The sequence below is a fragment of the Rhodospirillaceae bacterium genome, from assembly GCA_002746255.1.
In the GTDB taxonomy this organism is placed as follows: Bacteria; Pseudomonadota; Alphaproteobacteria.
In genome coordinates, this window is the sequence record NVWO01000003.1 from 1 (window position 1) to 57,671 (window position 57,671).

Consider the following 57,671-nt stretch of genomic DNA (forward strand, 5'->3'; position numbering starts at 1 on the left):
AAACGCATCGTTTATGGCGGCCACGTCATCAGCATCGCCCGGAGCCTGAGCTTCAACGGTTTTGGCAACGCCTTTCGCATTGCCGCCATCAATGGGGGCTCGCATGTAGGCCCCTGTTTTGCCGGCGACACGGTCTATGCGTGGTCACAAGTGCTGGAAAAAACATCGATTGACGGTTGGGACAGTCTGGGCGCCCTGCGACTTCGGACCATCGCCACAAAAGACCGGGCCTGCGCCGATTTCCCCTACAAGGGGGACGATGGAAAATACGACCCATCCGTCATTCTGGACCTGGATTACACGGTCCTGCTGCCACGCTGACGCCTTAGAAAACCACGCCTTTCCCGAAGTTGACTTCCGCCAAGGCGGCAGGCTACACCTTGGGACCGCTTTGGCCTGCCTACATGGTGGGCGAGACTATCCTGCCCATTTTCCACGAGGCACCGAATATCCATGGGGAAACGCCCGCTTTCACCCCATCTGCAGATTTACCGGCCGCAAATCACGTCGGTCATGTCGATCCTGCATCGCCTCACCGGCATCCTGCTGGCCTTGGGCGCGCTGCAGCTTGCCGTATGGATCTTGGCGGCGGCCCAGGGGCCGGAGGCCTTTGCCACCATCCAGGCCTTCAATGGCTCGTGGCTAGGGCACGCGTTGCTTTTCGGCTGGACGGGGGCGCTTTTCTATCATCTGGCGAACGGGATTCGGCATTTGCTGTGGGACGCCGGTTTTGGTTTTGCACCCGCCCAGGTTGCAACAAGCGGCTGGGCCACCCTGGCCGTGGCGGCAGCGCTGACGCTGCTGACCTGGCTGATCGGCACCGGCACCATATGACCATGCGCACCCCCTTACGCCAGGCCCGCGGCCTTGGCTCGGCAAAGGAAGGCGTTGGCCATTGGTGGGCCCAGCGCGTCACGGCCATTGCGCTTGTGCCATTGACGCTTTGGTTCGTCACCAGCCTTTTATCCCTGATCGGCGCGGACCACGCGGCCGTCCTTGCCTGGGTCGGATCACCCGTGGCGGCGGTGCTGCTTATTCTTTTGCTGGCGACAAGTTTCTATCACGCGCAGCTTGGTCTTCAGGTCGTGTTTGAAGACTACATCCACCACAAGGGCCGGAAGCTCGCGGCGATTCTTTTCGTCAAATTCGCCTGCCTCCTTCTGGGGGTGGCCACCGTGTTCAGTGTTCTCAAAATTGCATTTCAAGGCTAGGAAAAATGGCAGCCTACGATATCATCGACCACACTTATGATGCCGTTGTCGTCGGCGCTGGCGGCGCCGGTTTGCGGGCAACCCTTGGCATGACCGCCGCCGGCCTCAAGACGGCCTGCATCTCGAAGGTTTACCCAACCCGAAGCCACACGGTCGCCGCCCAGGGCGGTATCAGCGCCGCCCTTGGCAACGTGACCGAGGATGCCTGGCGCTATCACATGTACGACACCATCAAGGGGTCGGACTGGCTGGGCGATCAGGACGCCATTGAATATATGTGCCGCAATGCTATTCCGGCGGTGCTGGAGCTTGAACATTTCGGCGTGCCCTTCTCGCGCACACCGGAAGGAAAAATCTATCAGCGCCCCTTCGGCGGTCATACGATCAATTACGGCGAAAAGATGGCGCGCCGAGCCTGCGCTGCGGCCGACCGCACCGGCCACGCCATCCTGCACACGCTTTACCAGCAGAGCCTGAAGCACAAGGCCGAGTTCTATAACGAATACATTGCCCTTGGGCTCATCCTTGACGACGATGGTGCCTGCCGTGGCCTTCTTGCCTGGTGCCTCGACGACGGCAAGATCCACCGCTTTCGCTCGCACGTTACCGTCATGGCGACGGGCGGCTATGGGCGTGCGTATTTTTCCTGCACGTCGGCCCACACCTGCACCGGCGACGGCAATGCGATGGCCGCACAAAGCGGCCTGCCCCTTCAGGACATGGAATTTGTCCAGTTTCATCCAACCGGCATCTATGGTGCCGGCTGCCTGATTACGGAAGGCGCGCGCGGCGAGGGTGGCTACATTACGAATTCAGAGGGCGAGCGGTTTATGGAACGCTACGCCCCAACGGCAAAGGACCTTGCCTCACGCGATGTCGTCAGCCGTTCGATGACGGTCGAAATCCGCGAAGGCCGTGGCGTGGGTCCGAACAAGGATCACATCTATCTGCATCTTGAACATCTGGAGCCATCCTTGCTTCACGAACGCCTGCCCGGCATCTCGGAAACCGCAAAAATCTTCGCCAATGTGGACGTAACGAAAGAACCGATCCCGGTGTTGCCAACCGTTCATTACAACATGGGCGGCATTCCGACGAATTATCACGCCGAGGTTCTGCGACCGACGACAGAAAATCCCGACGCGGTCTGTCCAGGGCTGATGGCCATCGGCGAAACGGCGTCCGTCTCGGTTCATGGGGCCAATCGCCTGGGCTGCAATTCTCTTCTCGACATCGTCGTTTTCGGCCGTGCCGCCGCGCAGCGAGCCGCCGAAATCATCAAAAAGGACGCCCATCATGCGCCCCTGCCGAAGGACGCAGGCGATGAAGCCCTTGCCCGGCTGGACCGGTTCCGCCATGCAAAAGGCTCACGCCGGACATCTGAAATCCGTCTCGACATGCAAAAGACCATGCAATCGAATTGCGCCGTTTTCAGAAATGCCGAGGTTCTGGAGGAAGGCGTGAAAAAAATCGACGCCGTCGCCGCCACCCTTGACGACGTTTCGGTCGAAGACCGTTCCCTCATCTGGAATTCAGACCTGGTTGAAACCCTGGAGCTGGAAAACCTGCTTTTACAGGCGCGCGCAACCATGCATGGTGCCAGGGCCCGAACCGAAAGCCGGGGCGCCCATGCGCGGGAAGATCATCAGAAACGCGACGATGTAAACTGGTTGAAACACACGCTGATCTACATGGACCCGAACGGCAAGGTTCGCCTCGACTATCGTCCCGTTCACATGAATACGCTGACGGACGAAGTGGAAACGGTCCCACCCAAGGAACGGGTTTACTAAAAAACATCTGCAAGGGAACGACGATGGCGGAATTTACGCTGCCGAAAAATTCAAAGGTGGGAAAAGGAAAAACCCACAAGGCGCCAGCCGATGCCGGTCGCGTCAAAACCTTCCGCGTCTATCGCTGGGATCCGGACGAAGACGCAAACCCCCGTCTCGACAGCTATGAAATCGACCTGGACAATTGCGGGCCGATGGTTCTGGACGCGCTCATCAAAATCAAGGATGAGGTCGATCCTTCGCTGGCCTTCCGCCGCTCATGCCGTGAAGGCATTTGCGGCAGTTGCGCGATGAACATCGACGGCGTCAATACCCTGGCCTGCCTGCACCCGATCGAGGACATCAAGGGCGACGCCAAGGTCCATCCGCTGCCCCATATGGAAGTCATAAAAGATCTGGTGCCGAATCTCACCCATGCCTTTGCCCAATATGCCTCCGTGCAGCCATGGCTGCGCTCGGACACGACCGCGGAACCAACCCAGGAACGCCTCCAGAGCCAGGAAGACCGGGGAAAACTGGATGGCATGTGGGAATGCGTTCTTTGCTTCTGCTGTTCGACAAGCTGCCCAAGCTATTGGTGGAACGAGGATCGCTATCTTGGGCCAGCCGTTCTTTTGGGAGCCTATCGCTGGATTGTCGACAGCCGCGATGAAACCGCCGGCGAGCGTCTCGACGAATTGGAAGACCCCTTCCGCCTTTACCGTTGCCATACGATCATGAACTGCTCGAAGACCTGCCCAAAAGGTCTGAACCCGGCAAAAGCCATCGGTGAAATTAAGAAATTGTTGGTTTCCCGCCGCTAACGTTCCAGGCCACACCCCCATTAACGCGAGGGTCCCCGAAATGCAGGCCGGGCCGCTTGCCATTTATCACCGTCAAACGAAAGCCGGCGACCTCACACCGGACGCGGCCCAGCATGCCGCAATCAGAGCCCTTGATGCGCTTGCGAACACCCTTCGCGACTATCGCCCCCATCAGGACCGCCATTGGTGGCGGCGTCTGGGGTGGCGGCGTCTGGCAGGAAAACGTCGGGCCATCGAAACCCCGAAAGGCATCTATCTCTACGGCGATGTCGGGCGGGGGAAATCCATGGTGATGGATCTTTTCTTCGACGCCGCCCCGGTAGCGCACAAGCGCCGTGTGCATTTCCATGAATTCATGCTGGAAATTCACGCGCATCTTCATCGGTGGCGCCAGAAGACGGCGCAAAACCCAAAGGCGAAGGACCCTCTTCCCCAGATCGCCGCCGACATTGCCCGCCAGACATGGCTGCTGTGCTTTGACGAGCTCCAGGTTCTCGACATCGCCGACGCGATGATCCTGAGCCGTCTTTTCGAATTTCTTTTTCAGGAAGGGGTGATCGTCGTCGCCACATCGAACCGGCCACCCGATGACCTTTACAAGGACGGGCTGCAACGCGAAAGCTTTCTTCCCTTCATCGCCACACTGAAACAAAGGCTTCACATTCACGAGCTTGCCGGGGCCACGGATTACCGGCTCAAACTGCTTCGAGATCTGCGCGTTTACCGGACAAACGAGGGCGCCGAACAAGATCTTGACCGCGCGTTCGCATGTCTGACGATGGGAAGCCCGCCAAAGCCCGACACGCTTCTCGTGCAGGGACGCACCCTCACCATCCCCCGGGCCGCCAGGGGCGTCGCCCGGTTTTTCTTCGCTGAACTTTGCGAACAGCCCCTTGGCGCCGCCGATTACCTGGAAATCGCCAACCAGTTTCATACGGTCCTGCTTGATCAGATCCCGCTGCTGGACCCGGAAAACCGAAATGCGGCAAAGCGTTTTGTCACCCTTGTGGACGCCCTTTACGAACACAAGGTCAAGCTCATCGCCAGCGCCAAGGCCGAAGCGCACGCGCTTTACACCTCTGGCGAGGGGGCCTTCGAGTTCCGCCGAACCGCCTCACGCCTGGTGGAGATGCAGTCAGAGCGCTACCTTGCGCGGCCCCATCGCGTGCTTTGCGACGACGCCGCAACGGCAACCGCCATGGAAAGCCTTGCAGAAACGGCAAATCTCCTGAAAAATAGTGACATTGGATCCGGATCTTCCTAAATGAAGGTCTGCCAGACAAAAATAAAAACGATCGTTACGGTCATGGCCATTAGGGTTGCCCGCCAGAAGCAGGCTTAGGGCTAAAAGTAAACTTAGGAACGTTTCATATTCATTCGTAATTTTTAGGGCCTCCGACCGGAACCCCCGGCGGTGGAAGAGATGGCTACCAACATCACACACCCGGCGCCAGGCGCGCTGACAGAAAAAGACCTCGACCCGACCCTCGACCTTGCGGCCGAGATCGGGCGGCTGCGCCGGGAACGGAACGCCGTCATCCTGGCGCATTACTATCAAGACGCTGAAATTCAGGACCTTGCTGATTTCGTAGGCGACAGCCTCGATCTCTCGCGCCGGGCCGCAGAAACGCAAGCCGACGTCATCCTGTTTTGCGGCGTGCGCTTCATGGCCGAAGTCGCCAAAATCCTGAACCCCACCCGCACCGTGCTGCTGCCAGCGGTCGAGGCCGGCTGCTCGCTGGAAACCGCCTGCCCACCAGATCGCTTCCGCCAGTTCCGCGAAGCCCACCCGGATCATATCGCGCTGACCTATATCAACTGCTCGGCCGAGGTAAAGGCGCTTTCCGACATCATCGTCACGTCTTCAAACGCCGAAGCCATCATCACGCAACTGCCCCGGGACCAGCCAATCCTGTTTGCGCCGGACCGCCATCTCGGCGCCTATCTCAACCGCAAGACGGGCCGCGAGATGCTGCTTTGGCCGGGAACCTGTGTTGTTCATGAGCAATTTTCCGAGCGCGAACTCGTGCGGCTGCAAACCCGCCACCCCCAAGCCCTGACCGCCGCCCACCCGGAATGCCCGGAAGCCATCCTCAACCACGCGGATCACATCGGCTCCACGTCCTCGCTCATTCGCTTCGTGCTTCGCTCACCGGCCAAGGAATTTATCATCGCGACGGAACCCGGCATCCTTCATCAGATGAGAAAATGCGCGCCGCACAAACACTTCATTACTGCCCCGGGCATGGATGGCGACTGTTCTTGCGCGACCTGCCCGTTCATGGCCTTAAACACGATGGAAAAGCTTTATCTGGCGCTGGCGAACATGGCACCGGCGGTGGAAATGCCCGAAACGCTTCGCCTGGCCGCACAAAAGCCCATTGAGCGTATGCTCAGAATGTCCCCGATAGCCGTGCCGGCAAAATTGCGCGCGGCCGGTTAAGCCTTGCTGCTGATTTTCCAAATGACCCTTACAAACCAGGAAATTAAAGAAATTGTAGACCGCGTGCTTTGCGAAGACGCGGCCGCAAACGATATCACCAGCCTGGCAACCGTCCCAAAAGATGCGGTGCTGCGATTAAAAATGGTCACGCGGCAGACCGCCGTCATCGCCGGCCTACCTATTGCGGCAGCCATTTTCAGCCGCCTGGCACCCCAGACACCGATGACGCTCTGCGTTACAGAAGGGGAAGAAGTGCGCGCGGGCGGCGTTCTTGCACGCATTCATGGAGATGCGCGCGGACTGCTTGGCGGCGAACGCGCAGCCTTAAACGTCGTTCAACACCTGTCTGGAGTGGCGACGCTTACCCGCGCCTATGTAAAGCGTATCGAGGGGACGGGCGTTATTCTACGCGACACCCGAAAAACGCTCCCCGGTTTGCGTCAAGTTGAAAAATACGCCACCGCACTTGGCGGCGCCCAAAATCATCGCCCGGACCTGGCCAGCGGCATTTTAATTAAAGACAATCATCTCGCCTTCGCTGGCGGACTTGGCGAAGCGGTCCGCCGTGCCAAAGAAGCAGGCCACGATTCCATTGAAGTTGAATGCGAAAATATGTCGCAAATAGACGACGCGCTTGCTGCTGGCGCTGATATTTTACTGCTCGACAATATGACTCTTAAAGCCTTGCGCAGTGCGGTTTCCACCGTTTCCGGCCGGGCACAACTCGAAGCGTCGGGCAATGTTTCGCTTGATTCGGTTGCCGCCGTTGCCGCAACCGGCGTCGATTTTATTTCCGTTGGAAAAATTACGCATTCCGCACCTGCAATTGATGTCGGACTCGATCTTGACGAGGAATAAATCAACAAACGACCCTCACAAAAAAAATCGACGGCGTAAATAAATTCGAAACGAATTTTTGAAACGTTTGCACAAATGCTTGCAGAAATTCGCCGTTCGCGTTAAAGCCCTTCATTGGTATGATTAACATCATGTTTGCAATGGATATGTTTTGTAACTTCAAAAAGGAAATGGTTCCGACGGAACGTTGACCTGTTTTCCGGAAACGTCCGTTTGATTATTCAATATGGCGCGTAAAAAAATTGTACTTATCGGTGCCGGCAATATCGGGGGCACACTTGCTCACTTGGCCGGCCTGAAAAATCTCGGCGACATCGTCCTCTTTGACATCATGGAAGGCATGCCCAAGGGCAAAGCCTTGGACATCTCGCAATCCTCGCCAGTTGACGGCTTTGACGCTGCCCTTTCTGGCACAACCAATTATCGGGACATTGCCGGCGCGGACGTTGTCATCGTCACAGCCGGCGTTGCCCGAAAACCGGGCATGAGCCGGGATGACCTTGTTGGGATCAACACAAAGATCATCGCAAGCGTCGCCGAGGCAATCAAAAAGCATTGCCCGAAAGCCTTTGTCATCGTTATCACCAATCCACTTGATGCGATGGTGGGGCTGCTGCAGAAAATAAGCGGCCTTCCGCCTAAGAAGGTGGTCGGCATGGCGGGCGTTCTGGATTCTGCCCGTTTTCGTTATTTTTTGGCCGAGGAATTCAATGTTTCGGTCAAAGACGTCTCCGCCTTTGTTCTTGGCGGGCACGGGGACACGATGGTCCCATTGGCGCGTTATTCGACGGTTGCGGGCATACCTCTTCCCGATCTGGTCAAGATGGGGTGGACGACCCGGGAGCGTCTAGATCATATCATTCAACGAACAAGGGCGGGTGGCGCCGAAATCGTAGGACTCCTGAAAACGGGATCCGCCTTCTATGCGCCCGCCTCATCGGCTATCGCAATGGCCGAAGCATATCTCAGGGATAGGAAGCGTGTATTCCCCTGCGCCGCTTGGCTAAATGGGGAATATGGCGTCCAGGGGCTCTATGTTGGAGTTCCGGTTGTAATAGGCGGCGAGGGAGTAGAGCGAATAATCGAAATAACGCTCAACGCCGGCGAAAGAAGGATGTTTGAAAAATCGGTCGCGGCGGTTCGCGGCCTTTTAGAAAGTACGGAGGGTACCATGGCAGCCAAAAAGAAAGCAGCCAAGAAGAAGACCGCGAAGCGGAAGACAGCCAAGCGGAAAACACCTGCCAAGAAAAAAACCGTAAAGCGGAAAACCGCCAAGAAGAAAACTGCGAAGCGGAAAACCGCCAAGAAGAAAACTGCGAAGCGGAAAACCGCCAAGAAGAAAACTGCGAAGCGGAAAACCGCCAAGAAGAAAACCGTAAAGCGGAAAACCGCCAAGAAGAAAACTGCGAAGCGGAAAACCGCCAAGCGGAAATAAGGCGTAACCGCCTTTTAATTTCGGTGGTTTTTCCGTCGAAACGCATATGGCGCCTGCCTTTAGCGGGGCCAGTCAGATGGGAATGGGGGGCGCTTTGCGCCCCTCATTCTCCTCCGAGCTTTTCCATCGCCCCTTGCTACAAGGCCCCTTTTTTGGCATTACACGAAGCGTAAACCCCGACAACCGCCAACGGACTAAGTCGTAACCGCGATGAACATTCACGAATATCAGGCGAAAAACCTGCTTGCGCGCTTTGGCGTTGCCGTGCCGCGCGGCGGCGTCGTTTACACCTCGAAAGAGGCCGAAGCCATTGCGAAAGAACTTGGCGGTCCGGTCTGGGTTGTAAAAGCCCAGATCCATGCTGGCGGTCGTGGCAAAGGCGGCGGCGTCAAAATTGTAAAATCCGCAAACGAGGTGATGGAAGCAACCAAGGGAATGCTGGGGTCAACCCTCATCACCCACCAGACCGGACCTGAGGGCAAGGAAGTCCGGCGCGTCTATATAGAAGAAGGCTGCGACATTGCCCGCGAACTCTATCTCAGCATGCTGGTTGACCGCGGCAACAGCCAAATCACCATCATGGCCTCCACCGAAGGCGGCATGGATATTGAAGAAGTCGCGGCAAAAACGCCTGAGAAAATTCATAAAGTCTCGATCGATCCTGTCATCGGCATTCAGCCCTTCCATGCGCGCAAGATTGCCTTTGCCCTGGGCCTGCGCGGCAAGCAGACCGGATCGGCGCAAAAATTTATTCTGGCCCTGTACCGGGCGTTCGTAGAACTCGACGCAAGCCTTGTCGAAATCAACCCCCTCGTCGTGACGGGCGATGGCGGCATTCTGGCGCTTGATGCGAAAATGAATTTCGACGACAACGCGCTCTTCCGCCACAAGGACGTTGAAGAGCTGCGGGACGAACATGAGGAAGACCCGTCGGAAGTCGAAGCGGCACGCCACGACCTGAACTACATCAAACTTGATGGCAGCGTTGGCTGCATGGTGAATGGCGCCGGGCTGGCCATGGCGACCATGGATATCATCAAACTTCATGGCGGATCGCCAGCAAACTTTCTTGACGTTGGCGGCGGCGCGACACGCGAACGCGTCACGACGGCGTTCAAGCTTATTCTCTCGGATCCAAACGTCGAGGGAATCCTCGTTAACATTTTTGGTGGCATCATGCGTTGCGATGTGATTGCAGAAGGCGTTGTCGCCGCGGCACGTGAAACCAGCTTGAACGTGCCGCTCGTCGTGCGTCTCGAAGGAACAAATGTCGAGCTTGGCAAAGAAATTCTGCAGCGCTCGGGCCTGCCGATTAAATCGGCGGACAATCTTGGCGACGCGGCAAATAAAATTGTCCAAGCCATAAAAGAGGCGGGCTGATGGCGGTTCTTGTCAATGCGGACACGAAAGTAATCTGCCAGGGCTTCACCGGGTCGCAAGGCACCTTCCATTCCGAACAGGCAATCGCCTACGGCACGAAAATGGTTGGCGGCGTGACGCCCAACAAGGGCGGCACGCAACATCTCGACCTTCCGGTTTTTGATACCGTCGCAGAGGCCGTTGCCACCACCGGGGCAAATGCCTCGGTTATTTACGTGCCCCCGCCTTTTGCAGCGGATGCCATCCTCGAAGCAATGGATGCCGGCGTCGCACTTGTCATCTGCATTACCGAAGGCATTCCGGTTCTTGACATGGTGCGTGTAAAGCGCGCCCTGGCTGAATCGAAAACACGCCTTATCGGCCCCAACTGCCCTGGCGTCATCACGCCCGAGGCCTGCAAGATCGGCATCATGCCCGGACACATACACACGCGTGGCCGGATTGGCGTGGTTTCGCGTTCGGGCACATTGACCTACGAAGCCGTCTCCCAGACGACGGCGGTGGGGCTGGGCCAATCGACCTGCATCGGCATCGGCGGCGACCCGGTCAATGGCACAAATTTTATCGATTGCCTCGATCTGTTCCTGGGCGACCCGGAGACTGATGCCATCGTCATGATCGGCGAAATCGGCGGCACCGCAGAAGAAGAGGCGGCCGCCTTTCTGAAAGCCGACAAGCGGAAAAAGCCCGTGGTCGGCTTTATCGCGGGCGTTACGGCACCGCCAGGCCGACGCATGGGCCATGCCGGTGCGATTATTTCCGGGGGCAAAGGCACCGCCCAGGACAAGATCGAAGCCTTCCGCAGCGCAGGCATTGAAGTTGCCGAATCCCCGGCTGAAATCGGCACGGCAATGCTGAAGGCATTGAAGAAATAGTGCGCCTCCCCATATGGTTAGCTAAAAATTAACCAAACTAAGCTACCCATGAATGCCGTATCCATGGCATCTTGTTGATTATGACTTCTCGTCCCATCGAACCCAGCGTTCTCTCTGGTGCCAACGCCGCCTTTGTCGAGGAACTTTTCCGCACCTATCTGGAAAATCCTGACTCGGTCGATTCAAGCTGGCAGCAATTTTTTGCCAAACATCGAGACGGCATCTCGGCGCAGGACCTGGATGGCGCAAGCTGGGGCCTGAAACGTCCGCACCCGCGTCCCGAAGACGACGCCGCGCCCAAAGAAAAAGGCGCTGCCGGAACCGGCCTGGCCGCCGCCGACGTCCGGGCCGCAACCCTCGACAGCATCCGTGCGTTGATGATGATCCGTGTCTTTCGGGTGCGCGGCCACCTGATCGCCAATTTCGACCCCCTTGGCCTGCATCACGAGCGGTACCATCCCGAGCTTGATCCAAAAACCTACGGCTTTACGGAGGCGGATTACGATCACCCGATTTTCATCGACAACGTCCTTGGCATGGAAACGGCGACGCTGCGTGAAATTCTCGATGCCCTGCATCAAACCTATTGCGGGAATATCGGCGTCGAATTCATGCACATGCAGGACCCGGCCCAAAAAGCCTGGATTCAGGTTCGGGTGGAAAAGGGGCGCAACCAGCCGGTGTTTACGCCCCTCGGCAAGCGGACCATTCTTGAACGCCTGACGGATGCCGAGCTGTTTGAACAGTTCCTTCACGTCAAATACCCGGGCACGAAGCGTTTTGGCCTCGATGGCAGCGAGAGTCTGGTGCCGGCGATCGAGCAGGTGCTGAAGCGCGGCAGCCAACTCGGCATCGAAGAAGTCGTCATCGGCATGTCCCACCGCGGCCGGTTGAACGTGCTCGCAAATGTAATGAACAAACCCTTTGCGGCAATCTTTTCCGAATTTCAGGGAAACGCCGCGCATTCGGACGATTTTCAGGGGTCTGGCGACGTAAAATACCATCTCGGCGCATCCGCAGACCGCGAATTCGACGGCAAAAACGTACATCTCTCCTTGACCGCCAACCCATCCCACCTGGAAGTGATCGACCCGGTTGTTCTTGGCAAAACACGCGCGAAACAGGCGCAGCATAACGACAAGAAACGCACCAAAGTTATGAGCATTCTCATGCATGGCGATGCGGCGTTCGCCGGCCAGGGGCTGGTTCCCGAAACTCTCGAACTTGGGGGGTTGCAAGGGTACCGTTGCGGCGGCACGGTTCATTTTATCATCAACAACCAGATCGGGTTTACAACGTCGCCGAAATTCTCACGCGGCACGCCTTACCCCTCCGACATTGCGAAGGGCATTCAGGCGCCGATTTTTCATGTGAATGGCGATGACCCGGAAGCCGTTGTTCACATCGCCAAGATCGCGATGGAATTTCGCCAGGCTTTCCACAAGGACGTGATTGTCGACCTGTTCTGCTATCGCCGTTACGGCCATAATGAAGGCGACGAACCGGCGTTCACGCAGCCCCTTATGTACAAGGCGATCGCCAATCACCCGACCACCCGCGAGATTTACGCGAAGAAACTGGTTGCCGAAGGCGGGATACCGGCGGATGCGCCACAAGCGATTTACGACGCTGGCATGAAGCGCCTCAACGACAATTTCAAAGCGGCCCCGGATTACAAGCCGAGCAAGGTGGATTGGCTGGAAGGTGCCTGGGACGGCATTGGGCTTGCTACCGACGGCAAGCGCCGTGGCGAGACGGGCGTCGCACGAAAAACGCTCCTCAAAATCGGCGAGACGCTCGCACGGGTACCCGAAGCGATCAACGTCAACAGCAAAATTGTCCGCCAGTTGAAAGCCAAGCAGAAGATGTTTGCGACCGGGGACGGAATCGATTGGGGAACGGCCGAAGCCCTCGCCTTCGGTGCCCTTTTGTGGGAAGGCGTGCCGGTCCGGCTCAGCGGCCAGGACTGCACCCGCGGCACGTTCTCCCATCGCCACGCCGCCCTTGTCGACCAGGATACGGAGGCGAAATATTACCCTCTCGACCATCTGAAAGATGGCCAGGCGGCCTTTGAAGTTCTCGACAGTCCGCTATCGGAAGCGGGCGTGCTCGGCTTCGAATATGGCTACACAATGACGGAACCCAATGTGCTGGTGCTGTGGGAGGCGCAATTCGGCGACTTTGCAAACGGTGCCCAGGTCATCATCGACCAGTTCATCGCGTCTGCTGAAAGCAAGTGGATGCGGATGTCCGGCCTCGTCCTGCTGCTGCCCCATGGCCATGAGGGCCAGGGACCGGAACATTCCTCCGCCCGGCTGGAGCGTTACCTGCAGCTTTGCGCGGAAGACAACCTCCAGGTCGCAAATTGCACGACGCCGGCCAATTATTTCCACATCCTGCGGCGGCAGATAAACCGTAGCTTTCGCAAGCCCCTCATCCTGATGACCCCAAAATCCCTGCTGCGCCACAAGCGGGCCGTCTCGACGCTGAAAGAGATGGAAAAGGGCTCGACGTTCCACCGGGTATTGCCGGATCCGATGAAACTTGTCGCCGGCAAAAAGGTGAAGCGCGTCGTTCTTTGCTCAGGCAAAATTTATTACGACCTTGAACAGGAGCGCGACGCCCGGAAAATCCGCGACGTCGCACTTGTTCGGGTCGAACAGCTCTACCCTTTCCCGGCGGACAGCATCACCGAACAATTGCAGAAATATCCAAATGCCGAAGTCGTCTGGTGCCAGGAAGAACCAAAAAATATGGGCGCATGGACCTTCCTTGACCGCCGCATGGAAACCGTCCTGGCCGAGATGAAACACAAGGCCGCGTGGCCGGCTTATGTGGGCCGGGCGGAAGCGGCCTCCCCGGCAACCGGGCTTTTGCGCACCCACAACCAGCAACAGGCAGAAATCGTGGACAACGCCCTAACCCCGTCGTAACGAGCGATGTCATCCCTGGAACCAAATCCACCCCTGCCATCTAATCGGCAGCCGCATGCCCCGGGTTTTCAAGAAGGAAAGTTTGAGAAAAAATGGCAAAGGAAATCGTCGTCCCCGCCCTTGGCGAATCGGTAACGGAAGCAACCGTCGCCAAATGGTTCAAAGCCGTCGGCGACACCGTCACCGCCGATGAGCCGCTTCTCGAACTTGAAACGGACAAGGTAACCCTTGAAATCCCGGCACCGGCCACCGGCAAGCTGAGCGAGATCGTTGCCGCCGATGGTGCCGACGTTGCCGTCGGTGCCGTGCTGGGACGGATCGAGGAAGGTAGCGCAGCAGCCGCCTCCAAGCAGGCAACGGCGGAAGCATCCCCGGCCCCTGCCACACCGGCCGCACCCAGCCAGGAACCCGCCGCACAACCCGCCGCACCGGCGGCATCGGCCACGCCCACTGCGGCGCCAAAAGCCGAAATGTCGCTCGCGCCATCCGTCCGCAAGCTCGTCGAGGAAAATCGCCTGGACGCAGCCGCCATCTCCGGCACCGGCAAGGATGGCCGCCTGACGAAGGGCGACGTGCTTGCCCATCTCGAAACCGGTTCCGACATAAGCGCAAAGGGCGCGCCTGCGGAAGAACGCGTTCGCATGTCCCGGCTGCGCAAACGCGTCGCCGAACGCCTCAAAGACGCGCAAAACACGGCGGCCATGCTAACCACCTTTAACGAGGTCGACATGAGCGCCCTTAAAAAGGCCCGCGCCGAATACCGCGACGCTTTTGAGAAAAAACACGGCGTCCGGCTTGGCTACATGTCCTTCTTCATCAAGGCCGCCGTCCTTGCGCTCAAGGAAATTCCCGAGGTCAACGCCCAGATCGAGGGCGACGAGATCGTCTACAAGAATCATTACGACATCGGCGTTGCCGTCGGCTCGCCGAACGGCCTGGTCGTGCCGGTTCTTCGCAACGCCGATCATTTTGGATTTGCCGAAATCGAAAAACAGATCGGTGCTTTTGGCGCGCGCGCGCGCGACGGCAAGCTAACCATGGACGACCTGACCGGCGGCACGTTCACCATTTCAAATGGCGGCGTCTTTGGCTCCCTGCTTTCCACGCCGATCATCAATCCGCCACAATCCGCCATTCTTGGCATGCATAAGATTCAAGACCGGCCCATGGCCATCGATGGCAAGGTTGAAATCCGGCCGATGATGTATCTGGCGCTGACCTACGATCACCGACTGGTTGACGGCCGCGAGGCCGTGACCTTCCTGGTTCGCGTCAAGGAATGCATCGAGGCCCCGGAACGGATCCTTCTTGACCTTTAAAAGCCGGCGAATAAAGGAAGGCCCCCATGAGCAAAGATGTGAGCAAAAATAAATTCGACGTCCTTATCATCGGTGGCGGACCGGGCGGCTATGTCGCCGCCATCCGCGCCGCCCAGCTTGGGTTGCGCACGGCCTGCGTCGATGCGCGCGGGCCCCTTGGCGGGACCTGCCTGAACGTCGGCTGCATTCCTTCAAAGGCGTTGCTGCATTCCAGCCATCATTTTGAACTGGCCGAACACGGCATGGCCGAACACGGCATCAAACTTGGCAAGCCAAGCCTTGACCTTGCCGCCATGATGGCGCGAAAGGAAAAAATCGTCGATGGCCTGACAAAAGGCATCGCCTTTCTTTTCAAGAAAAACAAGGTCACCCATTTCAACGGCAAGGGCAGCATCAAAGGCCCAGGTAAAGTGATTGTCGACGTCGGCGGCAAGAAAACCGAACTGACGGCGACATCAATTGTCATCGCCACCGGTTCGGACGTGGCGCCACTTCCCGGCGTGACGATTGACGAAAAGAAAATTCTAAGCTCCACCGGCGCGCTGGCCCTGAAAAAAATGCCAAAGCGCCTTGCCGTCATCGGCGCGGGCGTCATCGGACTGGAACTTGGCTCCGTCTGGCGACGGTTGGGCGCGGACGTCACCGTGCTTGAATATCTGGACCGCATCCTGATGCCGATGGATGGCGAGCTTGCCAAGGGCGCTCAAAAAATTCTTTCCAAACAAGGCATTGCTTTTAAACTTGGCGTGAAGGTCACGGCGGCCAAAGCGACAAAATCAGGCGTCGAGTTGCGTTTCGAGCCGGCCAAGGGCGGCGACACCCAGACCCTTGTCGCGGACGCCGTTCTCGTTGCCATCGGGCGCAGGCCCTATACGGAAGGCCTGGGCCTGGACGCGGCAGGCGTTGCGACGGACGAAAAGGGCCGGGTGATAATCGACGACCGTTTTCAGACAAATGTTGCCAACATCTATGCCATCGGCGACGTCGTGCGCGGCGCCATGCTCGCCCATAAGGCCGAAGACGAAGGCATTGCCGTTGCCGAAATTCTTGACGGTCAGGCGGGCCATGTGAATTACGATGCCATTCCCGGCGTCGTTTACACCGCACCCGAAATTGCCGCAGTCGGAAAAACCGAGGAAGACTTAAAAGCAGCGGGCACCGATTACAAAATCGGTAAATTTCCCTTTCAGGCGAACAGCCGGGCCCACACAAGCGGCGAAATTGAAGGCTTTGTGAAAATCCTTGCGGACAAAAAAACAGACCGCGTACTGGGCGTACATATCGTCGGGCCCGTCGCCGGTGAATTGATCGCCGAAGCCGGCCTGGCGATGGAATTCGGCGCCTCGGCGGAAGACATTGCGCGCACCTGCCATGCCCATCCGGGTTACGGCGAAGCGGTCAAGGAAGCGGCCATGGCCGTCGATGGCCGCGCCATCCACTCTTAACCCACGGCTTTGGAAAAGCGGCTTCCCGACATGCTTCGCCGCTGGACCCGCCGGGTCTTTGGGGTTCTGTTTCTGATTGCCGGCGTGGCCGGTCTTTTCCTGCCCATCCTCCAAGGCATTCTTTTCCTGCTGATCGGAACGCTGCTGCTGGCCGGTGACTCCATCTGGGTGCGGCGGCGGATCGCAAGCCTCAACCGCCGCTATCCCAAAAGCTACGCCCAGTTCCGAAAATGGCGGAAGAAATTCCAGCCGAAGAAACGCGTGCGTTAAAAACGCTCGCGTTAAAATGCGTGCGGATTGAAAATAGCCCTATCGGCGCGCGCGCGGATGGGCCTTGTCATAGACTTTCCGCAGACCCGCCGTGTCCACTTCCGTGTAGCGCTGGGTGGTGGAAAGCGACGCGTGGCCCAGCAATTCCTGGATCGAACGCAGATCGCCACCACCGGCCAGCAGATGGGTGGCAAAGCTGTGGCGAAGCGCGTGGGGCGTTGCCGTTTCCGGCAAACCCAGTTGCGCACGCAGGCGACGCATTTCCTTCTGCACAATCGCCGCCTGCAACCGTTTGCCGCGCAGGCCGACAAACAGCGGGTCTTCGGGCACAAACGAAAAGGGACAGGTCGCCAGGTAATCCGCCACCGCCTCGCGGACGACAGCCAAAACCGGCACGATGCGTTCCTTCGATCCCTTGCCGAGCACACGCAGCGCCTCGCCCGATGGCGCCTGGTTCTGGTTCAGACCAAGCGCCTCGCCAATGCGAAGGCCGCAACCATAAAGCAGCGTGAAAATGGCGGCATTGCGTTTCGCAATCCATGCCTTTTCAGGCACCGGCTTAGCCCCCGGCTGCCCGGCACCCGCCGACGCCGCGATGGTGGCGATGGCATCGGCCGCGTCAAGCGCCCGGGGGATGGTGTGGGGCGCACGCGGCGCACGGATGGCGGCGATGGCTGGGTTGTGCAGAAAGCCGCGCCGATCCAGAAAGCGGAAAAAACCGCGCAAAACGGAAAGCGCGCGCGCAATGGAGACTTTGGCCTTGTTGGCCCGGAGCTCAAACGCCAGCCACGCCCGAAAATCGGCAGCGACCAGCCCGCCAAGGGCGGCGAATCCAGGGGTCCGGCCCAGATGATCGGTCAGAAATTCAAGGAAGGCGGCCAGATCGCGCCCATAGGCACCCGTTGTATGGGCCGTGTAGCGGCGCTCGGAAACAAGCCAGACCTCCCATTCCAAAATGGCCGCCGCCAGTTCGGGATCTGCCGAAAAAGAGGCGCGCTTTCCCATGCCACCTAAAGGATGGACTGGCCCGTCTTCTGCCAATCGGCAAGAAAGGCAGCGAGGCCCTTGTCGGTCAAAGGATGCTGGAACAACTGCCGCAACACTTTTGGCGGCACGGTGACAACATGGGCCCCCATTTTTGCCGCCTCGACCACATGCATGGGATGGCGGATCGAAGCCACCAGCACCTCGGTCGTAAAGTGCTCATATTGTTCGTAAATCTGGCAGATATCGTCAATCAGCCCCATGCCGTCCTCGCCAATGTCGTCGAGACGACCGACGAATGGGGAAACAAAACTGGCCCCCGCTTTGGCTGCCAGGATTGCCTGGGCCGCCGAAAAGCAAAGCGTCACATTCACCATCGTGCCGTCATTGCGAAGCTCCCGACAAGCGCGAAGCCCGTCCGGTGTCAGCGGCACTTTGACGGTGATGTTCTTTGCAAGCTGGGCCAGTTTGCGCCCTTCCTTGACCATCGTTTCGTGATCCGTCGCCGTCACTTCGGCGCTGACCGGGCCGTCAACGATGCTGCAAATCTCTTTCACGACTTCGAAAAAGTCCTGACCCGTCTTGGCAACAAGGGTAGGGTTCGTCGTCACCCCGTCGAGCAGACCGCTCGCGGCGAGATCGCGGATTTCCTGAAGGTCGGCGGTATCAACAAAAAATTTCATATGAACTTCCTGGCAAAATTGCCGAAGGTGAGCTTTGCAAAGGTAGAATGGGGCGGCAGGTCCATGCGCGGACCTTCAAGCGCCTTAACGTAGAGTGTAGTCCATGCCACCCGCCCGTGCCAATGTTCGAACCGACGAAACGGAAATGCGCCTGCCCGTGCTGTTGCCGTTGCGCCTTTCGCATCCCTACGATTATGCCGCGTCACCGGACAGCGACATCCGCCCGGGCGATTATGTGCGCGTGCCCCTTGGCGGGCGCGAAGCGATTGGCGTCGTTTGGGACAAGGGTTCAAACATGGGCAACGCCGCGCCCAAAACGGGCCGCGTCATCCGGCTGAAAGCCATCCGCGAAATTCTGCCCGGCCCGCCGATGCCGGCAAACTTGCGGCGCTTCGTTGAATGGGTCGCCGCCTACACGATGACGCCACCGGGGCTGGTCCTGCGCATGACCATGCCCATCCCCGAAGCGCTGCGCCCGGCCCCGGCGACGATGGGGCTTCATCTATGCCCCGGCATGACGACGGCAGGGAAGCGCCTCACGGCGAAGCGCTTGCAAGTCATTGGTTTTCTTAGATGTTCCTGGAACAACCCGCTGACAAAGGCCGCCCTTGCAAAGCAGGCCGGGGTCGGCGCGGGTGTCGTTCAGGGGCTTCTCGAAGCAGGCCTGCTTGAAAAAACGCCCATGGCCGCAGCCAGGGTCGCGCAACCCGATGGCGACAAGCCCGGCCCAAAACTTTCAAAATCGCAAGAGACCGCCGCAAAAAAACTAACCCAGGCCGTTGCAGATGGAACTTTTCAGCCCTTCCTCCTTGACGGGGTAACGGGTTCCGGCAAGACGGAAGTTTATTTCGAGGCCATCGCCAAAGCGCTTCACGCAGGCAAGCAGGCGCTGGTCCTGCTGCCCGAAATTTCCTTAAGCGCCCAATGGCTGGCCCGTTTCGACGCGCGCTTCCATGCGCGGCCGGTCGTCTGGCATTCCGGACTTGGCGGGGCGAAGAGGCGGCGCAATTTCCGCGCCATTGCGTGTGGGGAAGCGCGCGTCGTCGTCGGGGCCCGCTCGGCGCTTTTCCTTCCCTTTCCCGAACTTGGTCTTCTCATTGTCGATGAAGAACACGACGCCTCCTACAAACAGGAAGACGGCGTCATCTACCAGGCGCGCGACATGGCCATCGTGCGGGCAAAACTGGAAAAATGTCCGATTGTGCTGGCCTCCGCCACGCCGTCCCTTGAGACGATGCGCAACGCCGAAACCGGCCGGTATGCGCGCGTGCATCTGCCGGTTCGCCACGGCGGCGCCGATCTGCCCAAGGTGCGGCTGATCGACCTTCGCAAAGATCCCCCGCCACGCGGCAAGTGGCTCTCCCCGATCTTGCGGGATGCGGTTGCCGATACCCTGGCCCGTGGCGAGCAGGCGATGCTGTTTTTAAACCGGCGCGGTTATGCGCCGCTGACGCTGTGCCGAAAATGCGGCCACCGCTTCCAATGCCCGGCCTGCACGGCCTGGCTGGTGGCCCATCGTCAGGCCTCCCGGCTGATTTGCCATCATTGCGGCTATTGCGAGCCCATGCCCGCCGCCTGCCCAGCCTGTGGCGGAGAGGCGACCCTGGTCCCATGCGGACCCGGCGTCGAACGGCTGGCAGAAGAGGCGACCGAGCTTTTTCCAGACGCGCGCATCGCCATCATGACAAGCGACACCGCCAGCACAGCCGCCGCTGCGGCAAGCCTCGTCCAGCGCATGCAGACGGGCGAGATCGACCTTCTCATCGGCACCCAGATCATGGCCAAAGGGCACCATTTCGCGAATCTCACCCTTGTCGGCGCAATTGATGCCGATCTTGGCCTTGCCGGGGGCGATTTGCGCGCAACAGAGCGCTGTTACCAGATGCTTCACCAGGTTTCCGGTCGGGCGGGGCGGGAAGCGCGCCCAGGCACCGCCTATCTTCAGACCCACCAGCCAGAAACACCGGTCATGGTGGCCCTGGCCGCAGGGGCCCGTGACCGCTTCCTTGCCATAGAGGCCCAGGCGCGCGAGGAAGGTGCCCTGCCACCCTTCGGCAAGCTGGCCGCCCTTATCCTTTCCGGCACCGATGCCGGACGCGTCGAACGCTATGCCCGGCACTTGCGCCGGGCAGCCCCACAGGACAGCACCATTCACGTCTTTGGCCCCGCACCGGCCCCCCTTGCCACCCTGCGCGGCAAGTACCGTTTTCGCCTGCTGGTGAAGGCGCACGCGCAGGCACCTCTCCAAAAGATGCTCCATGGCTGGCTCGCCCCCCTGGGGCCGCCGGCAGGCGTAAAACTGCAGATCGACATCGACCCGTACAGCTTCCTCTAAAGAAGCCGGGAAGCATCTCAAAGAAACAGGAAAGTGCCGACCTGTATCGAGTGCAATACCGTTGCAACCCCAAGACCCCTATGTTAGATATCCGCTGAATTTTTAGGGAGGCTGCTTTCGCAAAGCGGGCGCAGGCCTTCCCACGAAAGGGACAACCCTCCACCATAAGGAGCGCCTTGCTTAATAGGATCTCCTTCGGGTCGGTTTTGTCCCGCAATAGGCGTCTTTAAAGGATCTAAGCCCTTGTCATCGGAAGTCACCGGTGTTTCCGGTCTCGCCAGTCGCTATGCCAACGCCCTCTTCGAGCTTGCCGACGAGCAAGCCGCCCTGGATACGGCTGCGGCCGATCTGGGCACATTGGAAGCGCTGCTGGGCGAAAGCGCCGATCTTTATCGCATGATCCGCTCGCCCATCCTCTCCCGCAAGGATCAGGCGCAAGCCATTGGCGCGATTGCCCACCGGGCTGATTTCTCCACCCTGGTTACAAATTTACTGGGCCTTCTTGCCAGGAAACGCCGCCTGTTTGCGTTGCCTGCCGTCACCGAGGCTTACCGTCGGCTTCTCGCCACCAGACGCGGCGAAGTAACGGCCAACGTCACCTCGGCTCAGGCCCTGAACGAAGATCAACTTGGCGCCATCCGGCGCGCCCTCAAGCAAGCCACAGGCAACGACGTTTTCATCCAGACCCGGGTGGATTCAAGCCTTCTTGGCGGTCTTGTTGTGCAGATAGGATCCCGGATGGTTGACAATTCTCTACGCTCGCAATTGGAACGCTTGAAGATCGTCATGAAGGGAAGTGCGTAATGAAAATCGGAGCTGCGGAAATTTCCGCCATTCTCAAAAAGGAAATTGCAGAATTCGGGACCGAAAGCACGGTCAGCGAAGTGGGACAAGTCTTGTCTGTCGGCGACGGCATAGCCCGCGTTTATGGGCTCGACAATGTGCAAGCCGGTGAAATGGTTGAATTTCCCGGCGGCATCCGTGGCATGGCACTGAACCTCGAGGAGGACAATGTCGGCATCGTCATTTTTGGCGATGACCGGAACATCCGCGAAGGCGACACCGTCAAGCGCACCGGCCAGATTGTCGAAGTGCCGGTCGGCAAAGGGCTGCTGGGACGCGTCGTCGACCCCCTGGGGAACCCCCTTGATGGCAAAGGCCCCATCGAATCGGACAACACGCAGCGGGTGGACGTCAAGGCACCCGGCATCATTCCACGTCGTTCCGTACACGAGCCGATGCAGACGGGCCTCAAAGCAATCGACGCCTTGATCCCGGTCGGCCGCGGCCAGCGCGAATTGATCATCGGCGACCGTCAGACAGGAAAGACGGCGATTGCCATCGACACGATTTTGAATCAAAAAGCGGTCAACGATACGGATGACGAGTCAAAGAAGCTCTATTGCATCTATGTCGCCATCGGCCAGAAGCGCTCGACCGTGGCCCAGATTGCCAAAACGCTGACCGAAAGCGGCGCGATGGACTACACCATCATCGTCGCCGCCACCGCGTCGGACCCGGCACCGCTTCAGTTCCTGGCCCCCTATTCGGGTTGCACGATGGGCGAATATTTCCGCGACAACGGCATGCACGCACTGATCGTTTATGATGATCTGTCGAAGCAGGCCGTCGCTTACCGGCAAATGTCGCTGTTGCTACGTCGTCCGCCGGGGCGCGAAGCCTATCCGGGGGACGTTTTTTATCTTCACTCTCGCCTTCTGGAACGCTCGGCGAAGATGAGCGAGGATCACGGCGGCGGTTCCCTTACCGCCCTTCCCATCATCGAAACCCAGGCCGGCGACGTGTCTGCCTATATTCCGACGAACGTGATTTCGATCACGGACGGTCAGATCTTTCTTGAAACGGACCTTTTCTACCGTGGCATTCGCCCGGCGGTGAATGTCGGCCTGTCGGTGAGCCGCGTTGGCTCAGCCGCCCAGATCAAGGCGATGAAGCAGGTTGCCGGCTCGATCAAGCTTGAACTTGCCCAGTTCCGCGAGATGGAAGCCTTCGCGCAATTCGGCTCGGATCTGGACGCCGCCACGCAACAGCTGCTTAATCGCGGCAAGCGGCTGACGGAATTGTTGAAACAGGACCAGTATTCGCCGCTTCCCGTCGAAGAACAGGTGGTTGTTATCTTTGCGGGTGTGAAGGGCTATCTCGACAAAATCGAGGTCGCGGACATCACGCGCTTTGAAGAGCAGCTGCTCTCCGAAGTCCGCGCAAAGGGTGCCGCCATTCTGGAAAAAATCCGGACGGAGAAAAAGCTCTCCGACGCAACGGAAGCCGAGCTTAAAACCCTCCTCGATCATTTCAGCAAGACCTTCGCCTAGCCGCCAGGGATCGGATCGCGCCTTATGCCTAGTCTCAAGGATCTTCGCACCCGGATCACATCCGTCCAGTCAACGCAGAAAATCACGTCTGCGATGAAGATGGTGGCGGCGTCCAAGCTGCGCCGCGCCCAAGAGCAGGCCGAAGCGGGCCGGCCCTATGCCAACCGGATGGAACGCATGGTTGGTTCGCTTGCTGACAGCCTGCGCGCGTTCGAGGCAGCGCCGAAACTTCTCATCGGCACCGGCGACGACACGACGCATCTGCTGATCGTTGCAACCTCGGACCGGGGACTTTGCGGCGGGTTTAATTCCTCGATCGTACGTGCCGCGAAAGCGCGACTGCGTTCGCTTGCCGCCCACGGCAAGCAGGCAAAAATTATTTGCGTCGGGCGCAAGGGGCATCTGCAATTGCGGCGGGAATATGGCAGCATCATTCTTGCTGCGATCCCCGGCCCCAGCAAAGGGAACGTCACCTTTAAAAACGCGGAGGACATCACCAACCGCATCGTCGCCCTTTTCGAAGAAGGCGCGTTCGATGTCTGCACGGTGATCTATAACAAATTTATCTCGGCCATCTCCCAAGAGGTGACGGAACGTCAGCTTATTCCCTTCCCCGCCTCCGAAGAAGAAGACGGAAAGGCGGACGGCTTGGACGCAGTCTATGAATACGAGCCAGAAGAAGAATTGCTTCTTGCCCAGCTGTTGCCTGAAAATCTTGGGGTTCAGATCTATCGCGCCCTGCTTGAAAACGCGGCAAGCGAACAAGGCTCGAGAATGGCGGCCATGGACAACGCCACACGCAACGCAGGCGATTTGATCGACCAGTTGAAGCTTAGCTACAACCGGACGCGCCAAGCGTATATCACGAAGGAATTGATGGAAATCGTATCCGGCGCCGAGGCGCTCTAAGAGACGGTTCCGACGAAGGGCCGAGAGGAAGAAAGAACATGGCAGGACAAACCGGTAAAATTACACAAGTACTTGGCGCCGTCATTGACGTGCAGTTCGAAGGCGAATTGCCACGTATTTTGAACGCGCTTCATTGCGACAACCACGGCAACCTTCTGGTTCTGGAAGTTGCCCAGCATCTGGGTGAATCAACCGTCCGCACGATTGCAATGGATTCGGCGGAAGGGCTCGTTCGCGGTCAGAAAGTGACCGATACCGGAGAGCCGATCAGCATGCCAGTGGGACCGGAAACCCTCGGTCGCATCATGAATGTCATCGGCGACCCCATCGACGAGCGCGGCCCGATCAAGACGAAAAAGAGACTGCCGATTCACCGTTCTGCCCCAAGTTTTCAGGATCAGTCTACGGAAGCGGAAATTCTCATCACCGGCATCAAAGTCGTCGACCTGCTGGCCCCTTACGCGAAGGGCGGCAAGATCGGGCTGTTCGGCGGTGCCGGCGTTGGCAAGACCGTCATTATCATGGAGCTCATCAACAACATCGCGAAGGCCCATGGTGGCGTTTCCGTTTTTGCCGGCGTTGGCGAACGGACGCGTGAGGGGAACGATCTTTACCACGAGATGATCGAGTCCGGCGTTATCAAGCTGGACGGCGAGGGATCGAAGGCGGCGCTGGTTTATGGCCAGATGAACGAGCCTCCCGGCGCGCGCGCGCGTGTGGCCCTTTCCGGCCTGACGGTTGCGGAATATTTCCGCGACGAAGAGGGGCAGGACGTTCTTTTCTTCGTCGACAACATTTTCCGCTTTACCCAGGCTGGTTCCGAAGTCTCCGCCCTTCTTGGCCGCATTCCCAGCGCGGTTGGCTATCAGCCAACCCTTGCCACCGACATGGGCACGCTTCAGGAGCGCATCACGACGACGAAAAAAGGTTCCATCACGTCGGTTCAGGCGATCTATGTGCCAGCCGATGACTTGACGGACCCGGCGCCGGCAACGTCCTTTGCCCATCTTGATGCGACGACCGTGCTGTCGCGCCAGATCGCCGAGCTTGGCATCTATCCGGCGGTCGATCCTCTCGATTCGACCTCCCGCATGCTGGACCCGCGCATCGTCGGCGAGGAACATTACAAGGTCGCCCGTGACGTCCAGGTGGTGTTGCAGGCTTACAAATCGCTTCAGGACATCATCGCCATTCTCGGCATGGACGAGCTTTCAGAAGAAGACAAGCTCACCGTTGCGCGGGCCCGTAAAATTCAGCGGTTCCTGTCCCAACCCTTCTTCGTGGCGGAAATCTTCACCGGCAAGTCCGGCGTTTTCGTCTCCCTCGAAGAAACGATCAAGGGCTTCAAGGGCATCGTTGCCGGCGAATATGACGACCTGCCGGAGGCGGCTTTCTACATGGTCGGCACGATCGACGAAGCGATCGCGAAGGCGAAGGAGATGGCCGCGGAAGCGGCCTAGGGAGTGCATTCATGACCGACAAGGTCGCTTTCGAGCTCGTTTCCCCGGAAAAGCTTCTGATTTCCCGCAACGTCGATTTTGTCGTCGTCCCGGGCGAAGAGGGGGATTTCGCCGTGCTGCCGGGCCATGCGCCGCTACTTTCAGGCATGCGCGCCGGCATCATCGAAATTCATGAGGAAGGCAGCGAGAAAACAGGCCTTTTCATCACTGGCGGCTTCGCAGAGGCGACGCCGACGCGGTGCACGGTGCTGGCCAGGGACGTCACGCCCATGGCCGACATGGACCGCACGCAGATCGAACAGCGCCTCGCGAACGCAAAGGACGACCTTGGGCTTCACGCTGAAGACACGAACGCCCAGGGAGAACTTGCCGTCGCAGAGGCCATGTTGACGGCGATAAATTCCTGGGAAAAGGCCTAGCCGCCACCCGGCTTTGCCCACCAGAGCCGCCTGCCTCTTCCTTGGCAGAGCCATGCGCCCGATCTATACTTTTCAAAGCCTGAAAAAACGAGATGCCAGCATGTCCGCAAAATGGGCGCTTGACGATATTCCCTGGGAAAAATTTGACCCCGGCAAGGTGAACCCGGATCTGCTTCGCACCGTCAAAGCGGCCAGCCTTGTCGAACGAAATGCAGATGACTACGCCGTTTATCTCTGCAACGTCTTTCACGACGACCCGGAATTTCAGCAGGCAGTTCGCCATTGGGCTATTGAAGAATGCCAGCATGGCGAAGCGCTGCGCCGCTGGGCGGAAATGGCCGATTCCAGCTTTGATTTTGAGAAAAGTTTCCGCCGTTTTACCGAGGGCTTCCAGATTCCCCTCGAAGTTTCCCAGTCGGTTCGCGGCTCGCGCACCGGGGAATTGATCGCGCGCTGCGTGGTCGAGGTCGGAACCAGCGCAAATTATTCTGCCATTGCCGACGCATCGGACGAGCCGGTGCTGAAAAAAATCAGTCAAAACATCGCTGGCGACGAATTTCGGCATTACAAACTTTTCTACACGCATATGAAGCGTTATTGCGCGGTTGAACGTCCAAGCCTGCTTTTTCGTTTGCGCATTGCCTTTGGACGCATCCTTGAATCGGAAGATGACGAGCTGGCCTTTGCCTATTTCTGCGCCAATGACGAACCCGAACCCTATGAGCGCAAGAAAAGCAACGCCGCCTATATGCAACGCACCTATCGCTGTTTGGAACGGCGCCATTTGGAACGCGCAATTGCGATGACGATGAAGGCGGCAACGCTGCACCTGAACGCGCATGTGCTTCGCCTGCTTGCCCGGCTGGCCTACCGTTTCATGCGCTGGCGGGCGCAAAACGTCAGCACCTGACCCCGTTCCGTCCGTTACGTCTTTTCTGAAAATTCCCGCATGACGGGCGCAAATTCCGTCACCAGACCTTCGTACAGCCGGCGTTTGAAGGGAATGGCCAGATCGGGCAGCGTTTCAAAGGCGGCCCAGCGCCAATCCCGAAATTCCGGCTGTTCGCCATCGATGCAGATGTCGCAATCCTCTCCCAGAAACCGAAGAACGAACCATTTTTGTTGCTGGCCGCGATAGCTTCCTCCCCAGATTTTTCGAAGAAGCGTTTTGGGAAGGTCGTAAAAATACCAATCCCTGCTTGTGGCAATAATTTCCGCAGCGTTCGTACCCACTTCCTCTTGCAACTCGCGCAAGGCGGCTTCTTCCGGCGTCTCGCCGGGTTCGATCCCCCCTTGTGGCATTTGCCACGCGTCGCCCGGCATGTCGATGCGACTGCCGACAAAGACCCGACCGGCCGGATTTAAAAGCAGCATGCCGACGCCCAGCCGGTAGGGTTTTGCCTCAGGCTTAGCCGGGGCTTTCGCTTGTGTGCTCATTCTGGTTTTTTGGCTGGCTTTTTAGCCGGCTTTTTGGCCCCGACAAGCGCGCTGACCGGGGCCAGGACGAGGCCTTTTTTCTGCAGGGTCGGAATCCAGGCCGCAAGCCGTTCGAGGGTGACCGGATAGGGAAAAGCGATGCCGACCGCATAGCCCTGGCGGTGGGCGAGGATTTCAAGGGCTTCGAGTTCCCGGTCGATGGCAATTCTGGAAGCCTGGTTATCAAGAAAGCGGTTGTTTGCCACCCAGGGCAGCGCCAATTCATCGGCCACCTGTGGCACCAGGCTGCGCGCAGACGAGCGGCTGTCGAGAAAGAGAAGGCCCCGGCTTTTCAGCACCTTCAGAACAGGCTTTAACGCCTCCGCCGACGTCGTAAAACGCGAGCCCATGTAATTTGTCACGCCCACATAGCCGGCGACGCGCGAAAGCGTCCATTCAAGCCGGTCGAGATTGCGCGCCGGGCTCAGGCTTGTCAGCAGCGCCTGGGGACCGGGATCGTTTGCCGGATAGTTCAGCGGCTCCATGGGCAGGTTGAGCAGCGCCTCGTGACCCGCCACCCGCGAGAGCCGCATCCAATAAAGCAAATTCTCCGCATAGGGCGCAAAGGCAAGGGTGACCGTGCCGGGAAGATCCTGAATGGCACCTTCCGTCGCCGCATCGCTTAAACCCAGCCAGTTGACGACAATCGCAATCCGCGGGCGCGCATCCGTCTGATCGAAAGGCCGGGCATAGACTTGCCAGGGTTGGCGCCCATCGCTTGCGATCGTCGGCAAAGGCCCTTTTTGGCCTTCTTCGACAAGGTCGGGATCCGGTATCGGCGACAGGGATATATCGGTCGCCGGGCGCAAAGGCTCCGGCATCGCCGCTTCAACCTCGGGCGCTTCGGGCTCAGGCGTCACAGGCGCGGGCATTTCTTGTGCCGCGCTTTCCGGCGTAACCACTGCCGGTGGTATTGCCGGTGGTATTCTCAACAGGGGTGGCGGCAGCTTTACAGTGATGCCTGCCGAAATTTTATGTCGCTCCGATGCCGGCTGTTCTCCAACGACGAAAAGCCAGCCGATGCCGCCGCCAATCAGCAAAATCAGGATGGCCCAGCTTGTTGCAAGAAGACTCATACCGTTTTTGGTTTCTGTCGGTCGGTAACGCATCTTCTTTCCTGACTGTCGCAAGAGGGATCTCAGGAGGGCGGCCGTTGAAGCCAGTCTGAATAAAGGGAGACGCCCCGAATGAGATCAAGGGCGCGCAGCAATTGGTAATCTTTCAACGCCGCTTCCTTTTTTTCAGGCTTTTTCGTTTTCGGGCTCGCCTCTTCGTTCGTCAAGGCACCCCGCAAATTTTCCTCGCGCGAACGTTCAACGGCTTTCAGCTTTTCAAGCCGCGCCGGTTCGACAAGAATATCGGGATCGATCCCCTTCGCCTGAATGGAGCGCCCAGATGGCGTATAGTAACGCGCCGTCGTCAAGCGCATAGCGCCATATTTCCCAAGCGGGACAATGGTTTGCACGGACCCTTTGCCAAAGGAGCGGGTGCCGAGCACGATCGCCCGATGGTGATCCTGAAGCGCACCGGCAACGATTTCCGAAGCCGACGCCGAACCACCATTGATCAAAACAACAATCGGCAGACCGTCTACCAAATCACCAGAGCGCGCACTAAACCGTTGCACATCCTCCATCGATCGGCCGCGCGTCGAAACAATCTCGCCCTTCTCAAGAAACGCATCGGAAACGGCGATGGCCTGATCCAGAAGACCGCCGGGGTTGTTGCGAAGGTCCAGGACAAGGCCTTGCAGATTGCCGCCTTTCTCTTTTCGAAATTTTGCAATCGCTTTTTCGAGATTGCTTTCCGTCTGTTCGTTAAATGAACTGACGCGGACGTAACCGATATCGCCTTCCATTCGCGAACGAACGGATTTAATTTTAATTTTTGCGCGCGTAATGGTTACATCGATCCGATCGCTTCCCTCACGGCGAATGGTCAATTTGATTTTTTTGCCGACGTCGCCCCGCATTTGTTCAACCGCCTGTTGTAGCGTTAGCCCCATGACCGGCTGGTCATCAAGATGCGTGATGTAGTCGCCGGTCTGAATGCCCGCGCGATAGGCCGGCGTATCGTCAATCGGCGACACGACCTTTACGAAACCGTTTTCCATCGTGACTTCAATGCCAAGGCCGCCAAACTCACCACGGGTACGGACCTGCATGTCTTCGAAATCTTTCGGGTTGAGATAGCCGGAGTGGGGATCAAGGGAGATCAGCATGCCGTTGATGGCCGCCTCGATCAGTTCCTTGTCTTCCACCTCATCGACATAGCTCGTGCGGACACGCTCAAACACCTCGCCCAGCAGGCCTAGTTGGCGGTACGTCTCGTCAGAGTCTTTTTCTTTTGCCTCAAGCGTTACGGAAAACAGAAACGCCACCGCAACAGTAGCCACCAGAACAAAAATACGCATTATCCGCTAACCTTGTTTTTTCCTGCCGCCAGCCATGGCAGCGGGTCGATGGATTGGCCTTTACGACGCAGTTCGACGTAGAGAGCCGGGCTTCCATGTGCCGGGTGTCCCATGATCCCTACGGGCTCCCCGGCAAGCACCCATTGGCCCACGGCCCCGTCAATCCGGAATAATCCAGCCAGTAGAGTATGATAGCCCTCGCTGTGGCGGATGATCAAGAGCCGCCCATACCCACGAAAGAGGCCCGCGAAGACGATCTGGCCATCGAAAGGGGCAATAACCTGGGCAGATTTCCGGGTTTCGATCTGAATGCCCTTGCTGGACATGCCCAGCTCCGTTTGCTCGCCATACTGGCGAACAAGCCTCCCACGCGCCGGCAGGGGAAGCGTCCCGCGCGCAGCCCGGAAGGAGGGAATGGCTTCTATGGGCAGGGGCGAAAACGCCTCGGTTTTCCGCGCGCGTTCCAGCCGTGCCAGAAGTTCGCGAAGGTCTTTCGCCTGTTCGCCTAATTTACGCAGCCGTRCAATTTCCTTTTTGCTTTCCGCGCGCGTCCTCTTTTTCAGCGACTGCTTGCGTGCAAGCAACCGCCCAAGCTGTTTCCGTTCTTTCGAAAGGGCCTTTGTCTCTTGCRCCAGATCGTCCTGCCGGCGTCCGATTTCCGCGCGCAAGCTTGAGAAAATCGCAAGCTCGCGACGCAAAGCGCCGGCTTTCGATTCGATCCTCGGAATGGCATAACGAATAAGCTGAATGCTGCGAACGGTGTCGATGGAACGCGCCGGCAAGACAAGAACCGCTTCCTGCGGAACAAGCGCCAACCGTTCAAGGGCTGCAAAAACATTTCCGAATTGATTGTGCTTTTGTTGCAACGCGTGCCGTCGCTCGGAAAGTTTGGCCTCAAGCCCGCCAAGCCGGCTTTCAAGGGAAGAAACGTTTTCCTCGCGTTCCTGTGCATTGCGCGCCGCGGCGATCATTCCCTTGCGGATGGTTCGAATGTTTTTCGCGAGCGCGTCGGCTTTTTTCTCAAGCGTCGCTTTGCGGCCAAGACCTTCCTCCATGGCACGCTCAACATCGCGCAGCTTCTGCCCCGGACTTTCGCCCCGCGCCGGCAAGGCCAGGCCTAGCAAAATCAGGACGAGCAAGACAGCGCCAGCCCCCATGCGATATCGCCACATGCGGCTATGCCTTCGCAGAGGGCACCGATACGCCGGCGCGATTGGAAACAAGAAGCGAATGGCCGGTCATCTCCTTTGGTTGCGGCAACCCAAGCAATTCAAGCAGGGTTGGCGCGACGTCGGCAAGCGTGCCGTCGGCAAGCGACGCCTTGGGTCCGTTCACCATCACAATGGGAACGGGCCCCAGGGTATGGGCCGTGTGCGGTTCGCCGCTGATTCCATCTTCCATTTTCTCGACATTGCCATGGTCGGCGGTAATCAGAAGCACGCCGCCGGCCTGGACCAGGGCAGCCGCCAGCCGCCCAAGGCAGCCATCGAGCGTCTCTACCGCCGCAATTGCCGCCGCAAGTTTGCCCGTATGGCCAACCATGTCACCATTTGCGTAATTCACAACGACCAGATCAAACCGGGACGCATTGATCGCTTCAACCAGGCGGTTCGTCACCTCATGGGCCGACATTTCTGGTTGCAGATCGTAGGTGGCGACTTTTGGCGACGGCACCAGAATTCGCTCCTCGCCAGGAAAACATTTCTCGCGGCCACCGTTCAGGAAAAAGGTCACATGGGCGTATTTTTCCGTCTCGGCGATACGAAGCTGCGTTTTCCCGGCCGCCGCCACGACCTCGCCGAGAATTCCCTTCAGTTCCGTGTTTGGAAAAAGGACAGCGTGGAACGCGCTTAGATCTTTTGAATATTCCGTCAGGCCAATGGCCGGTATCTGCGGAACGCTTTGCTGGCGCTTGAAATGGTCAAAATCCGGATCGAGCAAGGCGGCGAATATCTGTCGAACGCGATCCGCCCGGAAATTCGCTATCAACACGCCATCGCCTTCGTGGATGCCCTCATGCCCTTTGATGGCGACCGGGCGAACAAATTCGTCGGTCACGCCTTTGGCATAGCTTTTTGCAATCGCGGCCACCGGATCAACGGCTGCCACGCCGTGACCTTCAGCAAGGACGCGGTAAGCCTTTTCCGTCCGCTCCCAACGGTTGTCGCGATCCATCGCGTAATAGCGCCCGCAAAGGGTGGCAACCCGAAAACCGGGCAACGCTCCGGCTTCCGCCAGAAAGGCTTCAAGATACGCCTTCGCGCTTTGCGGCGGCGTGTCGCGGCCATCGAGGAAGACGTGCAGCGCCACCTTCACGCCCGCTGCGGCAAGCGTTCGCACCAGAAAAAGAATCTGTGCCTGGTGGGAATGCACACCGCCCGGCGAAAGCAACCCCATCAGATGGCAGGTGCCACCACGTGCCAAAAGCCTGGCGATGAAGGCCTGAAGGTCGGCGTTTCCGGCAAGGCTGCCGTCCTTGATTGCCGCATCAATCCGGGGCAGGTTCTGGGGAACGACGCGCCCGGCACCCAAATTCATGTGGCCGACTTCCGAATTGCCCATCTGCCCGGCGGGCAGACCCACATGGCTTTCGGATGCCTGCAACAACCCATGGGGGCAGGCCGCCAGAAACCGGTCCCAGTTCGGCGTTTGGGCCATGGCAATCGCGTTCATCTCACGCGCCTCACGGTGGCCCCATCCGTCAAGGATGCAAAGCACGACAGGGCGGCGTTTTTTGGCTGTTGGCATGGCGATTGTGGTCATTCGGGTTGTATAGGGGAAATCCCGGGGCGGCGGTAGCCCGACGCCGGAAATGCGCCAGCAAGGCCGGTTCTTTTTACGCGCCGGCGCCGCGGTGATAGGGATGGCCCAGCAAAATCTGCTGGGCGCGGTAAAGCTGTTCGGCAAGCATGGTGCGCACAAGCAGATGGGGCCAGATCATCGGCCCCAGGGAGAGCACAAAATTCGCCCGCTCAAAGGCGGCGCGATCCAACCCATCGGCCCCACCGATCAGCAGGCAAAGGGCCTGGGTCCCTTCGTCCCGCCAATGGCAGAGCCTGTCCGCAAACCCCTCGCTGGAAAGCGGCGTGCCGCCTGCGTCCAGGGCAACAACAATGGCACCTGCCGGAACCAGGGAAAGAAGCTTTGCCGTTTCCATCGCCTTGCGCCGGGCCGGCGGCAATTTCGCTTTTATATCGACTTCTTCAAGGGTGATCGGCCAGGACATCCGTCTGGCATAGGTATCGAAAAGGCTGCCCTCGGGGCCTTGGCGCGCGCGCCCGACGGCGAGGATGTGAATGGCAAAGGCCATCCGGCGTCTCTTAAGACCCCGACCCGGTCACACCGGTGGCCTGTTCCGAATCCGACATCGGCAAATCCCATATTTTTTCGAGATTGTAAAAGTCGCGCACCTCAGGCCGGAAAAGGTGAACAATCGTGTCAAAGGCATCAAGCAGAACCCAATCTCCTTGCTGCAGGCCTTCGACCGGCACGGTTTCAAAGCCTTCCGCCTTCAGCTTCTCGACGATGTGCTGCGCCATGGCCCCGATCTGCCGGGAGGACTGACCGGTGGCGATCATCATGCGATCCGCGATGTTGGATTTTCCTTCAAGCTCGATGACAACAATATCTTCTGCCTTGTCGTCCTCAAGAGAGGCCCGAATGATTTCTCCTGCTTTCTCGGAAGAAATAGGTTTTTTTTTATTTAGTATGGCTTGCCTCCTGATCGCCCGGGGGGATGCCCCGCCCCAGACCGAAAAAATGTGGCCCCACGCCCGGAACCATGCCCGGCCCCACGACCGAAACCGTGCCCACGCAACCGCGTCGCAGACACAGGACTTTGCGCCGTCTTGAGGAAAACCCAGGCCGGAGGTTTCCGGTCCGCCAGGTTTTTCGCAAAACGCTCTGGAAGACAGGCCTTCCCGTAATGCCGCGACGCCACCCCGGTCGCCGCCGAAAAAGCATAAGAAGGTCGGCTGAAAACTGCAATGGGCACGGTTGCAAAAATTGCGCGCCAGTCCCGCCAGCGGGAAATCTGGGCCAGATTGTCCGCCCCCATCAACCAGACAAAGCGATAACCGGGAAAAACACGCCGCAGGGCACAAAGCGTATCAATCGTGTAGCGGGTTTCAAATTGCGCTTCGAGATCCGTCACCCGGATGCGGGGGTGCCGGGCAATGGCCCTGGCACCGGACACGCGTTCTGCCAACGACGCCATGCCTTTTTCCGGCTTCAATGGATTCTGCGGTGAAACAAGCCACCACACCTCATCGAGGGCCAGGGCCTGCATGGCAAGCAGGCTGATATGGCGGTGCCCATCATGGGCCGGGTTGAACGAACCACCAAGAAGCCCGACGCGCAAATTGGGGCGCCGAACCGATGCGATAAAAACGCCACTTTCATCTTGCACGTTCAGGGGCGCACCTGCCCATCGCCAAGGACGTGGTATTTATAGGTGGTCAATTGTTCGACACCAACGGGCCCCCGCGCGTGCAAGCGTCCCGTCGCAATGCCGATCTCGGCCCCCATGCCAAATTCGCCGCCATCGGCGAATTGCGTCGAGGTGTTCTGCATGACAATTGCGCTGTCCACGCGATCCAGAAATTTTGCCGCCGCAGCACGATCCTCGGTCACGATTGAATCCGTGTGCTGTGAACCATAATGATTGATGTGCGCAATCGCCGCATCCACGTCATCGACCACACGCACGGAAAGGATCGCGTCCAGATATTCCGTCGTCCAATCCGCTTCCGTCGCCACCAGGGCCGCCGGGTAAAGCGCGCGTGTTTTTTCGTCGCCGCGAATCGTGCAACCGGCCTTCGCCAGATCGTCCAGAATCGGCGGCAAAAACCGTTCCGCCACCGTCGCGTCGATCAAAAGCGTTTCCATCGCGCCGCAAATACCAGGGCGGCGCATCTTCGCATTCACCGCAATCGCGCGCGCCTTCGCCAGATCGGCACCGCGATCAATGAAGACGTGGCAAATGCCATCGAGATGCCGGAAGACAGGAATCCGGCTTTCCCGGACCACGCGTTCAATCAACGACTTGCCACCGCGCGGCACGATCACGTCAATCGTCTCGGTCATCCGAAGCATCTCGCCAACGGCGGCGCGGTCCCGGGTGGGCACAATCTGTATAGCCGCCGCCGGCAGATCGGCACGTTTTAAACCGTGCTGCAACGCTTTCAGGATGGCGATAGCCGAATGAAAACATTCGGACCCGGGGCGAAGAAGAATGGCGTTGCCCGCCTTCAGGCACAGGCCGGCGGCGTCCGCTGTAACATTCGGGCGCGCCTCAAAAATCACACCGATAACGCCAAGGGGAACGCGCACACGGCGAATGCGAAGACCGTTCGGACGCGTCCACTCCGCCAGCACGTCACCGATGGGATCGTCCAGGGCGGCAATCGCTTCAAGGCTGGCGGCCATGGCCTCGACACGGGATTCGTCGAGTTGCAACCGATCAAGAAAGGCCTTGGTGATTTCCGGCTGCTGTTTTGCTTCACCAACGTCTTGTTCGTTTGCCGAAAGGATTTCGGCGGCGTTTGCACGGATGGCGGCAGCGGCGGCAAGAAGCGCTGCGGTTTTCGCCTTTTCAGGCGCACGCGCCAAGGCGTCCGCCGCCTCGCGCGCGTCCCGGCCAAGGGCCGCCATGCGCGCCCTCAATTCATCTTCCGAATTTGATTTTGCTACGCTCAACGCGCCTGTCCTCCTGGTCTCAACGCAGCACGAGGTCGTCGCGATGGATCATTTCATCGCGTCCACGGTAGCCGAGAAGTGCCGCAATATCACGGCTTTTGTGCCCAAGAATGCGCGCCGCATCCACCATCGAATAGGCGATAAGCCCGCGCGCAATTTCTTCGCCATCGCTTCCCTGTACAATGACCGTATCGCCACGCGCAAAATTTCCTTCCACCCGGGTGACGCCAGCAGGCAGCAAGCTTTTGCCATCTTTTAGAGCCGCTGCCGCGCCCGCATCGACCGTGACATTTCCGCATGGACGAAGGCCGCCTTCGATCCATTGTTTGCGCGCCTGCTTTGGCCCCGCAGAGGGTAGAAACCAGGTGCATTTGGCACCCGCGTCCAGGGCCTGCAAGGGATGCAAACCGCGACCGTCAGCAATCACCATCCGGCAACCGGCCGCCATGGCAATGCGCGCGGCCTGCAATTTTGTCACCATGCCGCCCGTGCCGTAGGCCAGCGTCGTCGCGCCCGCCATCGCTTCGATCTCGGGCGTGATGTCACGCACCTCGTCCAAATGGCGCGCCTCGGCATGGCGTTTCGGGTCGGCGCTATAAAGGCCATCGATATCAGAAAGCAGAACCAGCGTATCGGCGCTGACCATCTGGGCAACGCGCGCCGCCAGGCGATCGTTGTCACCAAAACGAATTTCTTCCGTCGTCACCGTGTCGTTCTCGTTGATGACCGCAATCGCGCCAAGAACAAGCAGCGTGTTCAACGTCGTCCTGGCGTTCAGATAGCGCCGACGATCTTCGGTGTCTTCCAACGTCAGCAGCACCTGGGCAATGGGGATGCCGTGCGGTGCCAGCGCTTCCTGCCAGGCATGGGCAAGCCGCGCCTGCCCGGCGGCGGCAGCCGCCTGATATTCCTCCAGCCGAAGTTCCCCCCGTCCAAGGCCGAGCGGCGCGCGCCCAGCGGCAATCGCGCCCGACGAAACGATAAAAATCTCCCGGCCCTGTGCCTGCCACGTCGCAAGATCAGCGGCGATGGCATCAAGCCAGTCCTGACAAAGCCCGCCATCGTCTTTTGCCATAAGAAGGGCCGACCCGATCTTGACGACGATCCGCTTTCCTTTTTCCATGCCCTTGACGAGACGATGGGCGTGGGTTGCGGCTCTCATGGCGACCACGCTTCTTTCTGCCCGGAAGATGCCTCCGACACGGCACTGCGAACGTCAAAGAGAAGACGCGCCAGCACATCATCCACATGGGCCTTGGTGGCGGTTGAAAGTGCGTACACGTCTTTATCTGCCGCCTTCGCAAGCGCCTCGCACTGCCGGGTGATTTCTTCCGGCGTCAGCAAATCGCATTTGCTTAAAGCAACAACCTCCTTCTTGTCGGCCAGACCATGGCCATAACGCGTAAGTTCCTCCCGAATGGTCCGGTAGGCAAGGGCGACATCGTCCTGGGTGCCGTCGACCAGATGAAGCAGCACGCGGCAGCGCTCAATGTGACCAAGAAAACGATCGCCAAGGCCGACGCCTTCATGGGCCCCTTCGATCAAGCCCGGAATATCGGCCAGAACAAATTCCTCGCCCGCGGCATAGATGACGCCAAGCATGGGTTTCAGCGTCGTAAAGGGATAGGCCGCAATTTTTGGCCGCGCATGAGTCACGGTGGCAAGAAAGCTGGACTTTCCCGCGTTCGGCAGCCCGACAAGCCCGGCATCCGCCAAAAGTTTCAGGCGAATCCAGACCCATTTCTCTTGGTACACGCCGCCCGGCGTCGACTGACGCGGTGCCTGATTCGTCGAGGATTTAAAATGCACGTTGCCGCGACCGCCGCCGCCACCGGAAAGCAGCAGGCAGCGTTGTCCCACCTTCGTGAAATCGGCAATCAGCGTTTCGTTGTCTTCTTCGAAAATCTGGGTGCCGATGGGCAGCGCCATAACAATGTCTTTACCGCCTCGGCCCGTGCGTTCGTGCCCCGACCCGTTATGGCCCCCTTCGGCCTTGAAATGCTGCTTGTAGCGATAGTCGATCAGCGTGTTCAGGCCGGCCACGGCCTCGCCATAGACCGCGCCGCCGCGCCCGCCATCGCCGCCGTTGGGTCCGCCAAATTCGACGCATTTTTCACGGCGAAAACTGATACAGCCATCGCCGCCCTTGCCGCTTTGAAGATGAATTTTTGCCTGGTCGAGAAATCGCATCGCCGTTCTCTCTTTCCATGCGAAAAACGGGCATTAAAAAAGGGGAATGGTAACCCACTCCCCCGGTTATACCCATCCCGCGGGAAAGCCTAGCCAAGCGGGTCCACGGAAATGTAGGTGCGCTTGCCGCTGGCGTGGAAACGCACATGGCCTTCGCTGATGGCGAAAATCGTGTGGTCCTTGCCCATGCCGACATTCAGGCCAGGATGCACTTTTGTTCCACGCTGGCGAATAAGAATGTTGCCGGGAACCACAGCCTCGCCACCAAAGCGCTTGACGCCGAGACGGCGGCCCGCCGAATCGCGACCATTGCGCGAACTACCGCCTGCTTTTTTATGTGCCATGCCGTATCCCCTTGCTTCTTACTTCTTCGCCGCGGGCGCTTTTGCCTTTGCCGCGGGCGCTTTTGCCTTCGCCGCAGGCGCTTTTTCCTTCGCCGCAGGCGATTTTTCCTTGGCCGCAGGCGCTTTTGCCGTCTCCGCGGGCGCTTTTGCCGTCGCCGCGGGCGCTTTTGCCTTCGCTGCGGCCTTCTGTGGCTTGCGTTCCGCCCCTGGCAACAACACCTCATTGATCCGAAGGACGGTTTCGGACTGACGATGGCCGTGCATCCTGCGGTAATTCTGGCGCCGTTTTTTCTTGAAAACGAGTATCTTGTCGGCCCTGCCCTGTTCAAGAATCGTCGCCGTCACAAGCGCGCCTTCAAGAAGGGGGGTGCCAAGGGTCGTCGCCTTGCCGTCGCCGATCATAAGAACATCGCCAAACTCGATAAAACCGCCCTCTTCTCCAGGCAGTTTTTCGACGGTAATCACGTCGTTCGCCGAAACCCGATATTGTTTTCCGCCAGTGCGTAGTACTGCGTACATAAGAAATCCGCTCTTCAGCCGGATGAGGGTGATTTTATGGAATGTCCGGAAGCCGCGGGAATATACCGCGCGACCTAGAATTGTCAACGCTTTCCCCTGCCCTCCTCAATTATAACGGGGACGGGGAGCCTTGCAGGGAACCCCTGGCCCCGCTAGGCTCCCCCGCCCGGTAGGAGGGGTGCCAGAGTGGTCGATCGGGGCGGTCTCGAAAACCGTTGTGCCTTCGCGGGTACCGTGGGTTCGAATCCCACCCCCTCCGCCAGAATTATTGTTAAATATTAAGCCATTGGAAGCCCGAAACCCGCGCCGGAACTTAGCGTGAACGAAGTGCTGAAATCAGGAACTGCAAACCTCGTACTCAGCGATGCATGGCACCAAGAAATTGAACTTGCTTATGTCCACAACAATCAGGCCGAAGAGTTTTCACATTTGACGCGAAACTAAGCTCCGCATACGTTGGATTGGTGTGCTTTTTCTTGTGCGGAAACTTAGACTTTCATGCCCACCAACACTTCTCTAAGTGAGCAGATCGACCCTTTTAAGGTTGAACCGGGACCAGAGCTGGTTTTCGGGATCGTTGCGCCACTCGGAATCGATCTTAATCAGATGATCAAGATACTCCGAGATGAGCTTCAGCGAGTGGGCTATCAATCAACTTTGATTCGATTGAGTGACCTCCTGAATGAGGTCCAAGGGCTCAACACGAAATTGAAGAAGAAAGGGCCAGAGGACGAGCGAATACGTTCTTATATGAAAGCTGGCACAGAAGTCCGATCGCGTACAGAGGTAGGTGGGATCTTGGCCCGCTTAGCTGTCGCTGCCATTCAACGAGAACGTGAAAAGATTACAGGCTCCGCAACAAGGCCCGACACTAGGCGCGCGTTCATACTCCGATCATTGAAGCACAGAGACGAGATCCAGGATCTTCGAGACGTTTATGGCGACGGCTTTATCAGCATTTCTGCATATGCCCCAAAGCAGAAACGGGAATGGGACTTAACGAATCTGCTCGCGAAGTCTAAACCGGGTACTGATAAAGCGAAGCTCAAAACAATCGCTGCTAATCTGATAGAAACCGACGAAGCTGAAGAAGGAAAAGCTCTCGGACAGAACGTCGAAGGCGCATTCCCACTTGCAGATTGCTTTGTGGAGGCCAGCAACCGTAAAAGCCTGCGCGAGAACCTTCGTCGGTTCATCGAAATTTTGTTCGGGAATCATTTTCTGACGCCTTCGCGGGATGAATTTGGCATGTATCAGGCTGCCGCAACTGCGCGCAGATCAGCCGACCTCTCACGTCAAGTTGGTGCTGCACTGGCAACCAAAGAAGGTGAAATTATTGCGTTGGGCTGCAACGACACCCCTAAGTCAGGAGGCGGAGTTTATTGGAGTGGCGATGAGCCCGATGGCCGGGATTTTGAGTTGTTTGGTCACGATCCCAGCGAACAGGCAAAAAGGGAAATCTTTGCCGAGACGCTTGAAAGACTGAAGGAGGCCGGGCTTCTTAAGAAACAGTCACCCAAACGAGACTCTGGCAAGCTTGCAGACGATCTCCTTTCAGGGCAACTGAAGGGTGCCCAAATCACTAGTTTGTTGGAATTTGGTCGTGTCCTTCACGCAGAGATGGGGGCCATAACGGATGCCGCTCGGCGTGGAGTTCGAACAATGGACACGGTTCTGTACTGTACGGCCTTTCCTTGTCATCTGTGTGCTCGGCTGATTATAGCTTCCGGTATAACACGTGTTGTTTTCATTGAGCCTTATCCAAAAAGTAAAACACAGAATTTATATTCTGATTCCGTGATTGTAGATAAACTCGACCTCGTTGATGACAAGGTGAATTTTCAAGCCTTCGTCGGGGTTGCCCCGCAAAGATATGACCAACTTTTTCGAATGAATGGTAAGAGAAAGAAGCAAGGAGGTGAGGCCATTCATTGGGAGTCATCTGATGCCAGTCCGCGAGTACGGAGGTTTCAAGCAACCTATATCTCTATTGAGACAAACGTTGCGGCGGCGATTCCAAACTGGTTGCAGGGCGCGGGGCTTTCGTGGGAAAAGTAGACAGTGACTCGGGTAACACACAGGGGTGAGCTATGCAAAAGCGCGGTTGGTTGGGCCATCGAATAGAGGAATCTCGCAAAGAAATGGAGAACTGGCCCGACTGGATGAAGGAAACCGCTAAGTTTGAGGGATCAGCCCGCGAAGGCGAGGTCAGCACCTCGTCAGACTCAAGGGTGAGTTCTAAGAACAAAGCTATAGTTAAGGCTTCAGGCTGAACGTCACGCCGATTCGACGCTTTGCCGCAGGCGTTCTTTTCGCGGCCCTGTTTGCCTCGCCAGCTTTCGCCGAAACCATCCACATTGCCGGATCCACAACCGTCCTGCCGGTCGTCGCCATGGCGGCAAAGGCGTTCCGCAAAAACCATCCGGGCCTCACCCTTACGATTTCCGGTGGCGGATCCGGCGTTGGCATCGGTTCCATCCTTCAGCGCTCGGCACAGATCGGCATGGCTTCGCGTGCGTTGACGAAAACCGAAGTGCAGAAGCTGGCCGGAAACGCCGACGTCATCCCCATCGCCAGAGATGCGGTGGCGGTGGCCGTTTCCAAAGCCGTGTATGTCGGCGGCGTGCACCGGCTATCCCTGGCCCGGATTGCCGATATCTATCGCGGCAAGACACGCAACTGGAAGGCGCTTGGCGGTCCGGACGCGCCCATTCTGGTGATCGACAAGGAAATGTCGCGCGGCACCCGGCATGTCTTTGCGAAAGCCGTCCTGGGAAACGAGACGGCGCGCGCAAGCGGTGCCACAATCGTCGCCGGTTCCAACAACGAGGAGCGGACCCTGATCGCCCAAAGCGACAAGGCCATCGGCATGCTTTCCAATGCCTGGCTGAACGACGCGGTGCGCGCCATCGCCATCGGCGAGGCGGGCCATGCCATTTTGCCGACCCTTGAACATGTCCGCAACGGCAGCTATCCGATCCGCCGGACGTTAAACCTTCTGGTGCCGAAAAACGCCTCTCCCAAAACGCGCGCCTTCGTGGCCTTCCTTCTTTCTGTGGAGGGGCAGCGCCTCGTCGTACAAAGCGGCTATCTGCCCGTCCGGTGAACTGAATGCTGAATTTGTGGATACGCGGCGCAACCGCAACCGTTTTTCTGGCCGTTCTGGGAATGCTGGTCTTTTTGCTTGATGCCGCATGGCCGTCCTTTCAAGCCCATAGCCCCGGCGCCCTTTTTTCAAGCGAGTGGTATCCGTACGAGGGATTGTTCGGCCTGCTGCCCGCCGTCATCGGAAGCGCGTGGTCGGTGCTGATTGCGCTCGCGCTCGCCGTGCCAACCGGCCTTGCGGCGGCAATCCTGACCACGGAAATTCTCGAAGGCATCTGGTTCCGGGTCTTGCGCGTGGGCATGGAGATGCTGGCTGGCATTCCATCCATCGTCTACGGCCTGATCGGCCTGCATGTGCTGCTGCCCTGGCTGGAATTAACCTTCGATCTCTTGACCGGCCATAGCCTGCTTGCCGCCGGGCTGCTGCTGTTCGTCATGATTTTACCGACCATTATGGTCCTGTCCCAGGACGCCCTGATCAAGGTCGCCGCCACCCAGCGCGAAGCCGGCTTAAGCCTTGGCATGGATTGGACCGAACGCCTGTGCTTCGTGTTGCTGCCCCAGGCCTGGCCCGGCATCCGTTCAGGCATTCTGCTGGCTTTGGGCCGCGCCCTTGGTGAAACCATGGCCGTCATGCTGGTGGTCGGCTCCATGGACCGCATCCCCGACCCTTGGTACCGCCTGCTGGCACCGGCACAGACGTTGACCTCGCGCATCGGTCGCGAAATCGGCGAGGCCCCCTTCGGTTCCATCCATTTCTCGGCGTTGATGGCCTGTGGCCTGGTTCTGGCGATGCTTACCATTGGGTTGAGCCTGATGGCCCATGCCCGTATCCGGAAGGCCGCCTGATGGCTGCAAGCACACGCAACCGCCTAGCAAAACAACTAACGATCCTGCTGGCCCTGCCCGCAATCCTGTTGCCCGGTGCCGCCCTGGCCTTCCTCATCTATCAGGGGGTCACGGCGTGGCACTGGGACGCGATCACGGGAAGCGGGACCATGGAAACGCTGTGGCCGCAAATTGCAGGCTCCATGCTGTTGATGCTGGGCGCGTGTCTTCTGTCCGCGCCGTTGGCGCTAGGCGTGGCACTCTTCCACGCCTTGCGGGCGGGGAGGCGGCAACGGGCGTTGATGGATGGCTTGCTACATCTTCTTCAGGGCATTCCGCCAATCGTTTATGGCTTGTGCGGCCTGATCGTGCTGGTGCATCAGCTGCACTGGGGCGTTTCCCTGTTGACCGGAAGTATCATCCTTGCGCTTATTATCCTGCCGTTGCTGGTCTTGAACATGGTCCAGGCGCTTGAGCGCGTGCCGACCGAAAGGACCGTTTCAGCACGGTCATTGGGTCTGCCGGACAGCCATATTGTCTGGCGTGTCTGGCTGCCGGATGCGTGGCCTGCAATCTTGACGGGACTGATGCTCGCCATGGCAAGAACGCTCTCGGAAACCGCCCCGATCCTGTTCACGGCCACGGTGTTTTCCGGCGTTGTCTGGCCGGATTCGGTTTTTTCCCCGGTAACCAGCCTGCAAACACATATCTTCTATCTTGCCCAGGAAGGGGTCGACCCCCAGGCGCAGGATGCGGCATGGATGTCGGCCGTCATCTTGGTGGGACTGGTCATGGGCTTGAGCCTGCTGGCATCGGCCTTGCGCAATTTGAAGAGGACGCAATGAACATTCAGACAGGACCGGACCTATCCCGGAAACCAGCCCCTTGCGTCGTTTCACAAGGCACGCGCCTGCAAGTCTCGAATTTAAGCCTGACCCTGTCGGGAACGCCCATTTTGCAGGACATCTCTCTGGCTCTGCCGGAACACGGCATGACGACCCTGATGGGACCGTCGGGGGCCGGCAAAAGTTCGCTGCTGCGCTGCCTGAATCGTCTTTACGAAGATTGGCAGGGAGAGATCTGCATCCAGGACCAGAACATTCGCCAATGGCCGGGGGGGGCCGATGCCCTGCGCCGTGCCATCGGCCTGGTGCATCAAAAGCCAATTGTTTTTCCCTGTTCGATTCACGACAACATCCTGTTCGGGCTGCGCGGAAAGAACCGCCAGCAACGTCACCGCGATCTGGTCGAAAATTGCCTGCGCCAGGCAGCGCTGTGGGATGAAGTCCACCACCGTCAGCATGCGCCGGCCGAAACGCTTTCCATCGGTCAGCAGCAACGGCTTTGCATTGCGCGCGCCCTTGCCCTTTCCCCCGCCATCCTGTTGCTGGACGAGCCGACCGCTTCGCTGGACCCACGGTCCAAGCAGTTGATTGAAGCCTCCCTGCTTGCCCTGTCAAAGACCATGCCCGTCCTCTGCGTCACCCATGACATCGAGCAGGCCAAAAGGCTGGACGGGCAGAAAATCTTCATGTGCAACGGGCGCATCATCGAAAGCGGCTGGGGAAATTCTTTCTTTTCCCAGCCCCAGAAGGTCGAGACCCGCGAATTCCTGCGTTGGTCCGTTTGCGACTGCGATTAAAAAAACAACCCTCCAACGCCGCGGCCCAACCGCCGCCGCCAGAATTGCGACAGGCGGTTTGTTGCAACCGGCGCTTGCCCTTGCGGCATGCCTCCCACCTTGGCGCAGCCCTTCTAATTGCCGGCTGACCAAAGTTAAACAGGGTCCGTTTGACCACCCCGCCCTTTTCCACGCCAATCCGTTCACGGGTATTCATATTGTGCAACACGTTGAGATCGGAATTCCGGATCTTGACCGGACCCGGCTTAACGACTTGGGCCCACGGGGTGAATCGGCAATCCTTTTGCACAAGCATGCAATGGCCGCCATCGGGCTCTGCCCACCCCTTGCCGCCGACCAGTTTGCGTTGTGGTACCTTCAAAGCGGACTGCGTGCACCAAAAATTGCAGCCTTCCAGAATACGCGGCCGGCGACCGTACAAAGAGCGTAAGAATACGCTGACGCGGCTTACGCCTTTGCGAACGCTTTCGCCATCTCGCGCAGCTTGAATTTCTGAATTTTGCCACTTGGCGTATGGGGCATCGCGTCCAGGATTTCGAGCCGTTCCGGTAAATATTGTTTTGCCATCTTTTGTTCGCCAAGAAACGCCACCATGTCCTCAAAGCTCAGACGACACCCCTCTTTCAGGCTGACAAAGGCACAACCCAATTCGCCAAGCCTTGGGTCCGGTATGGCCACAACGGCCACTTCCTGGATAGCCGGGTGGCGGTAAAGGGTTTGTTCCACTTCCGCAACGGGTACGTTTTCGCCGCCGCGGATGATAATATCCTTGGAGCGGCCGGAGATCCGGATATAGCCGTCTTCGTTCATATAGGCGATGTCGCCAGTGTCAAACCAGCCTTCCGAATCCGTCCCGTACAGGTCCGGTTTTTTCAGATAGCCGACGAACGCACCCGGGCCGCGCGCCATCAGCTGCCCGGGTTCCCGCACGGGCAGCGTCGCGCCACTTTCCAGGTTGGTGATTTTGACATCGAACCCATCAAGGGGTGCGCCGTCCGTCGTGGCAGATTGCTCGCTGTCTGCCTCTGGCGGCACCGCCGTGGCCACACCTATCTCCGTCATTCCCCATGCCGAAATCACGCGCACGCCAAGTTTTTTCGTCGCCTGTTGCACAAGCACAGCCGGGATCGGTGCGCCGGCGCAGACAAATTTCCGGAACGTTTTGATGTCGTAGTTTTGAACGTCCGGCGTGTTCGTAAGATCGGCGAGGAACGGCGTCGCCCCCATCGAAAATGTCACGCCTTCCGCTTCGATCTGCTTCGCGCATTCCTCGGCGCTCCAGATATCCTGCAGCACACCCTTGGACTTCAGATAGATTGGCACCATCAGGCCGTAAAGAAAGCCGGTAAGATGGGCCAGGGGCGACGCCATCAGCACAACGTCCTTCTCCGTCAGCTCAAGCCCTTCGCAATAGGGCTTCACGCTTCCCATCAGGGTATTGGCCGTGTGCATGGCCCCCTTCGGTTGTCCGGTCGTGCCCGATGTGTACATAAGCAGGCTGACATCGTCAGGGACGGGGCGGCGCGCCTTGAAAAGCGCCGCCTTGTCCATTTTCGCGTCCAGCGCCGGATTTAAAAGCACGCGTTCAAATGCGTTCTCGCCGTCGCCGCCAATCACAAGCACATGCTCAAGCTTCGGAAGATCGCTGCGAAGCCCGGCCATCATTTCCGGGTAATCATGTTTGCGAAAATTGCGTGGCACGATCATCACTTTTGATTCCGCAAAGCCAACCATGTACGAAATTTCCCGCTCCCGAAAAATCGGCATCAGGGGATTGATCACGGCGCCGATGCGGGTTGTCGCCAGATAAATGGCGACAACTTCCCACCAGTTTGGCAACTGGATCGAAACAACGTCGTTTTTCTCTACACCAAGGGAAAGAAGGCCAAGGGCAATGCGGTCTGAAAGCGCCTGAAGCTCCTTAAAAGAAAGGACGGTCTTTTTCCCCGTCATCGAATTGAAATTTGACCAGGCAGTTTTGTCCGGCGTTGCCGCGACGGCTTCGTCGAGGTAATCGGTCAGCAGCTTGTTCGGCCAATGCCGTTTTGAGGCTTCGCTTTCCAGACGCCATTTTGGCAAAATCGGATTGAAATCCATCCCATTCCCTCTGCTAAAAAAATATGTCCGCCGCCAACAACGCCGAAAAAGCCCGCACCGGCCCATAAAACGGACGCAATTGCCCACATGCTAACGCGGGAAGAAAATCCGTCAAGGGTGTGTGCCACAACGCCGCGCTTTGCACGCCGGCGCGACAGGCCGGTTGACGAAAAGGCCCGTTTTCCCTGAAATGGTCCTCTTTTCAAAGTTCCAGGTGCCCACCTTGACCGCCATTTTGGCCTTTTTCCGTTCGCCTTACACCCTGCTGACGATTGCGATGTTTCTTTCGGCATCGAATCTGATCGTCGGCCGGGCGATGGTTGACCATGTGCCCCCCGTCGCCCTTTCCTTCTGGCGGTGGGCGGTGGCCTTTGCCTTTCTTCTGCCCATCGCCTGGCCGGCGCTGCGCAGCCAATACCGAATTCTCCTCGGCGCGTGGAAACTGCTTTGCCTTTTAGGCTTCCTCGGCATCGTCGGCGCCCTCACCCTCACCTATGCCGCCCTGCAATGGACAACGGCCACCAATGCCAGCCTCATCAATGCTTCCGTGCCGGCGCAGATTCCGATCCTCGCCTGGCTGATGTTCCGCGACCGCGTCACGCCGCGCCAGGCCCTGGGCATCGCGCTCACCATGTTCGGCGTTGCCATCATCGTCTTTCGTGGCGATTTGCGGATGCTTGGGACGGTTGATTTGGCCTGGGGCGACCCGCTGATCCTGCTCGTTACTCTTTTCTGGGCGCTTTATTCCGTGCTGCTGAAGCGTTTGCCAGGCGGGCTTCATCCAACCGGCGTGCTGGTCGCCGTGATCGCCTGCGGGCTGATCATGCTGCTGCCTTTCTATGTCGCAGAAATGGCAAGCGGCAAAAGCATGATCCTGGATGAGACCTCCATCGCCGCCATTCTTTACGTGGGCGTCTTCGCCGCCGCCGGTGGTTTTCTTTTCTGGCATTCCGGCGTTGCAAAAATCGGCCCGAACCGAACCGGGGTTTTCTTCAATCTGGTGCCCGTCTTTGGCTTGTTTCTGGCAATTACCTTTCTTGGTGAAACGCTTTACGCCTTTCACGTCGTTGGCGTACCCCTCATCTTCACCGGCATCTGGCTTGCAAGCTGGCTGCCCGGAAAGCGGGCATAAGACGCGGCTTTGGCTGGAAGCGTGCCGACGCAACACCTAAAGTGGCGCATCCCTGGTGAATGATGGAAAATAGGCCATGGCGGAATCGATCCCCCTTCTCGCGTTGACGCTTGTCCTCACCGGCGTGGTGACCGGGGTTGTCGCCGGTTTTCTTGGCGTCGGCGGTGGCATCGTCATCGTTCCGGTGCTGTACTTTCTATTCGCGGCCATCGGCGTGGATGAAAGCGTGCGCATGCATCAGGCGGTCGCCACCTCCCTTGCCACCTTTCTTCCTACGGCCAGCATGTCGGCCTATGCCCATCACCGCCGTGGCGGCGTCGATTTGGCGCTTTTGAAACGCTGGGGACTTTCGATCTTTCTCGGCGTCGTCCTGGGTGCCAGTGTCGGCAGCCTGATGAAAGGCACCGGCCTGACCGGCGCCTTTGCAACCCTCGCCCTTTTCGCAGCCGTCTATCTTTTCTTTGGACGCGCGGATTTTCGCATTGCCGACTGCCTGCCCGCCGGCCCCGGCCTGCACGCGGTCGGTGGCATCATCGGCGGCCTGTCGGCGATGATCGGCATCGGCGGCGGTACGATGAGCGTGCCTTTTTTAAGTGCGTTCGGCTATCCGATGCCGCGCGCCATCGGCACGGCGGCCGCGATCGGGCTGATCATCGGCGTGCCGGGGGCGGTCGTTTTCGCCATCTCCGGCTTCGATGCGCCGTTGCGCGCGCCCTATTCCCTTGGCTATGTCAGCCTTCCCGCCTTCGCAGCAATCTCTCTGGGCACGGTTTTCGCGGCCCCCTTCGGGGTGCGACTGACCCATGTGCTCCACCCCCAAATAGTGCGCCGGGTCTTCGCGCTTTTCCTGGTGGCGACGGCAATCCGCATGGTTTTGGGATTGCTGAATTAGGCGGAATGGGAGGCCACGTTCTTCATGCCGTGCGTGGCAACGCCTGATGGCTTCGCAATATTTCGGCGAAGGCGTCCACGGGCATCGGCCGGCCAAAATAGTAACCCTGGGCCTGCTCACAGCCCTCCTTCAGCAGCTGTGCAATCTGACCTTCCGTTTCCACGCCCTCGGCAATGACGCATAGGCCAAGGCTGCGCCCAAGCTGAACAATGGTTCGCACAATGGCTGTGTCCTGAACATTGTCGCAGATGTCACTGACGAAGGACCGGTCAATCTTGAGAACATCGACGGGGAAATTCTTCAAATGGTTGAGCGAGGAATAGCCCGTTCCGAAATCGTCGATGGCGATGCGAATGCCGCGTTCTTTCAACGCCCGCAAGATGCTTGCAATGCGCACCCGCTGATTTTCCGCGCCCACTTCTTCTGTGACTTCGAATTCCAGAAGCCGGGGGTCGACACCGGTTTCCTCAAGAATCCGGAAAACTATCTCTTCCAGATCGCCGTCCCGCAGCTGCGTCAGGGAAACGTTGATGCTAAGCCGTATCGGCGGCAGCCCCTGTTCCTGCCAGGCCACGATCTGTTCGCACGCGGCGCGAAGGACCCATTCGCCGATGGGCACAATCAGCCCGCTTCGCTCTGCAGCGCCTAAAAAATTTCCCGGCAGGGTCAGGCCGTGCGTTGGGTGATTCCAGCGAATAAGACATTCCGCGCCGATCAGCGCGCGCGTTGTGAGATCGATCTGCGGCTGATAATAGATTTCAAATTCGTTTTTCTCGATCGCCTGGCGAAGTTCGGATTCTTTGCGTTTGCGATCATGGATGCGCGCGTCCAGCTGCTTGTTGTAGTGGCGCCAATTGCCGGTGCCCTCGGCCTTTGCCTCATACAGCGCCATGTCGGCATTTTTAAGCAATTGATCCGGCTGAGTGTCGTCGCCTGGAAAACTACTGATGCCGATGCTGGTGCTGCTATGAACGGAATGGCCGTCCAGATCGAAGGGCGCCCTGAAAAGATCGAGGACCTTCTGGGCGACAATCCCAATGCTTTCAATCTGCTTCAGATTGGTGGCGATGATGACGAATTCGTCGCCGCCCAGCCTGGCGATAAAATCCGTCTCTCTCGCATTGGCTTGCAGCCGTTCCCCCACAAGCTTTAGCAATTCATCGCCGGTGCCATGGCCAAGCGTGTCGTTAACCTCGTTAAAACGATCCAAATCCAGCAACAGCACGGAAAGCCCCCGGCCCGTCCGTTTGGACTGGGCGACCGCGTCCGCCAGAGAGGCGTGGAACTGGACGCGGTTGGCAAGGCCCGTCAGGCTGTCATACTGGGCTAGGGTCTCGTACTTGGCCTCGCTATGCTCGGCGCGGTAAAGCGTCTGTTGCTGCATGCGCACAAGCTTTTCGTAAGCGATTTTCGCTTTTTCCTCGGCCAATTTACGTGCCGTGATGTCCCGGCAAAGGCCAACGAAGATGCGCCGGTTGTTCCGGTATATCTCGGTAATCGCCAAATCCATCGGAAATTCCATGCCGTCGCTGCGAAGGCCGACGACTTCGCGCCCAACACCGATGATTTTTGTTTCTCCGGTCTTCAGATAATTCCGGATAAAGCCGTCATGGTTTCCGCAATCCGGTTTGGGCATCAGCATGCGCACATTCTGGCCAATCATTTTTTCTTCGGCATAGCCGAAAATTCGTTCCGCAGCGGGGTTGAAGCTTTGCATGATGCCGCGTTCGTCGATCAGGAGAACGGCGTCAAAGACGCTGTCGACCACCGCGCGCCTATGCGTCGCGCTTTCCTCCACCCCCACGAAGACGGCGTGCATGTTGATCATCAACCCGGTCAGCACGCAGAGATAGCTTGCCTGCCTCAAAAGATGGGCGGCATCGAATGCCGCATCGAAGGGCTGGCCGGAGGACGCCATGAAAATTGCCTCCCCGACAAAGCTAAGGACCAGCGCCAGCACCAGCCAGTGTTCGAAGGCGCCGTGCTTCCACCCGCCTTTCCATAGATAGCCGCCAAGGGCCAACAGAAAGAAAAAGGCGGGCATGAATTCCACCGACCGATGGAAAAAATCTTCGGGGGGACCGGTGATGGGAAACGAAACGACCCCGAAGAACAGAACGCCCGCAAGCGCCAGGGCCGCAAGGACCAGATAGATCGCGCGCCCGCGAAGCCATGGCGCCTGCGCCTGCGTTTTTTCATGCCACCCCACAAGAACGCTTAGAAGAAGCAACGTGGAAAGAAACTGCTGCGGCGCCATCTGATCCCAGGGAACAAACGAAGGCAGGTCCGACGTAAAATACGTCGCAAAAAATACCGACGTTGCGACCACATGATACCCGTCAAGCAAGGCTGCCCCCAGGAACCCCACGCCGATGAAAAGAAATTTGTTATCGTTTTTCTTCGTATAAAAACGCACAAGCGCCATAACACCGACCATCAATGCCAGCGCCGCCGCAACGCTTTCCATGCCGGTGTGAAACACGGCGCTGCCTTGCCATTCCAAATCGCGCAGAAAAACGGCGCTGCCGATAAGGCCAAGGCCGACGCACCAGTAAATGGCCTGCCGCGTTTGCACCTTACGCCCGCCGCCGACGCGACCGGGCAAAGCATGCATCCCGATTGTTGCATTCCCCATGGTGGTTCCCGCTTGCCTTCTCACAAAGACGTTTCTCTCCCTGTCCGGAAAGCATGGCGGCGGACCGTTAAAATGCGGTTACGGTCGCACCATACTTAGGTAGGCATCCGAAGGGGTTGGTCCTTGCGCGCGCAGAAAAATTAAAGGCACGGAGAAAAAACAGAGGCAAAACCACCCCGGCCCGAAGGCCGCAGCGAACGGTCGTTTTTTCTTATCCATGAAAAATGGAGCGGGCGATGAGATTCGAACTCACGACTTCAACCTTGGCAAGGTTGCGCTCTACCCCTGAGCTACGCCCGCATGGTCCGGCCGGTTACCGGACACCGGGAGTGTAGGGAAAGCGCCGCTCAATTCAAGCCCGTTTGCCAATGCCCCCTGACACCGCCGCCGCGGACGGTGAAGGTCGTCAAAGGCCAGTCTTGCGCGATCACTACCAAACCCCCATCCTTTGTTATACTTTCCGCCATTCTCTTTTAACGAACCGGCCTGCTTTCGCCCCGGTTTCAAACGGAAGGACAAACACATCCAAATGGACCCGATTTCCAATTCGCCACCCCCCGGCAACGGCGCCGACAGCCCAATCATTGTTGAAACGAGCCCCCCGACCTTCGCCGCGGACGTGATTGAGCCTTCGAAAACGGCCCCGGTTTTCGTCTATTTCTGGGCGCCGAACCCGGCCTGCCAGCAATTCACGCCGCTGATTGAGCGCCTCGCACGCGAAGCTGGCGGCCAGACCCGGCTTGTCAAAATCAACGTTCAGATTTACCCGGAAGTCAGCCAGCAATTGCAGCTGCAAACGATCCCTTCGGTGCTGGTCTTCCAGAACGGCACGCCGGTGAACGGCTTTACAGGTCCGATACCGGAAGAAAATCTGCGCCAGTTTTTCAGCCGCATCCTTGGCGCGCCCGTCGAAGATCAAACGGCTGCCGCCCTGGAAGCGGCGCGCACCGCCCTGGACGCCGGCGACCCCGGCGTCGCCCAGGCCCATTATTCCGATATCCTGGGCCAAAATCCGGAACACGGGGATGCCATTGCCGGCCTCATCGAAACCTTCCTCGCCCTGGACGACCGGCCTGGCGCAAAAGCCTATCTGGAAGACGTGCCCAAAAAACTGCACGGCCACCCGGCCATCGCCAGCATGCGCGCGCGCCTTGAGCTGGCCGAGGCAGAGGCCCCGTCCGAATCAACCAACGCGCTTTTGGAAAAACTGGCCAAAAACCCGAAGGACCACGCGGCGCGCTACGATCTGGCCATGGCGCAATTTCGCACCGGCAATCGGGAGGACGCGATTGAATCGCTGCTTGATATCATTCGCCAGAACCGCGAATGGAACGACAACGCGGCGCGCACACAGCTTTTAAAGTTTTTCGAAGCCATCGGGCAGGAGGACCCCCTGACAGTTGCCGGACGGCGACAGCTTTCCTCCATCCTGTTTTCCTAAAATGTTTGGCGGCGACCTTCCGGAAGCGATCCCCATCTTTCCCCTTTCCGGAGCGTTGCTGCTGCCGCGCGGCGTGTTGCCGCTGACCATTTTCGAGCCGCGCTACCTGCGCATGGTCAGCAACGCCATGGCAAATGAACGCATGATCGGCATGATCCAGCCTTTGGTCACCGAAACACCCGCCGGCAAACCCGATCTCTATCAAACGGGGTGCGTCGGTCGCATCACCGCCTTTAACGAGACGGAGGGCGGGCATTTCCTGATTATGCTGACAGGCGTAAGCCGCTTTGATATCGCGCGCGAATTGCCCGAACACGACGGCTATCGCCGCGTTATCGCCGATTATTCCCGTTTTTCCGAAGACCCTAAGCCGGAACCCACCGATCAGATTGATCGCAGCCACCTGCTGGACGTGCTACGCCTTTTTATCAAACGAAACGCGGTTGAGGTGGAATGGGAGGCCGTCACGGCATTGGCGGACGAGCCGCTTGTGATCTCGCTGACCATGACATGCCCGTTCGCCGCGAATGAGAAACAGGCCCTGCTTGAATGTCAAAGCCTTGCCGAACGAAGCCGGGTGCTGACAACGCTGCTGGAAATGACGTTGCTTGCCCCCGACCTTGGCGTAAACGCGCAACCGAATTAGGAAAGGAAGTCCGATGGCTACGAAAAAAGCCGGCGTCGATCCAAAGCTTCTGGAAATTCTCGTCTGCCCGTTGACGAAGGGGCCGCTGCGCCTGGACGTCGAACGCCAGGAACTGATTAGCGACCGGGCGAAGCTTGCCTATCCCATTCGTGACGGCATCCCGGTCATGCTGGTGGATGCGGCGCGCAGCCTCGAAGAAAGCGAAGCCCGGTCCTGACGCCAGAACCGCATATCCGTTGCGCCTAAAGAGGTTCGCCGCGCATAAGACGCGGGCCCTTTTCCCAACCGCCCCGGGGCATGCCCATCGCATGACGCATAAGGCGGCGCTTTAACGGTGCCAGCCGGTTGACGATGGCAAGGCCCATGTCGCGCACCCGGCGAACCGGTTTTACGTCGTTCGAGAAAAGACGGTTAATGCCATCGGTCATCGCCGCCATCATGAAATTATCGAAACGGCGAAGCTGCTGGTAACGTTCGAGATGGGCGCCGGCGCCTAGATCCAGACCCAGACGGTGCGCATCGACAAGGCATTCCGCCAGGGCAGCGACATCCCGAAAACCAAGATTGACCCCCTGGCCGGCAATCGGGTGAATCCCATGGGCGGCGTCCCCGACAAGAACAAGCCGGTCGCTGAAATAGCGTTCGGCAAGGGTCAGCGACAGCGGATAAGCCCATCGCTGGCTTACAACCTCAAGGGTCCCCAAATAATCGCCAAAGCGGCTGCCAAGTTCACGAAGAAACGCACTGGAATCCAGCGCCATCAATTCCGGTGCCAGGGCGCGGCTTTCCGTCCAGACGATCGAAGACCGCTGATCGGTCATCGGCAAAATGGCAAACGGCCCCGCCGTCAGRAAATGTTCGACGGCGACGCCGTGATGGGGGCGCGCATGGYGCACCGTRCARACGATGGCCGTTTGTTTGTAATCCCAATGAAGGCAGCGCATGCCCGCTGCCTCGCGCATTGGTGAACGGCGGCCGTCGGCGGCGATGGCCAACGCGCCTTCAACCACGGCGCCCGATGCGAGATGGACGCGAACGCCATGGTCCTCGCGCTCAAGGCGCGTCACTTGCGCCGGCGCCACCAATTCCAGCGCCGGCACTTTCTCGGCACATTTCAGCAGCCCTTGGCGCATCACATGGTTTTCCAGAATATGGCCGAATGGCTCCGTGCCGATCTGGCTGTGGTCGTAATGAAGAAAGAGAGGCGAGGTGCCGTCCGCAACTCGGATATCAAGGATCGGTTCGGCCAAAGCCGCCACCTGCGGCCAGATTTCCAGCCCCTCCAGCACCCGGCGCGAAGCCCCGGCGATAGCCGACGTCCGCCCGTCAAACGTAGCGTCCCGCATTTTTGACGGCGCGTCCCGCTCAATCACGGCGGTCGCGATGCCGGCTTTCCCAAGAGCAATCCCAAGGGTCAGCCCGATGGGCCCACCGCCGATGATTACGACTTCCTTCCGATCCGTCATCCATTTTGCCTTTACCTGGGACGCTTTTCGCCGAAACCCCAACATCACTCCTGTTCCCGCCCTTGTCCAGCCGGACCTTGTGCTGCCGAGCCTTGCCCCAACGGGTTTTGTCCAGGCCCATGGCCGCCAAAATAAGCCTAATTTTTAGGCAGCCCGGCTTATTTGAATAAAAATTATGCGGTGTTTTTCCGCCGGAACGGTGCCGCCCGCCGCCATTTAAAAATTCGTCAATAAATTCAGTCGGTTCCTTGGCCTGCACGCTTCGGCACGGATCTTGAAAGATAGAAGGTCACGGGCCCATGCAAGCACAAGGAGCCGAAAAATGAAATTCATCATGGCCATCATTAAGCCCTTCAAGCTCGACGAGGCGCGTGAAGCCCTCACCGAGCTCGGCGTCCAGGGATTGACGGTTACCGAAGTCAAGGGATTCGGGCGCCAAAAGGGGCATACGGAAATCTATCGGGGAGCAGAATACGAAGTAAGTTTTCTGCCGAAAGTCAAAATCGAAGTTGCGCTTCCAGATGACCTCGTCGATCGAGCGATGGAAACGATCATGAAAGCTGCCCAGACGGATAAAATCGGCGACGGAAAAATTTTCGTCTTCGATCTTGAACAGGTTGTTCGCATCCGCACGGGCGAAACAAATGCTGAAGCATTGTAGGAGAGCCCCCATGAGGAGACTGCTATTTGCATTTTTTGCGCTTGCCATTTCTAGCGGCACAGCGCTTGCGGAGGAGGCAATGGAAGCGGTGGTTGAAGCTGCACCTGTACTAAACAGCGGCGACACCGCCTGGGTATTGACCGCCACCGCGCTGGTTTTGTTAATGACGATACCGGGGGTTGCCCTTTTTTATGGCGGCATGGTTCGAAAGCCGAACGTGCTTTCCACCATCATGCAAAGCTTTGCCGTCTGTTCCATGATTACCATCATCTGGATGGTTGCCGGTTACAGCCTCGCCTTTGGCGACGGGGGTGCCTATGTCGGCGACCTCAGCAATATGTTCCTCAAAAGCCTGGCCCTGGAACAGGTCAACGGTTCGATACCGGAATCGGTCTTTATCATCTTCCAGATGACCTTCGCCATCATCACGGGGGCCCTTATCACCGGGGCCGTTGCCGAACGGATGAAATTCTCGGCCCTGCTTGTGTTTGTCGGGCTGTGGTCCATCCTGGTCTATTCGCCGATCACCCACTGGGTGTGGGGCGGGGGCTTCCTGGCAGATGAAGGCGTGCTGGACTTCGCCGGAGGCACCGTCGTGCACATCAATTCCGGCGTTGCCGCGCTGGTGGCCTGCCTGGTTTTGGGGCCGCGCACCGGCTATGGCAAGGAAGCAATCATTCCGCACAATCTGGTGCTGACGGTGATGGGCGCTTCGTTCCTTTGGGTCGGCTGGTTTGGCTTTAATGCCGGTTCGGCAGTCGCTGCCGACGGCCTTGCGGGCATGGCCATGGCGGTGACGCAAATTGCGGCGGCTGCAGGGGCACTCGCCTGGATGATTACGGAATGGATTGTCCATGAGAAACCAAGCGTGCTGGGCATCGCCAGTGGTGCAGTGGCCGGCCTTGTGGCCATCACGCCGGCGTCCGGTTACGTCGATCCGATGGGGGCGCTGTTTATCGGCCTCGCCGCCGGTATCATCTGCTTCTGGGCCGCAACGTGGCTGAAACGGAAACTGGGCTACGATGACTCCCTCGACGTGTTCGCCGTTCACGGCATTGGCGGCATCGTCGGCGCTTTGTTGACCGGGGTCTTCGCTGTCGAAGCCATCGGTGGAACGCCTGGCCTGCTGGAAGGCAATCCCGGCCAGGTGTGGGTCCAGGCCTATGGCATTGGCGCCACCATTGTCTATTGCGCGGTGGTTTCCTTCATCCTTCTAAAAGTGATCGATCTGGTCATCGGGCTTCGCGTCAAAGAAGAAGACGAACGCGCCGGCCTCGACATCCAGCTCCACGGAGAAAGCGTGCTGTAAACCGCTCTCTTTCTCGTCATCAAAACGTTGCCGCCCGGAAGGCCCCCCCTTCCGGGCGGTTTTTTATTGCCCCCGGCAGTTTTTTATTGCCCCCGGCAGTTTCTCTGCTGCCTTGGCAACACCGTTGCAAAGAAAATCTGGGGGTTTAAACCCATATACCCGCTACATCCTGTGGCAAATCCGGGGACAAGGCTTGTTTCCGCCAAGGCCCGGGGATTAAGATATTCCTGCTTTGGGCCCTTGAAGCCTCACCCCCTTGTTTAAAACGCGGCCATGAGATCGGTGCCATGAGATCGGCAAATTCGACGAAAACAACTTTCCTGCCCGCCGGCATTCGCGACTTCCTGCGCCGCCGTGGCATCGAGGCAACCGGGATTGCGTTCGCGCTGCTGGCGCTGGGCCTCGCGCTTGCACTCATTCGCTACGATCCGGCGGACCCATCCCTAAACAGCGCCGCCAGCGGGCCAGTCGAAAACTGGATCGGGCTTCCGGGTGCCATCGTCGCCGATTTGCTGCTGCAAACCCTCGGCCTTGCCGCCGTCGTGCTGATCCTGCTTTTGCTGGCCTGGAGCTGGCGCATCCTCTCAAAGCGGGGAATTCGCCGTTTCTGGATGCGGCTGGCCCTGGTTCCCTTTGCCCTGCTGGCGGCAAGTCTCGCTTTCGCCACCCTTGGCCAACCGGAAGGCTGGCCATTGAAAAGCGGCCTGGGTGGCTTTACCGGCGCGCTTTTGTTGCAGAAAATCATCGCGTTGGAATTGCCCATCGGCGGAGACGGATTCGGCCCGGCAATCCTTGGCACGGGCGGGGCGGCGCTGGCGTTTTTTCTAACGCTCTCGGCGCTTGCCTTCGATCGTCGTGAATGGCTCACAGCCCTTCGTGGCACACGCATTCTCGCACACACCCTCAGCCATTGGGGGGCGCGTGCGGCGCTGGCACTGGTGGGTGGCTTGCGCCGCAGCGGAAAAAGCACCCATGCCTTTTTCCGCGAACGCATCGCGTCGCGTCACTTTTTACAACGGCAACCCACGCACCCCGCCCCGGCGACCGCTGCAACGGCGACGGTTAGACCCACCTCCGTCGCCCCGGTGCCACCGGAACCTGCCGCCACCGCCGCCGAAAGCCGCATCGCCCCGCGCCCAAAAAGCCCCGCGCCCGGCAAGCGCGCGAAGGCCGAGCGCGAACCCGTCTTTCACCTTCTTGGCGGCGAAGCCTTCGAACTGCCGCCCCTTGATCTTTTGCAAGCGTCCCCAAGGGTCGCAACCGCCGCGCGAAACAACGAAGCCGCCCTTG

The 57,671-nt window shown here is 58.7% G+C and carries 54 protein-coding genes and 2 tRNA genes (1 of these 56 running past the window's edge); 37 read left to right on the forward strand and 19 right to left on the reverse strand.

What is annotated here, in order from left to right; genetic code table 11:
- The 15 genes from COA65_02870 to COA65_02940 all read left to right on the forward strand — a co-directional run.
- Positions 1-321 (forward strand): hypothetical protein (locus COA65_02870; GenBank protein PCJ60655.1); only part of this gene is annotated, 321 nt, incomplete at its 5' end.
- A 132-nt stretch (positions 322-453) separates the two neighbouring features.
- Complete coding sequence (gene sdhC, locus COA65_02875) at positions 454-834, forward strand: succinate dehydrogenase, cytochrome b556 subunit (protein PCJ60656.1); 381 nt, start codon at positions 454-456, stop codon at positions 832-834.
- Entirely contained in the window at positions 831-1,211 is a 381-nt protein-coding gene (gene sdhD / locus COA65_02880; protein ID PCJ60657.1) for a succinate dehydrogenase, hydrophobic membrane anchor protein, read from the forward strand. Before sdhC ends, sdhD begins: the two co-directional genes overlap by 4 nt.
- A 5-nt stretch (positions 1,212-1,216) precedes the next feature.
- The gene (locus tag COA65_02885; GenBank protein PCJ60658.1) at positions 1,217-3,004 is read left to right on the forward strand and encodes a succinate dehydrogenase flavoprotein subunit; all 1,788 of its coding nucleotides are present in this window, start codon (positions 1,217-1,219) and stop codon (positions 3,002-3,004) included.
- Between the two features lie 23 nt (positions 3,005-3,027).
- Complete coding sequence (locus COA65_02890) at positions 3,028-3,807, forward strand: succinate dehydrogenase iron-sulfur subunit (protein ID PCJ60659.1); 780 nt, start codon at positions 3,028-3,030, stop codon at positions 3,805-3,807.
- 40 nt (positions 3,808-3,847) lie between these two features.
- A complete protein-coding gene (locus COA65_02895; GenBank protein PCJ60660.1) occupies positions 3,848-5,071 on the forward strand; it encodes a cell division protein ZapE in 1,224 nt (407 codons plus the stop codon).
- 159 nt (positions 5,072-5,230) lie between these two features.
- Positions 5,231-6,250 carry a quinolinate synthase gene (locus COA65_02900; protein ID PCJ60789.1) on the forward strand — a complete coding sequence of 340 codons (1,020 nt, stop codon included), beginning with the start codon at positions 5,231-5,233 and terminating at the stop codon, positions 6,248-6,250.
- Between the two features lie 21 nt (positions 6,251-6,271).
- Positions 6,272-7,108 (forward strand): nicotinate-nucleotide diphosphorylase (carboxylating), encoded by an 837-nt coding sequence (gene nadC / locus COA65_02905; protein PCJ60790.1) that lies wholly within the window; start codon positions 6,272-6,274, stop codon positions 7,106-7,108.
- Positions 7,109-7,334: 226 nt separating this feature from the next.
- The gene (gene mdh / locus COA65_02910) at positions 7,335-8,543 is read left to right on the forward strand and encodes a malate dehydrogenase (protein PCJ60661.1); all 1,209 of its coding nucleotides are present in this window, start codon (positions 7,335-7,337) and stop codon (positions 8,541-8,543) included.
- Between the two features lie 210 nt (positions 8,544-8,753).
- Complete coding sequence (locus tag COA65_02915; protein PCJ60662.1) at positions 8,754-9,923, forward strand: ADP-forming succinate--CoA ligase subunit beta; 1,170 nt, start codon at positions 8,754-8,756, stop codon at positions 9,921-9,923.
- Entirely contained in the window at positions 9,923-10,798 is an 876-nt protein-coding gene (locus tag COA65_02920) for a succinate--CoA ligase subunit alpha (GenBank protein PCJ60663.1), read from the forward strand. The genes COA65_02915 and COA65_02920 overlap by 1 nt, the downstream gene beginning before the upstream one ends.
- 80 nt (positions 10,799-10,878) lie before the next feature.
- Positions 10,879-13,731: a 2-oxoglutarate dehydrogenase E1 component gene (locus COA65_02925; protein PCJ60664.1), complete on the forward strand. Its 2,853-nt coding sequence runs from the start codon at positions 10,879-10,881 to the stop codon at positions 13,729-13,731.
- A 92-nt stretch (positions 13,732-13,823) separates the two neighbouring features.
- Positions 13,824-15,050: a dihydrolipoyllysine-residue succinyltransferase gene (locus COA65_02930; protein ID PCJ60665.1), complete on the forward strand. Its 1,227-nt coding sequence runs from the start codon at positions 13,824-13,826 to the stop codon at positions 15,048-15,050.
- Between the two features lie 26 nt (positions 15,051-15,076).
- Positions 15,077-16,495, forward strand: coding sequence for a dihydrolipoyl dehydrogenase (locus COA65_02935; protein ID PCJ60666.1), 1,419 nt, complete (start codon positions 15,077-15,079; stop codon positions 16,493-16,495).
- A 9-nt stretch (positions 16,496-16,504) separates the two neighbouring features.
- A complete protein-coding gene (locus tag COA65_02940; GenBank protein ID PCJ60667.1) occupies positions 16,505-16,765 on the forward strand; it encodes a hypothetical protein in 261 nt (86 codons plus the stop codon).
- A gap of 39 nt (positions 16,766-16,804) precedes the next feature.
- On the opposite strand, the gene COA65_02945 is transcribed toward COA65_02940, so the two are convergent.
- Together COA65_02945 and fsa are read right to left on the reverse strand one after the other, a co-directional pair.
- Positions 16,805-17,770: a recombinase XerC gene (locus COA65_02945; GenBank protein ID PCJ60668.1), complete on the reverse strand. Its 966-nt coding sequence runs from the start codon at positions 17,768-17,770 to the stop codon at positions 16,805-16,807.
- 5 nt (positions 17,771-17,775) lie between these two features.
- Positions 17,776-18,432 (reverse strand): fructose-6-phosphate aldolase, encoded by a 657-nt coding sequence (fsa, locus tag COA65_02950; protein PCJ60669.1) that lies wholly within the window; start codon positions 18,430-18,432, stop codon positions 17,776-17,778.
- 103 nt (positions 18,433-18,535) lie between these two features.
- On the opposite strand from fsa, the gene COA65_02955 reads away from it, so the two are divergent.
- The 7 genes from COA65_02955 (at position 18,536) to COA65_02985 (ending at position 26,798) form a co-directional block, all read left to right on the forward strand.
- Positions 18,536-20,767, forward strand: a complete 2,232-nt coding sequence (locus COA65_02955) for a primosomal protein N' (GenBank protein ID PCJ60670.1) — start codon at positions 18,536-18,538, stop codon at positions 20,765-20,767.
- Positions 20,768-21,010: 243 nt separating this feature from the next.
- Positions 21,011-21,571 carry a F0F1 ATP synthase subunit delta gene (locus tag COA65_02960; protein ID PCJ60671.1) on the forward strand — a complete coding sequence of 187 codons (561 nt, stop codon included), beginning with the start codon at positions 21,011-21,013 and terminating at the stop codon, positions 21,569-21,571.
- Positions 21,571-23,100 (forward strand): F0F1 ATP synthase subunit alpha, encoded by a 1,530-nt coding sequence (locus COA65_02965; protein PCJ60672.1) that lies wholly within the window; start codon positions 21,571-21,573, stop codon positions 23,098-23,100. The genes COA65_02960 and COA65_02965 overlap by 1 nt, the downstream gene beginning before the upstream one ends.
- A gap of 24 nt (positions 23,101-23,124) precedes the next feature.
- Positions 23,125-24,009 (forward strand): F0F1 ATP synthase subunit gamma, encoded by an 885-nt coding sequence (locus COA65_02970; protein ID PCJ60673.1) that lies wholly within the window; start codon positions 23,125-23,127, stop codon positions 24,007-24,009.
- A gap of 38 nt (positions 24,010-24,047) precedes the next feature.
- Positions 24,048-25,469: a F0F1 ATP synthase subunit beta gene (gene atpD, locus COA65_02975; protein ID PCJ60674.1), complete on the forward strand. Its 1,422-nt coding sequence runs from the start codon at positions 24,048-24,050 to the stop codon at positions 25,467-25,469.
- A gap of 11 nt (positions 25,470-25,480) precedes the next feature.
- Positions 25,481-25,888 (forward strand): ATP synthase F1 subunit epsilon, encoded by a 408-nt coding sequence (gene atpC / locus COA65_02980; protein PCJ60675.1) that lies wholly within the window; start codon positions 25,481-25,483, stop codon positions 25,886-25,888.
- Between the two features lie 100 nt (positions 25,889-25,988).
- Complete coding sequence (locus COA65_02985; protein ID PCJ60791.1) at positions 25,989-26,798, forward strand: rubrerythrin family protein; 810 nt, start codon at positions 25,989-25,991, stop codon at positions 26,796-26,798.
- A 14-nt stretch (positions 26,799-26,812) separates the two neighbouring features.
- Here the strand turns inward: COA65_02985 and COA65_02990 are convergent, their stop codons facing one another.
- The 13 genes from COA65_02990 to rplU form a co-directional block, all read right to left on the reverse strand.
- The gene (locus COA65_02990; protein PCJ60676.1) at positions 26,813-27,325 is read right to left on the reverse strand and encodes an RNA pyrophosphohydrolase; all 513 of its coding nucleotides are present in this window, start codon (positions 27,323-27,325) and stop codon (positions 26,813-26,815) included.
- Positions 27,322-28,473, reverse strand: coding sequence for a hypothetical protein (locus COA65_02995; protein ID PCJ60677.1), 1,152 nt, complete (start codon positions 28,471-28,473; stop codon positions 27,322-27,324). Before COA65_02995 ends, COA65_02990 begins: the two co-directional genes overlap by 4 nt.
- Positions 28,474-28,502: 29 nt before the next feature.
- Positions 28,503-29,777 carry a peptidase S41 gene (locus COA65_03000; protein ID PCJ60678.1) on the reverse strand — a complete coding sequence of 425 codons (1,275 nt, stop codon included), beginning with the start codon at positions 29,775-29,777 and terminating at the stop codon, positions 28,503-28,505.
- Positions 29,777-30,949, reverse strand: a complete 1,173-nt coding sequence (locus COA65_03005) for a peptidase M23 (GenBank protein PCJ60679.1) — start codon at positions 30,947-30,949, stop codon at positions 29,777-29,779. The genes COA65_03000 and COA65_03005 overlap by 1 nt, the downstream gene beginning before the upstream one ends.
- Positions 30,950-30,953: 4 nt before the next feature.
- On the reverse strand, positions 30,954-32,525 hold the full coding sequence (locus COA65_03010; GenBank protein PCJ60792.1) for a phosphoglycerate mutase (2,3-diphosphoglycerate-independent): 1,572 nt from the start codon (positions 32,523-32,525) through the stop codon (positions 30,954-30,956).
- Positions 32,526-32,613: 88 nt separating this feature from the next.
- Positions 32,614-33,087, reverse strand: a complete 474-nt coding sequence (locus COA65_03015; protein PCJ60680.1) for a 23S rRNA (pseudouridine(1915)-N(3))-methyltransferase RlmH — start codon at positions 33,085-33,087, stop codon at positions 32,614-32,616.
- 10 nt (positions 33,088-33,097) lie between these two features.
- Positions 33,098-33,439, reverse strand: a complete 342-nt coding sequence (rsfS, locus tag COA65_03020) for a ribosome silencing factor (protein PCJ60793.1) — start codon at positions 33,437-33,439, stop codon at positions 33,098-33,100.
- A 41-nt stretch (positions 33,440-33,480) separates the two neighbouring features.
- Positions 33,481-34,185 (reverse strand): nicotinic acid mononucleotide adenylyltransferase, encoded by a 705-nt coding sequence (locus tag COA65_03025; protein PCJ60681.1) that lies wholly within the window; start codon positions 34,183-34,185, stop codon positions 33,481-33,483.
- A gap of 2 nt (positions 34,186-34,187) precedes the next feature.
- Positions 34,188-35,429: a glutamate-5-semialdehyde dehydrogenase gene (locus COA65_03030; GenBank protein PCJ60682.1), complete on the reverse strand. Its 1,242-nt coding sequence runs from the start codon at positions 35,427-35,429 to the stop codon at positions 34,188-34,190.
- A 64-nt stretch (positions 35,430-35,493) separates the two neighbouring features.
- Positions 35,494-36,597, reverse strand: a complete 1,104-nt coding sequence (locus COA65_03035; GenBank protein ID PCJ60794.1) for a glutamate 5-kinase — start codon at positions 36,595-36,597, stop codon at positions 35,494-35,496.
- A 35-nt stretch (positions 36,598-36,632) separates the two neighbouring features.
- The gene (obgE, locus tag COA65_03040; protein ID PCJ60683.1) at positions 36,633-37,664 is read right to left on the reverse strand and encodes a GTPase ObgE; all 1,032 of its coding nucleotides are present in this window, start codon (positions 37,662-37,664) and stop codon (positions 36,633-36,635) included.
- 89 nt (positions 37,665-37,753) lie between these two features.
- Positions 37,754-38,008, reverse strand: a complete 255-nt coding sequence (locus tag COA65_03045; GenBank protein PCJ60684.1) for a 50S ribosomal protein L27 — start codon at positions 38,006-38,008, stop codon at positions 37,754-37,756.
- 18 nt (positions 38,009-38,026) lie between these two features.
- Positions 38,027-38,527: a 50S ribosomal protein L21 gene (gene rplU, locus COA65_03050; protein ID PCJ60685.1), complete on the reverse strand. Its 501-nt coding sequence runs from the start codon at positions 38,525-38,527 to the stop codon at positions 38,027-38,029.
- Between the two features lie 172 nt (positions 38,528-38,699).
- On the opposite strand from rplU, the gene COA65_03055 reads away from it, so the two are divergent.
- The 7 genes from COA65_03055 (at position 38,700) to COA65_03085 (ending at position 44,532) form a co-directional block, all read left to right on the forward strand.
- Positions 38,700-38,789 (forward strand) — tRNA-Ser (locus tag COA65_03055).
- Positions 38,790-39,025: 236 nt separating this feature from the next.
- Positions 39,026-40,585: a hypothetical protein gene (locus tag COA65_03060; protein PCJ60686.1), complete on the forward strand. Its 1,560-nt coding sequence runs from the start codon at positions 39,026-39,028 to the stop codon at positions 40,583-40,585.
- A gap of 226 nt (positions 40,586-40,811) precedes the next feature.
- A complete protein-coding gene (locus COA65_03065) occupies positions 40,812-41,633 on the forward strand; it encodes a hypothetical protein (protein PCJ60687.1) in 822 nt (273 codons plus the stop codon).
- A 5-nt stretch (positions 41,634-41,638) separates the two neighbouring features.
- Positions 41,639-42,481, forward strand: coding sequence for a phosphate ABC transporter permease subunit PstC (pstC, locus tag COA65_03070; protein ID PCJ60688.1), 843 nt, complete (start codon positions 41,639-41,641; stop codon positions 42,479-42,481).
- Entirely contained in the window at positions 42,481-43,305 is an 825-nt protein-coding gene (locus COA65_03075) for a hypothetical protein (GenBank protein ID PCJ60689.1), read from the forward strand. Before pstC ends, COA65_03075 begins: the two co-directional genes overlap by 1 nt.
- Positions 43,302-44,102 carry a hypothetical protein gene (locus COA65_03080; protein ID PCJ60690.1) on the forward strand — a complete coding sequence of 267 codons (801 nt, stop codon included), beginning with the start codon at positions 43,302-43,304 and terminating at the stop codon, positions 44,100-44,102. The genes COA65_03075 and COA65_03080 overlap by 4 nt, the downstream gene beginning before the upstream one ends.
- Before the next feature lie 199 nt (positions 44,103-44,301).
- Positions 44,302-44,532, forward strand: a complete 231-nt coding sequence (locus tag COA65_03085) for a hypothetical protein (GenBank protein PCJ60691.1) — start codon at positions 44,302-44,304, stop codon at positions 44,530-44,532.
- Positions 44,533-44,549: 17 nt separating this feature from the next.
- On the opposite strand, the gene COA65_03090 is transcribed toward COA65_03085, so the two are convergent.
- Entirely contained in the window at positions 44,550-46,199 is a 1,650-nt protein-coding gene (locus COA65_03090) for a cyclohexanecarboxylate-CoA ligase (protein PCJ60692.1), read from the reverse strand.
- 190 nt (positions 46,200-46,389) lie between these two features.
- Here COA65_03090 and COA65_03095 point away from each other — a divergent pair, with 190 nt between their 5' ends.
- Positions 46,390-47,331: an EamA family transporter gene (locus COA65_03095; protein PCJ60693.1), complete on the forward strand. Its 942-nt coding sequence runs from the start codon at positions 46,390-46,392 to the stop codon at positions 47,329-47,331.
- A gap of 76 nt (positions 47,332-47,407) precedes the next feature.
- Positions 47,408-48,223: a hypothetical protein gene (locus tag COA65_03100; protein ID PCJ60694.1), complete on the forward strand. Its 816-nt coding sequence runs from the start codon at positions 47,408-47,410 to the stop codon at positions 48,221-48,223.
- Positions 48,224-48,245: 22 nt separating this feature from the next.
- Here the strand turns inward: COA65_03100 and COA65_03105 are convergent, their stop codons facing one another.
- Complete coding sequence (locus COA65_03105; GenBank protein PCJ60695.1) at positions 48,246-50,858, reverse strand: hypothetical protein; 2,613 nt, start codon at positions 50,856-50,858, stop codon at positions 48,246-48,248.
- A 225-nt stretch (positions 50,859-51,083) separates the two neighbouring features.
- Positions 51,084-51,158, reverse strand: a tRNA-Gly gene (locus tag COA65_03110).
- Positions 51,159-51,387: 229 nt separating this feature from the next.
- Here COA65_03110 and COA65_03115 point away from each other — a divergent pair.
- The 3 genes from COA65_03115 to COA65_03125 are packed head-to-tail and all read left to right on the forward strand — an operon-like array spanning position 51,388 to position 53,162.
- Positions 51,388-52,299 (forward strand): co-chaperone YbbN, encoded by a 912-nt coding sequence (locus COA65_03115; protein PCJ60696.1) that lies wholly within the window; start codon positions 51,388-51,390, stop codon positions 52,297-52,299.
- A gap of 1 nt (position 52,300) precedes the next feature.
- Positions 52,301-52,945: a peptidase S16 gene (locus COA65_03120; GenBank protein ID PCJ60697.1), complete on the forward strand. Its 645-nt coding sequence runs from the start codon at positions 52,301-52,303 to the stop codon at positions 52,943-52,945.
- A 13-nt stretch (positions 52,946-52,958) separates the two neighbouring features.
- Positions 52,959-53,162: a hypothetical protein gene (locus tag COA65_03125; protein ID PCJ60698.1), complete on the forward strand. Its 204-nt coding sequence runs from the start codon at positions 52,959-52,961 to the stop codon at positions 53,160-53,162.
- Between the two features lie 25 nt (positions 53,163-53,187).
- Here COA65_03125 and COA65_03130 read toward each other — a convergent pair whose 3' ends face one another.
- Positions 53,188-54,411 (reverse strand): 2-octaprenyl-6-methoxyphenyl hydroxylase, encoded by a 1,224-nt coding sequence (locus COA65_03130; GenBank protein PCJ60699.1) that lies wholly within the window; start codon positions 54,409-54,411, stop codon positions 53,188-53,190.
- 322 nt (positions 54,412-54,733) lie between these two features.
- Between COA65_03130 and COA65_03135 the strand changes: the two genes are divergently transcribed.
- From COA65_03135 to COA65_03145, 3 genes are all read left to right on the forward strand, one after another.
- The gene (locus tag COA65_03135; GenBank protein ID PCJ60700.1) at positions 54,734-55,072 is read left to right on the forward strand and encodes a transcriptional regulator; all 339 of its coding nucleotides are present in this window, start codon (positions 54,734-54,736) and stop codon (positions 55,070-55,072) included.
- A gap of 10 nt (positions 55,073-55,082) precedes the next feature.
- Positions 55,083-56,381, forward strand: coding sequence for an ammonia channel protein (locus tag COA65_03140; protein PCJ60701.1), 1,299 nt, complete (start codon positions 55,083-55,085; stop codon positions 56,379-56,381).
- A 287-nt stretch (positions 56,382-56,668) separates the two neighbouring features.
- On the forward strand, positions 56,669-57,671 hold the 5' end (the start) of the coding sequence (locus tag COA65_03145; protein ID PCJ60702.1) for a cell division protein FtsK. 1,418 nt of this gene lie beyond the right edge of the window; only the first 1,003 of its 2,421 coding nucleotides appear in the window; the start codon lies at positions 56,669-56,671; its stop codon lies beyond the right edge, outside the window.

Excerpts from the sequence above, each read along its gene's own strand:
- sdhC (PCJ60656.1), top strand. The coding sequence starts at position 454 with ATGGGGAAACGCCCGCTTTCACCCCATCTGCAGATTTACCGGCCGCAA.
- sdhD (PCJ60657.1), top strand. The coding sequence starts at position 831 with ATGACCATGCGCACCCCCTTACGCCAGGCCCGCGGCCTTGGCTCGGCA.
- COA65_02885 (PCJ60658.1), top strand. The coding sequence starts at position 1,217 with ATGGCAGCCTACGATATCATCGACCACACTTATGATGCCGTTGTCGTC.
- COA65_02890 (PCJ60659.1), top strand. The coding sequence starts at position 3,028 with ATGGCGGAATTTACGCTGCCGAAAAATTCAAAGGTGGGAAAAGGAAAA.
- COA65_02895 (PCJ60660.1), top strand. The coding sequence starts at position 3,848 with ATGCAGGCCGGGCCGCTTGCCATTTATCACCGTCAAACGAAAGCCGGC.
- COA65_02900 (PCJ60789.1), top strand. The coding sequence starts at position 5,231 with ATGGCTACCAACATCACACACCCGGCGCCAGGCGCGCTGACAGAAAAA.
- nadC (PCJ60790.1), top strand. The coding sequence starts at position 6,272 with ATGACCCTTACAAACCAGGAAATTAAAGAAATTGTAGACCGCGTGCTT.
- mdh (PCJ60661.1), top strand. The coding sequence starts at position 7,335 with ATGGCGCGTAAAAAAATTGTACTTATCGGTGCCGGCAATATCGGGGGC.
- COA65_02915 (PCJ60662.1), top strand. The coding sequence starts at position 8,754 with ATGAACATTCACGAATATCAGGCGAAAAACCTGCTTGCGCGCTTTGGC.
- COA65_02920 (PCJ60663.1), top strand. The coding sequence starts at position 9,923 with ATGGCGGTTCTTGTCAATGCGGACACGAAAGTAATCTGCCAGGGCTTC.
- COA65_02925 (PCJ60664.1), top strand. The coding sequence starts at position 10,879 with ATGACTTCTCGTCCCATCGAACCCAGCGTTCTCTCTGGTGCCAACGCC.
- COA65_02930 (PCJ60665.1), top strand. The coding sequence starts at position 13,824 with ATGGCAAAGGAAATCGTCGTCCCCGCCCTTGGCGAATCGGTAACGGAA.
- COA65_02935 (PCJ60666.1), top strand. The coding sequence starts at position 15,077 with ATGAGCAAAGATGTGAGCAAAAATAAATTCGACGTCCTTATCATCGGT.
- COA65_02945 (PCJ60668.1), bottom strand. The coding sequence starts at position 17,770 with ATGGGAAAGCGCGCCTCTTTTTCGGCAGATCCCGAACTGGCGGCGGCC.
- fsa (PCJ60669.1), bottom strand. The coding sequence starts at position 18,432 with ATGAAATTTTTTGTTGATACCGCCGACCTTCAGGAAATCCGCGATCTC.
- COA65_02955 (PCJ60670.1), top strand. The coding sequence starts at position 18,536 with ATGCCACCCGCCCGTGCCAATGTTCGAACCGACGAAACGGAAATGCGC.
- COA65_02965 (PCJ60672.1), top strand. The coding sequence starts at position 21,571 with ATGAAAATCGGAGCTGCGGAAATTTCCGCCATTCTCAAAAAGGAAATT.
- COA65_02970 (PCJ60673.1), top strand. The coding sequence starts at position 23,125 with ATGCCTAGTCTCAAGGATCTTCGCACCCGGATCACATCCGTCCAGTCA.
- atpD (PCJ60674.1), top strand. The coding sequence starts at position 24,048 with ATGGCAGGACAAACCGGTAAAATTACACAAGTACTTGGCGCCGTCATT.
- atpC (PCJ60675.1), top strand. The coding sequence starts at position 25,481 with ATGACCGACAAGGTCGCTTTCGAGCTCGTTTCCCCGGAAAAGCTTCTG.
- COA65_02985 (PCJ60791.1), top strand. The coding sequence starts at position 25,989 with ATGTCCGCAAAATGGGCGCTTGACGATATTCCCTGGGAAAAATTTGAC.
- COA65_02990 (PCJ60676.1), bottom strand. The coding sequence starts at position 27,325 with ATGAGCACACAAGCGAAAGCCCCGGCTAAGCCTGAGGCAAAACCCTAC.
- COA65_02995 (PCJ60677.1), bottom strand. The coding sequence starts at position 28,473 with ATGCGTTACCGACCGACAGAAACCAAAAACGGTATGAGTCTTCTTGCA.
- COA65_03000 (PCJ60678.1), bottom strand. The coding sequence starts at position 29,777 with ATGCGTATTTTTGTTCTGGTGGCTACTGTTGCGGTGGCGTTTCTGTTT.
- COA65_03010 (PCJ60792.1), bottom strand. The coding sequence starts at position 32,525 with ATGCCAACAGCCAAAAAACGCCGCCCTGTCGTGCTTTGCATCCTTGAC.
- COA65_03015 (PCJ60680.1), bottom strand. The coding sequence starts at position 33,087 with ATGGCCTTTGCCATTCACATCCTCGCCGTCGGGCGCGCGCGCCAAGGC.
- COA65_03030 (PCJ60682.1), bottom strand. The coding sequence starts at position 35,429 with ATGGCGGCCCTTGGCCGGGACGCGCGCGAGGCGGCGGACGCCTTGGCG.
- COA65_03035 (PCJ60794.1), bottom strand. The coding sequence starts at position 36,597 with ATGGAAAAAGGAAAGCGGATCGTCGTCAAGATCGGGTCGGCCCTTCTT.
- obgE (PCJ60683.1), bottom strand. The coding sequence starts at position 37,664 with ATGCGATTTCTCGACCAGGCAAAAATTCATCTTCAAAGCGGCAAGGGC.
- COA65_03045 (PCJ60684.1), bottom strand. The coding sequence starts at position 38,008 with ATGGCACATAAAAAAGCAGGCGGTAGTTCGCGCAATGGTCGCGATTCG.
- rplU (PCJ60685.1), bottom strand. The coding sequence starts at position 38,527 with ATGTACGCAGTACTACGCACTGGCGGAAAACAATATCGGGTTTCGGCG.
- COA65_03060 (PCJ60686.1), top strand. The coding sequence starts at position 39,026 with ATGCCCACCAACACTTCTCTAAGTGAGCAGATCGACCCTTTTAAGGTT.
- pstC (PCJ60688.1), top strand. The coding sequence starts at position 41,639 with ATGCTGAATTTGTGGATACGCGGCGCAACCGCAACCGTTTTTCTGGCC.
- COA65_03075 (PCJ60689.1), top strand. The coding sequence starts at position 42,481 with ATGGCTGCAAGCACACGCAACCGCCTAGCAAAACAACTAACGATCCTG.
- COA65_03080 (PCJ60690.1), top strand. The coding sequence starts at position 43,302 with ATGAACATTCAGACAGGACCGGACCTATCCCGGAAACCAGCCCCTTGC.
- COA65_03090 (PCJ60692.1), bottom strand. The coding sequence starts at position 46,199 with ATGGATTTCAATCCGATTTTGCCAAAATGGCGTCTGGAAAGCGAAGCC.
- COA65_03095 (PCJ60693.1), top strand. The coding sequence starts at position 46,390 with ATGGTCCTCTTTTCAAAGTTCCAGGTGCCCACCTTGACCGCCATTTTG.
- COA65_03100 (PCJ60694.1), top strand. The coding sequence starts at position 47,408 with ATGGCGGAATCGATCCCCCTTCTCGCGTTGACGCTTGTCCTCACCGGC.
- COA65_03105 (PCJ60695.1), bottom strand. The coding sequence starts at position 50,858 with ATGGGGAATGCAACAATCGGGATGCATGCTTTGCCCGGTCGCGTCGGC.
- COA65_03115 (PCJ60696.1), top strand. The coding sequence starts at position 51,388 with ATGGACCCGATTTCCAATTCGCCACCCCCCGGCAACGGCGCCGACAGC.
- COA65_03120 (PCJ60697.1), top strand. The coding sequence starts at position 52,301 with ATGTTTGGCGGCGACCTTCCGGAAGCGATCCCCATCTTTCCCCTTTCC.
- COA65_03125 (PCJ60698.1), top strand. The coding sequence starts at position 52,959 with ATGGCTACGAAAAAAGCCGGCGTCGATCCAAAGCTTCTGGAAATTCTC.
- COA65_03135 (PCJ60700.1), top strand. The coding sequence starts at position 54,734 with ATGAAATTCATCATGGCCATCATTAAGCCCTTCAAGCTCGACGAGGCG.
- COA65_03140 (PCJ60701.1), top strand. The coding sequence starts at position 55,083 with ATGAGGAGACTGCTATTTGCATTTTTTGCGCTTGCCATTTCTAGCGGC.